The 48,991-nt window shown below is 65.9% G+C and carries 41 protein-coding genes, 1 tRNA gene and 1 rRNA gene; 20 read left to right on the top strand and 23 right to left on the bottom strand.

The window, feature by feature from the left end; genetic code table 11:
- Positions 1–116: ribosomal RNA gene (locus H3H36_RS24395) — 16S ribosomal RNA — on the bottom strand; the annotation flags it as partial.
- A gap of 463 nt (positions 117–579) precedes the next feature.
- Between H3H36_RS24395 and H3H36_RS24390 the strand changes: the two genes are divergently transcribed.
- Complete coding sequence (locus H3H36_RS24390; RefSeq protein WP_182220648.1) at positions 580–1,854, top strand: GMC family oxidoreductase N-terminal domain-containing protein; 1,275 nt, start codon at positions 580–582, stop codon at positions 1,852–1,854.
- On the opposite strand, the gene H3H36_RS24385 is transcribed toward H3H36_RS24390, so the two are convergent.
- Positions 1,855–2,631, bottom strand: a complete 777-nt coding sequence (locus tag H3H36_RS24385) for an enoyl-CoA hydratase (protein WP_182220647.1) — start codon at positions 2,629–2,631, stop codon at positions 1,855–1,857.
- A 162-nt stretch (positions 2,632–2,793) separates the two neighbouring features.
- On the opposite strand from H3H36_RS24385, the gene H3H36_RS24380 reads away from it, so the two are divergent.
- Positions 2,794–4,011 carry an MFS transporter gene (locus H3H36_RS24380; RefSeq protein ID WP_229220085.1) on the top strand — a complete coding sequence of 406 codons (1,218 nt, stop codon included), beginning with the start codon at positions 2,794–2,796 and terminating at the stop codon, positions 4,009–4,011.
- A gap of 24 nt (positions 4,012–4,035) precedes the next feature.
- Here the strand turns inward: H3H36_RS24380 and mltA are convergent, their stop codons facing one another.
- Positions 4,036–5,241, bottom strand: a complete 1,206-nt coding sequence (gene mltA / locus H3H36_RS24375; protein ID WP_182220646.1) for a murein transglycosylase A — start codon at positions 5,239–5,241, stop codon at positions 4,036–4,038.
- Positions 5,242–5,410: 169 nt separating this feature from the next.
- Positions 5,411–5,785, bottom strand: coding sequence for a Co2+/Mg2+ efflux facilitator ApaG/CorD (gene apaG / locus H3H36_RS24370; RefSeq protein ID WP_182157249.1), 375 nt, complete (start codon positions 5,783–5,785; stop codon positions 5,411–5,413).
- Positions 5,786–5,996: 211 nt separating this feature from the next.
- On the opposite strand from apaG, the gene rpe reads away from it, so the two are divergent.
- From rpe to H3H36_RS24330, 8 genes are all read left to right on the top strand, one after another.
- Positions 5,997–6,662: a ribulose-phosphate 3-epimerase gene (gene rpe, locus H3H36_RS24365; RefSeq protein ID WP_182220645.1), complete on the top strand. Its 666-nt coding sequence runs from the start codon at positions 5,997–5,999 to the stop codon at positions 6,660–6,662.
- A gap of 2 nt (positions 6,663–6,664) precedes the next feature.
- Positions 6,665–7,348, top strand: coding sequence for a phosphoglycolate phosphatase (locus H3H36_RS24360; protein WP_182220644.1), 684 nt, complete (start codon positions 6,665–6,667; stop codon positions 7,346–7,348).
- Between the two features lie 202 nt (positions 7,349–7,550).
- A complete protein-coding gene (trpE, locus tag H3H36_RS24355; protein ID WP_182220643.1) occupies positions 7,551–9,047 on the top strand; it encodes an anthranilate synthase component I in 1,497 nt (498 codons plus the stop codon).
- Between the two features lies 1 nt (position 9,048).
- Positions 9,049–9,612 carry an anthranilate synthase component II gene (locus H3H36_RS24350; RefSeq protein WP_182220642.1) on the top strand — a complete coding sequence of 188 codons (564 nt, stop codon included), beginning with the start codon at positions 9,049–9,051 and terminating at the stop codon, positions 9,610–9,612.
- A 78-nt stretch (positions 9,613–9,690) separates the two neighbouring features.
- Complete coding sequence (gene trpD / locus H3H36_RS24345; protein ID WP_182220641.1) at positions 9,691–10,728, top strand: anthranilate phosphoribosyltransferase; 1,038 nt, start codon at positions 9,691–9,693, stop codon at positions 10,726–10,728.
- 34 nt (positions 10,729–10,762) lie between these two features.
- The gene (locus H3H36_RS24340; RefSeq protein WP_182220640.1) at positions 10,763–11,401 is read left to right on the top strand and encodes a LysE family translocator; all 639 of its coding nucleotides are present in this window, start codon (positions 10,763–10,765) and stop codon (positions 11,399–11,401) included.
- 25 nt (positions 11,402–11,426) lie between these two features.
- Complete coding sequence (trpC, locus tag H3H36_RS24335) at positions 11,427–12,227, top strand: indole-3-glycerol phosphate synthase TrpC (RefSeq protein WP_182220639.1); 801 nt, start codon at positions 11,427–11,429, stop codon at positions 12,225–12,227.
- Between the two features lie 69 nt (positions 12,228–12,296).
- Positions 12,297–12,746, top strand: a complete 450-nt coding sequence (locus H3H36_RS24330) for an energy transducer TonB (RefSeq protein WP_182220638.1) — start codon at positions 12,297–12,299, stop codon at positions 12,744–12,746.
- Between the two features lie 19 nt (positions 12,747–12,765).
- On the opposite strand, the gene H3H36_RS24325 is transcribed toward H3H36_RS24330, so the two are convergent.
- The 7 genes from H3H36_RS24325 to H3H36_RS24295 all read right to left on the bottom strand — a co-directional run bounded on the left by H3H36_RS24325 (position 12,766) and on the right by H3H36_RS24295 (position 21,425).
- Positions 12,766–13,917: a GGDEF domain-containing protein gene (locus H3H36_RS24325; protein WP_182220637.1), complete on the bottom strand. Its 1,152-nt coding sequence runs from the start codon at positions 13,915–13,917 to the stop codon at positions 12,766–12,768.
- A 199-nt stretch (positions 13,918–14,116) separates the two neighbouring features.
- On the bottom strand, positions 14,117–15,934 hold the full coding sequence (locus H3H36_RS24320) for a M61 family metallopeptidase (protein ID WP_182220636.1): 1,818 nt from the start codon (positions 15,932–15,934) through the stop codon (positions 14,117–14,119).
- A gap of 7 nt (positions 15,935–15,941) precedes the next feature.
- Positions 15,942–16,565 carry a nucleotidyltransferase family protein gene (locus H3H36_RS24315; RefSeq protein ID WP_311196687.1) on the bottom strand — a complete coding sequence of 208 codons (624 nt, stop codon included), beginning with the start codon at positions 16,563–16,565 and terminating at the stop codon, positions 15,942–15,944.
- Positions 16,566–16,589: 24 nt separating this feature from the next.
- Positions 16,590–18,821, bottom strand: a complete 2,232-nt coding sequence (locus H3H36_RS24310) for a xanthine dehydrogenase family protein molybdopterin-binding subunit (protein ID WP_182220635.1) — start codon at positions 18,819–18,821, stop codon at positions 16,590–16,592.
- Between the two features lie 11 nt (positions 18,822–18,832).
- The gene (locus H3H36_RS24305) at positions 18,833–19,291 is read right to left on the bottom strand and encodes a (2Fe-2S)-binding protein (RefSeq protein ID WP_182220634.1); all 459 of its coding nucleotides are present in this window, start codon (positions 19,289–19,291) and stop codon (positions 18,833–18,835) included.
- A gap of 129 nt (positions 19,292–19,420) precedes the next feature.
- Complete coding sequence (locus tag H3H36_RS24300; RefSeq protein ID WP_182220633.1) at positions 19,421–20,143, bottom strand: DsbC family protein; 723 nt, start codon at positions 20,141–20,143, stop codon at positions 19,421–19,423.
- 40 nt (positions 20,144–20,183) lie between these two features.
- Positions 20,184–21,425 (bottom strand): FAD-dependent monooxygenase, encoded by a 1,242-nt coding sequence (locus H3H36_RS24295; RefSeq protein WP_229220084.1) that lies wholly within the window; start codon positions 21,423–21,425, stop codon positions 20,184–20,186.
- Positions 21,426–21,577: 152 nt separating this feature from the next.
- Here H3H36_RS24295 and H3H36_RS24290 point away from each other — a divergent pair.
- Both H3H36_RS24290 and H3H36_RS24285 read left to right on the top strand, forming a co-directional pair.
- A tRNA-Phe gene (locus H3H36_RS24290) sits at positions 21,578–21,653 on the top strand.
- A 288-nt stretch (positions 21,654–21,941) separates the two neighbouring features.
- Positions 21,942–22,742, top strand: coding sequence for a substrate-binding periplasmic protein (locus H3H36_RS24285; RefSeq protein ID WP_182220632.1), 801 nt, complete (start codon positions 21,942–21,944; stop codon positions 22,740–22,742).
- Between the two features lie 60 nt (positions 22,743–22,802).
- On the opposite strand, the gene H3H36_RS24280 is transcribed toward H3H36_RS24285, so the two are convergent.
- Both H3H36_RS24280 and H3H36_RS24275 read right to left on the bottom strand, forming a co-directional pair.
- Complete coding sequence (locus tag H3H36_RS24280) at positions 22,803–23,279, bottom strand: hypothetical protein (protein ID WP_182220631.1); 477 nt, start codon at positions 23,277–23,279, stop codon at positions 22,803–22,805.
- A 166-nt stretch (positions 23,280–23,445) separates the two neighbouring features.
- The gene (locus H3H36_RS24275) at positions 23,446–24,372 is read right to left on the bottom strand and encodes a MerR family transcriptional regulator (RefSeq protein ID WP_229220083.1); all 927 of its coding nucleotides are present in this window, start codon (positions 24,370–24,372) and stop codon (positions 23,446–23,448) included.
- A gap of 141 nt (positions 24,373–24,513) precedes the next feature.
- Between H3H36_RS24275 and H3H36_RS24270 the strand changes: the two genes are divergently transcribed.
- Both H3H36_RS24270 and H3H36_RS24265 read left to right on the top strand, forming a co-directional pair.
- Entirely contained in the window at positions 24,514–25,314 is an 801-nt protein-coding gene (locus tag H3H36_RS24270) for an EAL domain-containing protein (protein WP_220459849.1), read from the top strand.
- Complete coding sequence (locus H3H36_RS24265; protein ID WP_220459848.1) at positions 25,302–26,948, top strand: methyl-accepting chemotaxis protein; 1,647 nt, start codon at positions 25,302–25,304, stop codon at positions 26,946–26,948. Before H3H36_RS24270 ends, H3H36_RS24265 begins: the two co-directional genes overlap by 13 nt.
- Positions 26,949–26,990: 42 nt before the next feature.
- On the opposite strand, the gene H3H36_RS24260 is transcribed toward H3H36_RS24265, so the two are convergent.
- On the bottom strand, positions 26,991–27,554 hold the full coding sequence (locus tag H3H36_RS24260) for a scabin-related ADP-ribosyltransferase (protein WP_375539618.1): 564 nt from the start codon (positions 27,552–27,554) through the stop codon (positions 26,991–26,993).
- 341 nt (positions 27,555–27,895) lie between these two features.
- On the opposite strand from H3H36_RS24260, the gene H3H36_RS24255 reads away from it, so the two are divergent.
- Entirely contained in the window at positions 27,896–29,467 is a 1,572-nt protein-coding gene (locus H3H36_RS24255; RefSeq protein WP_229220082.1) for a S8 family serine peptidase, read from the top strand.
- A gap of 46 nt (positions 29,468–29,513) precedes the next feature.
- Here H3H36_RS24255 and H3H36_RS24250 read toward each other — a convergent pair whose 3' ends face one another.
- From H3H36_RS24250 to H3H36_RS24235, 4 genes are read right to left on the bottom strand one after another with little or no spacing between them, the layout of a single operon-like run.
- On the bottom strand, positions 29,514–30,776 hold the full coding sequence (locus tag H3H36_RS24250) for an MFS transporter (RefSeq protein WP_182220629.1): 1,263 nt from the start codon (positions 30,774–30,776) through the stop codon (positions 29,514–29,516).
- A gap of 5 nt (positions 30,777–30,781) precedes the next feature.
- Positions 30,782–31,837 (bottom strand): beta-keto acid cleavage family enzyme, encoded by a 1,056-nt coding sequence (locus H3H36_RS24245; protein WP_182220628.1) that lies wholly within the window; start codon positions 31,835–31,837, stop codon positions 30,782–30,784.
- Between the two features lie 17 nt (positions 31,838–31,854).
- Positions 31,855–32,679 (bottom strand): SDR family NAD(P)-dependent oxidoreductase, encoded by an 825-nt coding sequence (locus H3H36_RS24240; protein ID WP_182220627.1) that lies wholly within the window; start codon positions 32,677–32,679, stop codon positions 31,855–31,857.
- Between the two features lie 7 nt (positions 32,680–32,686).
- Entirely contained in the window at positions 32,687–33,049 is a 363-nt protein-coding gene (locus tag H3H36_RS24235; RefSeq protein ID WP_182220626.1) for a carboxymuconolactone decarboxylase family protein, read from the bottom strand.
- 99 nt (positions 33,050–33,148) lie between these two features.
- Between H3H36_RS24235 and H3H36_RS24230 the strand changes: the two genes are divergently transcribed.
- Complete coding sequence (locus H3H36_RS24230) at positions 33,149–34,150, top strand: AraC family transcriptional regulator (protein ID WP_182220625.1); 1,002 nt, start codon at positions 33,149–33,151, stop codon at positions 34,148–34,150.
- Positions 34,151–34,236: 86 nt separating this feature from the next.
- Here H3H36_RS24230 and H3H36_RS24225 read toward each other — a convergent pair whose 3' ends face one another.
- A complete protein-coding gene (locus tag H3H36_RS24225; RefSeq protein ID WP_182220624.1) occupies positions 34,237–36,084 on the bottom strand; it encodes a SagB/ThcOx family dehydrogenase in 1,848 nt (615 codons plus the stop codon).
- 92 nt (positions 36,085–36,176) lie between these two features.
- On the bottom strand, positions 36,177–37,031 hold the full coding sequence (locus H3H36_RS24220) for a class I SAM-dependent methyltransferase (protein WP_375539617.1): 855 nt from the start codon (positions 37,029–37,031) through the stop codon (positions 36,177–36,179).
- A 366-nt stretch (positions 37,032–37,397) separates the two neighbouring features.
- Here H3H36_RS24220 and H3H36_RS24215 point away from each other — a divergent pair, with 366 nt between their 5' ends.
- The gene (locus H3H36_RS24215) at positions 37,398–38,981 is read left to right on the top strand and encodes an isocitrate lyase (protein ID WP_182220623.1); all 1,584 of its coding nucleotides are present in this window, start codon (positions 37,398–37,400) and stop codon (positions 38,979–38,981) included.
- A gap of 118 nt (positions 38,982–39,099) precedes the next feature.
- Here the strand turns inward: H3H36_RS24215 and H3H36_RS24210 are convergent, their stop codons facing one another.
- Positions 39,100–39,912, bottom strand: coding sequence for a sterol desaturase family protein (locus H3H36_RS24210; RefSeq protein WP_182220622.1), 813 nt, complete (start codon positions 39,910–39,912; stop codon positions 39,100–39,102).
- Between the two features lie 223 nt (positions 39,913–40,135).
- Between H3H36_RS24210 and H3H36_RS24205 the strand changes: the two genes are divergently transcribed.
- The 3 genes from H3H36_RS24205 (at position 40,136) to H3H36_RS24195 (ending at position 44,306) form a co-directional block, all read left to right on the top strand.
- A complete protein-coding gene (locus H3H36_RS24205; RefSeq protein ID WP_182220621.1) occupies positions 40,136–41,065 on the top strand; it encodes a histone deacetylase family protein in 930 nt (309 codons plus the stop codon).
- A gap of 44 nt (positions 41,066–41,109) precedes the next feature.
- On the top strand, positions 41,110–43,788 hold the full coding sequence (locus tag H3H36_RS24200; RefSeq protein ID WP_182220620.1) for a bifunctional acetate--CoA ligase family protein/GNAT family N-acetyltransferase: 2,679 nt from the start codon (positions 41,110–41,112) through the stop codon (positions 43,786–43,788).
- A gap of 62 nt (positions 43,789–43,850) precedes the next feature.
- Positions 43,851–44,306 (top strand): hypothetical protein, encoded by a 456-nt coding sequence (locus H3H36_RS24195; protein WP_182220619.1) that lies wholly within the window; start codon positions 43,851–43,853, stop codon positions 44,304–44,306.
- Positions 44,307–44,454: 148 nt separating this feature from the next.
- Here H3H36_RS24195 and H3H36_RS24190 read toward each other — a convergent pair whose 3' ends face one another.
- Both H3H36_RS24190 and H3H36_RS24185 read right to left on the bottom strand, forming a co-directional pair.
- Complete coding sequence (locus tag H3H36_RS24190; RefSeq protein ID WP_182220618.1) at positions 44,455–47,610, bottom strand: S8 family peptidase; 3,156 nt, start codon at positions 47,608–47,610, stop codon at positions 44,455–44,457.
- 9 nt (positions 47,611–47,619) lie between these two features.
- On the bottom strand, positions 47,620–48,378 hold the full coding sequence (locus H3H36_RS24185) for an NF038120 family PEP-CTERM protein (protein WP_229220081.1): 759 nt from the start codon (positions 48,376–48,378) through the stop codon (positions 47,620–47,622).
- Positions 48,379–48,991: the final 613 nt, after the last annotated feature.

Raw genomic sequence — 48,991 nt, 5'->3', positions numbered from 1 at the left:
TATATTACTCACCCGTTCGCCACTCGCCGCCAGGTTGCCCCGCGCTGCCGTTCGACTTGCATGTGTAAGGCATGCCGCCAGCGTTCAATCTGAGCCAGGATCAAACTCTTCAGTTTAATCTCTGTTTGTTTGCGATTTCTCGCACCGTTATCTCTAACGGGTCGCTCACTCAAAATACTGACAGGCTACTCTTGCGAGTATCCTATTAATTTATTTCTTGTGAACATTTGATATTTTAAGTATCACGAGGACTAGCCTCGTGTGCACTTCCATCAAACGTCCACACTTATCGACTGTGAATTGTTAAAGAACTTTATTCGGTACTGCTTGCTGCGAATCGTTTTGTTCGTCAGCAGAGAGATGAGATTATGCGGTGTTTCGTGCAGCTCGTCAACCCCTCATTTTTCTCCCCGCTTCACTCGCACTACATGCGCCGTTTTGCGGGGAGGCGAACTATAGCAAAGCCCGCGCAGGACTGGCAAGGCCTTTTTCGCAGCCCCACATCGTCCTCGCTGGCAGACCGGCATGAAATGCGCTAAGGTGACACCCCGCCTCCCCTCTCACCTCCGGCCATATCCCATGACAAAGCCTCCACCATTTGATGTCATCGTCGTTGGCAGCGGACCGGGCGGCGCCAGTGTCGCGCGCGAACTCGCGCGCCGGCGGATGCGGGTACTGGTGCTGGAACAGGGTAGCGCCGCTCCACTGCAGGGCACGCTGTCGCAAATGGCCGGCATTGCCGCCATACCTGGCAAGAGCGCATTCTTCCATCATGATGCGTCCCTGCTGGTGAGCGGCATTGCCACTGGCGGCACATCCACCATCAACTTCGCCACTGCGGTCCCACCGCCGTTGCCTATGTTCGCCGCGCATGGGATCGATCTGGCACCCGCGTTAGCGTCGCTACAGGCAGAGCTGCCGATGGCGCCCCTGCCGGACGAACTGATCGGCCCCATGGCCAGGCGCATCCAGCAAGGTGCCCTGGCCTTGCAGCTCAACTGGCGCAAACTTGATAAATTAATACGCCCACTATCCTGCCGCACCGGCTGCTGGCGTTGCGTGTATGGTTGCCCCTATGGCGCCAAGTGGACCGCGCGCGACTTTCTTGATGAGGCCGTTCAACTCGGCGCAACCCTGATCGACCAAGCCAAGGCAGAGGCAGTCATCGTGGAAAACGGCCGGGCCACCGGCGTGCACTACCGGCGCGGCGGGAAGCTGCATCAGGCGCTGGCCGGCAAGATCGTACTGGCCGGCGGCGGCATCGGCAGCCCGCGCCTGCTGCACCACTCGGGCCTGCACCCTGCGCGCAGCCCATTTTTCAGCGACCCCGTCGTGGCCGTCATGGGACAGGTGGACGATATCGATGGCGGCGCCGAAGTGCCGATGGCGGCCGGGATGTATCTGCGGGAGGAAGGGATTGCCTTGGCCGACATGACGCTGCCCAAGCCCATGTACCAGGCCTTCGCCGCCCAGGTCGGGCGATTCGACCGCCTGCTGTCGCACGCGCGCACGCTGACGTTGATGGTAAAGATACGCGACGACGTCGGCGGCGGCATCGGGCCGCACTGGGTCGATAAGGGTTTGTCCGGCGCCGACCGCGCCCGGCTGGCAACCGGGGTGGGCATGGCGCGCGACATCCTGCGCGCCGCCGGGGCAAAGAAGATATTCAAGAGCTGGCATTTCGCCGCCCATGCCGGTGGCAGCGTGCGCATCGGCGACGGCGTGGACAGCTCCCTGCAGACAACCACACCCAACCTGTTTGTCTGCGACGCCTCGGTCATCCCCGGCCCTTGGGGATTGCCGCCCACCCTGACACTACTGTGCCTGGGCAAGCGGCTGGGGCTTGCGCTCTGATTAAAGCCCGTCGAACTTCGGTGCGCGCTTTTCCAGGAAGGCGTGCATGCCTTCCTTCTGGGCCGGGGTGCCAAACGCGGCCTGGAACAGGCGGCGCTCGTAATTGACGCCTTCCGTCAGCGTGGTCTCGAAGGCGCGGTTGACGGCATCCTTGATCATCATCGCCACCGACGTTGGCATGGCGGCGATAGTGGCCGCCGCAGCCAGGGTCTCCTCAATCAGCTTGTCGGCCGGCACCACGCGCGACACCAGGCCGATACGCTCCGCTTCGGCCGCATCGATGGTGCGGGCCGTCAGCAGCAGATCCATCGCCTTCGCCTTGCCGATGGTGCGCGGCAGACGCTGGGTACCACCCGCGCCCGGCGTGACGCCAACCTTGATCTCCGGCTGACCGAACTTGGCGTTGTCGCCCGCGATCAGGAAGTCGCACATCATGGCCAGTTCGCAGCCGCCGCCCAGCGCGTAGCCGGACACGGCGCCCACCACCGGCTTGCGCACGCGCAGGATATGCTCCCAGTTGCGGGTGATGTAGTTATCGCGATAGGTGTCGGTGTAGGTGTAATCGGCCATGGCCGCGATGTCGGCGCCAGCGGCGAATGCTTTCTCGCTGCCCGTGAGGACGATGCAGCCAATCGCCGGATCAGCGTCAAACTTGTACAACGCATCGCCAAGCTCATTCATCATGCGGTCGTTCAGCGCATTCAGGGCCTTGGGACGGTTCAGGCGAATCAGCGCCACTTTGTCGTGAATCTCTACGATCAGGTCTTCATACTGCATTGAGCTCTCCTCCAATTGAAAAAGTATCCATCGATTGTAGCGTCTATCTATGGCGAAGGGGCACTGGTATGATGAACCGCTTGATACGCAGCCCACACAGGACGCCCCATTCTTACCGTATTCCGCCACTATTTAAGCGACAAGTTTGGCAATGACGCCCTGTTGCGCAATGCCGACTTCCGCCGCTACTGGTTCAGCAGCGTGCTCAATGGCTTCGGCGGCCAGGTCAGCGCGCTGGCCCTGCCGCTGTGCGCCGTGCTGCTGCTGCATGCCACGCCGGCGCAGATGGGTACCCTGGTCGCGGCCCAGGCTGTCCCGTTCGCGCTGTTCGCGCTGCCGGCCGGCGTCATCCTGGACCGCAACAGCAAATTCCCCATCCTGTTATTGAGCGAGTCTATTCAGGCCATCTCGCTGGCCAGCATCCCCGCCGCCTACTGGATGGGCACACTGTCTATCCACTGGATGTATGCCAACGCCTTTGTGCTGGGCGTGTGCTCGGTGGTGGGCGGCGGCGCGGAACAGATCTTCCTGACCTACCTGACCGGCCGCGACGGCCTGATCGACGCCCAATCGAAACTGACCGCCACCGATTCCGCTTCGCGCCTGCTGGCGCCCGGCATCGCCGGCATCTTGATCCAGTGGCTGACTGCGCCGTTCGCCGTGCTGCTCAACGCCACCGGCTTCGTCATATCCGTATTCAACCTTCGCCGCATCAGCGTGCGCGATCCGCGCCCCGCCCCGTCGGACAAGCACCCGCTGCGCGACATCCACGACGGCCTGAAATTCATCTGGGGCCAGCCGCTGCTGCGCGCGCTGGCCTGGGCCACGGGCTTCTGGCATTGGCTGTTCTATGGCTACTCGGCGCTGGTGATCCTGTTCGCCACGCGCGAGCTGGGCATGACGCCGGGCATGCTGGGCACGGCGCAGATGGTGGGCGGGATAGGCGTGTTCGTCAGCTCGCTGCTGCTCAAGCCCCTGAACCGCCGCTACGGGCCGGGCCGCACCATCCTGGTCGGCGTGGCCTCGACGGCGCTGGGCTTCGTGCTGATGCCTACCATCCCCGCCGAACTGTTCGGCAGCCGCAACGCCAGCGCGGTCGCCTACGCGGCGCTGGCCTTCTTCTTCGACTGCGGCGTGATGCTGTTCTTCATGCCCTACCTGGCCTTGCGCCAGAAGGTGACGCCGGACGAATTCCTGGGCCGGATGACCTCCACCATGCGCTTCCTGACGGTGGCCACGGCCCCGGTGGGCGCAATGGTGGCCGGCGCCGTGGCTGAACACTACAGCATCCGTACCGGCATGGCCTGCGTGGCGGCCGGCGGCGTGGTGCTGACCATCGCCCTGCTGATGTCCAAGCCTATCCGCGCCGTGCGGCCCTGAACCAGGACCGCCGCGCCGGTGCAATCAGCGCGCCGGCGCCTGGCGCGGCAACAGCAGCCAGATCGCGCCGCGTTGCTTCATGCGGCCCGCATTGTCGGCCGCCTCGGTGCCAAAGCCGAAGAAGTAATCGACCCGGATCGCGCCGCGGATCGCGCCGCCCGTATCCTGCGCCATCACCAGCCGCTGCAGCGGAATGTCGCTGTTCGGCTGCGTGGTCGACAGGAACATGGGCACGCCCAGCGGCAGCTGGGACGCATCGATGGCCACCGAGCGCTGCGGCGTCAACGGCACGCCCAGCGCGCCTTTCGGCCCCACGCGCGGATCAGGCAAGCGCTCCTCCTTGAAGAACACATAGCTGGGATTGACGTTGAACAGTTCCTGCATGCGCGTGGGATGGCCCGCGATCCAGGCCTTGATGCCCTGCGCCGAGGCCTGCTCCATTGTCAGTTCGCCCTTGTCCACCAGCCAGCGGCCGATCGATTTGTAGGGATAGCCATTCTGGTCGGCGTACGCCACGCGCACGGTTTCCTGGGTGTCCGTCAGCTGTACGCGGCCGGAACCCTGCACCTGCAGGAAGAACGATTCAACGGGATCGTCCACCCACAGCAGCTCCTTGCCAGTGGCGTCGGCCCGCTCGATCTCGGCGCGGCTCGCATACGGCACCACCTTCTTGCCCACCAGCCGGCCGCGCAAGCGCATGCCCTTCAATTCCGGGTAGACGCTGGCCAGGTCCACCGTGATCAGGTCATCGGGCACTTTATACAACGGCGTCTGGTATGGACCGCCGCGCTTGCGGGCGCCGCGCAGCAGTGGCTCGTAATAGCCGGTAATCAGACCATCGTGCGCGCCGTCGGGTGCGATGACCTGGTTCGGCACCAGGAACGCTTCGAAAAAGGTGCGGATCGCCTGTTCGTCGTTGCCGTTGACGGTACGGGCGATGGTGCAGGCTTCCTTCCAGTCCACGCGCTTGACCAGCACATTACAGGACGACACGAAGGCCGGCCAGGCGGCGCGCACGTCATCGCGGTCCCAGCCCGGCAACGCGGCGAAGGTCGTTGGCACGAATTGCGGCGTGGTCGGCAGCGGTGCCGGCGTCGGCGACGGCGTGGGCACAGGCGCCGGCACCACGGGCGGCGGTGCGGGCTGGCGCGGCGGCGCCGTGGTACAGGCGGCTAGCGAAAGCACGACGGCCGTCAGCGAAACGAGTAAACTACTGCGTGTAAATGACATAAGGATAACTATGTGGGTCTTGATGTTGGAAGCGATCGTGGCGTTCTTCCTGCTGGTCTTCATCGTCTGGTGGACCATGTACTCGGGCAAAAAGCCTACGCCCAAACAGAAGAACGACGACACGAATTGAGGCGCGGCGGCGCGCCCCGGAGAAATGGCGCGGGCCGTGTCAGTGCAAGGTGCGCGGCAGCGACAGGACGAATTCGGGAATCTTGACTTCGAACTGGTGGCCATCCTCGGCCACGCAGAAATACTCGCCCGTCATCGAGCCTTGCTGGGTCTGCAGCGCCGTGCCGCTCGTGTATTCGAACTGCTCGTTTGGCTGCAACAAGGGCTGATGGCCCACCACGCCCAGGCCGCGCACTTCCTCCACGTGGTTGTTGGCGTCCGTGATGACCCAATGGCGCGAGATCAGCTGCGCCGGCACCGTCCCCGTGTTCTTGATCGTGATCGAGTAAGTGAACACGAAATTGGTGCGCTCGGGGTCCGACTGCTCGGGCAGGTACTGGGTTCTGACCGACACAGTAAATTCGTAAGTGGCCATCGACTTTCCTTAAAAAACGGTAAAACGTGAACCGCCGACAATGATAGCGATTCAATATCGTCAGTCCTACATTGCACTCCAAATTGGAGCAGGATGCAAGCTGCCGCAGCCAAAACGGCCCATAAAACCTTGGACCAAACAGGCGCGGCCGCGCCAGCGAGCGTAAAATAGCGCATCTTTTTAAAATGCAAGCGCACTGCACGACCACACCATGACCACTTTCCGCATCGCCCCCAGCATCCTGTCCGCCGACTTCGCCCGCCTGGGCGAGGAAGTGCGCAACGTCGTCACCGCCGGCGCCGACATCATCCACTTCGACGTGATGGACAACCACTACGTGCCCAACCTGACCATCGGCCCGCTGGTATGCCAGGCGATCCGCCCGCACGTGCAAGTGCCGATCGACGTGCACCTGATGGTCAAGCCGGTCGACCGCATCATCCCCGACTTCGCCAAGGCCGGCGCCGACATCATCACCTTCCACCCGGAAGCGTCGGAGCACATCGACCGCTCGCTGCAACTGATCCGCGATAACGGCTGCAAGGCCGGCCTGGTGTTCAACCCCGGCACCCCGCTGCACTACCTGGACCACGTGATGGACAAGATCGACATGATCCTCATCATGTCCGTCAACCCCGGCTTCGGCGGCCAGTCCTTCATCCCCGAAGCACTGAAGAAGATCGCGCTGGCGCGCCGCAAGATCGACGAATCGGGCCGCGACATCCTGCTGGAAGTGGACGGCGGCATCAAGATCGACAACATCGCCGCCGCCGCCAAGGCCGGCGCCGACACCTTCGTGGCCGGCTCGGCCATCTTCGGCCAGCCCGACTACAAGGCCGTGATCGACGCCATGCGTACCCAACTGGCGACGGTGTAAGCATGAAAGTCCTGGCAGGCGTCCGCGCCGCGATCATCGATCTGGACGGCACCATGCTCGACACGGTGCCCGACTTCCACGTGGCCATCAACGCCATGCGCGCCGAGCTGGGCCTGGCGCCCATCTCGCAACAGCTGATCGCCAACATGGTGGGCAAGGGTTCCGAGAACCTGATCCGCAGCGTGCTGGCGCTCGACTACGACGCGGCCGGCGTGGAGCAGCATTTCGAGGCGGCGCTGGCGTCCTACCAGCGCCACTACCTGGCCATCAACGGCAACCACAGCGCACTGTACCCGGACGTGATCGCGGGCCTGGAAGCGCTCAAGGCGCAAGGCCTGCGCCTGGCCTGCGTGACCAACAAGCCGATCTCGTTCGCCACCCCGCTGCTGCACCAGAAAGGCCTGCACGGCTATTTCGACGTCGTGTACGGCGGCGATTCGCTGGCCCGCAAGAAGCCGGACCCGCTGCCGCTGCTGACCGCATGCGAACACTTCGGCCTGGCGCCATCGGCCGTGGTGGCCATTGGCGACTCGTCCAACGACGCGCAGGCGGCGCGGGCGGCCGGTTGCCCCGTCCTGACGGTACCCTACGGCTACAATCACGGACAGGCTATACACGAAACCGATTCCGATGGTATAGTTGACACGCTGCTAGAAGCGGCACGCCAGATTCGTTTGCATAACTGAATTGCATACTGCGCTCAACCGATAATGTTTCTCACCAAAAAACACACTGTCACACAACCGGGCTCGATTGAGGCCTGGCTTTGGCGACGCTGGCAATCCTGGCAAAAGTAAGCCGAATTGATTGCTGTCGCACGTGCTCTCGCACCCGACAGGTTTTTTGCAAACCCACCGCCGCTCACAATGCGGCGGCATGGAGAGAAACATGACCGAACTCGAATTCAAATCGTTGGCCAATGAAGGCTACAACCGTATCCCGCTGATCGCGGAAGCGTTTGCCGACCTCGAAACTCCCCTCACGCTGTACCTCAAGCTGGCCCAGACCCAGAACGCGGGCAAGAACACCTTCCTGCTCGAATCGGTGGTGGGCGGCGAGCGTTTCGGCCGCTATTCCTTCATCGGCCTGCCGGCCAACACGCTGCTGCGCAATACGGGCAACGTGACGGAAGTCGTTCGCAACGGCGCCGTGATCGAACGCCACGAGGGCAATCCGCTCGAATTCATCGAACAATTCCAGTCGCGCTACAAGGTGGCCCTGCGCCCCGGCATGCCACGCTTCTGCGGCGGCCTGGCCGGCTACTTCGGCTACGACACGGTGCGCCACATCGAGAAGAAACTGGCCGCCACCTGCCCCAAGGACGACCTGGGCCTGCCCGACATCCAGCTGATGGTGACGGAAGAACTGGCCGTGATCGACAACCTGTCGGGCAAGCTGTACCTGATCGTGTACGCCGACCCCACCCAGCCGGAAGCCTATTCGAAAGCGCGCCAGCGCCTGAAGGACTTGCGCATGATGTTGCGCCGTGGCGTGGACGCACCTGTCACCTCCAGCTCCGTGCGCACCGAGACCATCCGCGAATTCGACAAGGCCGACTACCTGAAGGCCGTGGCCAAGGCCCACGAATACGTGCTGGCCGGTGACCTGATGCAGGTGCAGATCGGCCAGCGCCTGCGCAAGCCCTACGTGGATTCGCCGCTGACCCTGTACCGCGCGCTGCGTTCGCTGAACCCGTCGCCGTACATGTACTTCTACAATTTCGGCGACATGCAGATCGTCGGCGCCTCGCCCGAGATCTTGGTGCGCAACGAGACAGCGCCGGACGGCCAGAAGAAAGTCACGCTGCGCCCTATCGCCGGTACCCGCCCGCGCGGCAGCACGCCCGAGCGCGACGCCGAACTGGCGAAAGAACTGCTGGCCGATCCGAAAGAGATCGCCGAACACGTGATGCTGATCGACCTGGCCCGCAATGACCTGGGCCGCATTTCCGAGATCGGCAGCGTCAAGGTCACCGACCGCCTGGTGATCGAAAAGTATTCGCACGTGCAGCACATCGTCTCCAACGTCGAGGGCAAGCTGAAAGACGGCCTGTCCAACCTGGACGTGCTGCGCGCCACCTTCCCGGCCGGCACCCTGACGGGCGCGCCCAAGGTGCGGGCGATGGAAGTGATCGACGAGCTGGAAATCTCCAAGCGCGGCATCTACGGCGGTGCCTGCGGCTACCTGTCGTTCGGCGGCGAAATGGACGTGGCCATCGCCATCCGCACCGGCGTGATCAAGGACGGCAACCTGTACGTGCAGGCCGCCGCCGGCATCGTGGCCGACTCCATCCCCGAGATGGAATGGCAGGAAACTGAAAACAAGGCGCGCGCCGTGCTGCGCGCCGCCGAACAAGTGCAAGATGGCCTGGATGGGGAGTTCTGAGATGCTGCTGATGATCGACAACTACGACTCCTTCACCTACAACATCGTGCAGTACTTCGGCGAATTGGGCGAGGACGTGCGGGTCTACCGCAACGACGAGATCACGATCGAACAGATCGAGGCCCTCAATCCGGACCGCATCTGCATCTCGCCCGGCCCCAAGGACCCGGCGCAGGCCGGCATCTCGCTGGCGGTGATCAAGCACTTCGCCGGCAAGAAGCCCATCCTGGGCGTGTGCCTGGGCCACCAGGCCATCGGCGAAGCCTTTGGCGGCAAGGTGATCCGCGCCAAGCAGGTCATGCATGGCAAAACTTCTCTCATCGCGCATACGGGCGTGGGCGTCTTCAAGGGACTGCCCTCCCCCTTCACAGTGATCCGTTATCACTCGCTCGCCATCGAGCGCGCCTCGCTGCCTTCCTGCCTGGAAGTGACGGCGTGGACCGACGACGGTGAAATCATGGGCGTGCGCCACAAGGAATACGACATCGAGGGCGTGCAGTTCCACCCCGAGTCCATCCTGTCGGAACACGGCCACGAGCTGCTGAAGAATTTCCTGGTCCGCTGATAGGGAGGCGTACGTCTTCACGTACGTCTTTCCTCCCTCCGCTGCGACCCGCGTTCAAAATTTGAAGAAGGAATTGCCATGCCGATCACCCATCAAGAAGCCCTGCTGCGCTGCATCGAACACCGCGAGATTTTCCACGATGAGATGCTGCACCTGTTCCGCCAGATCATGTCCGGCGAAATGTCGCCCGTGATGATCGCGGCCCTGACCATGGGCCTGCGCGTGAAAAAGGAAACTATCGGCGAAATCGCCGCCGCCGCGCAAGTGATGCGCGAATTCTCCACCAAGGTGCCGATGGCCGACACCAGCGGCCTGCTCGACATCGTCGGCACCGGCGGCGACGGCGCCCATACGTTCAACATCTCCACCGCCTCCATGTTCGTGGCCGCCGCCGCTGGCGCGCGCGTGGCCAAGCACGGCGGGCGCAGCGTGTCGTCCTCGTCCGGCAGCGCCGACGTGATCGAGGCGCTGGGCGCCAACATCAATTTGAAACCGGAGCAGATCGCCCAGTCGATCGCGCAAACGGGCATCGGCTTCATGTTCGCCCCCAACCACCACGCGGCCATGAAGCACGCGGCGCCGGTGCGGCGCGAACTCGGCGTGCGCACCATCTTCAACATCCTGGGCCCGCTCACCAATCCGGCCGGCGCGCCCAACATCCTGATGGGCGTGTTCCACGCCGACCTGGTGGGTATCCAGGTGCGGGTGCTGCAACGCCTGGGCGCGCAGCACGCCCTGGTCGTCTATGGCCGCGACAACATGGATGAAGTGTCGCTGGGCGCGGCCACCATGGTCGGTGAGCTGGTCAACGGCGAAATCCGCGAATACGAAATCCACCCGGAAGACTTCGGCCTGCAGATGATCGCCAGCCGCAACCTGAAAGTGGCCGACGCCGCCGCCTCGCGCGCCATGATGATGGAAGCGCTCACCGGCCAGCCCGGCGCGCCGTACGACATCGTGGCCCTGAACGCCGGCACGGCGCTGTACGCGGCCGGCGTGGCCAGCTCGATCGAGGATGGCCTGAAGCGGGCCCGCATCGCCATCGAGTCCGGCGCGGCGCTCAAGAAGATCGAGCAGTTCGTGCAGGTGACGCAGACGCTGGGCGCCACCAACTAAGCCACCAACCAAGCCATCAACGAGGAGAGACGCCATGTTCGGCATCCACGACCTGACGCTGTTCATCGTATCTGGCCTGCTGCTCAACATCCTGCCCGGCCCCGACTCGCTGCTGATCATGACACGCAGCGCCACCCAAGGCTGGCGTGCCGGTTCGGCCGCGGCGCTGGGCATCGCCACCGGCACGCTGGTGCACATCCTGGCCGCAGCGCTGGGCCTGTCGGCGCTGCTGGCCACGTCGGCCACCGCATTCACGGTCGTCAAATGGGTGGGCGCGGCCTACATCGTCTATGTCGGCATCGGCCTGCTGCGCAGCCGGCGCGGCCAGCCTGCCGAGGTGGCAACGCCCGCGCTGCCAGCCTTGCCCTACCGGAAAATCTACTTCCAGGGCATGCTGACCAATGTGCTCAACCCCAAGGTGGCGCTGTTCTTCCTGGCCTTCGTCCCGCAATTCATCAACGCGGACGCGCCCAGCAAGCCGCTGGCCTTCATCATCCTGGGCTGCATCTTCAATTTCAATGGCACGCTGTGGTGCCACGCGCTGGCCCTGTTCACCGCGTTCGCCAGCACCCGCCTCAAGCTCAAGCCGCTGCTGGCCCTGTGGCTGAACCGCGCCACCGGCGGCCTGTTCCTGGCGCTGGGCCTGCGCCTGGCCTTATCCGAACAACACTAGCATTCCCATTCACGGTTTCCCCATCATGTCCGACATCCTCAACAAAATCCTGGCCGTCAAGGCCGACGAAGTGGCCGCCGCCAAAAAGCACCGCAACCTGGCCAGCCTGCAACGCGAAGTGGAAGGCAACGCCGAATTGCGGGCCGGCCTGCGCGGCTTCGAGGCCAGCCTGCGCCGCCACATCGCCGCCGGCGCGGCCGGGGTGATCGCGGAAGTGAAAAAAGCGTCGCCTTCGAAAGGCGTGCTGCGGGCCGATTTCCGTCCGGCCGAGATCGCGGCCAGCTACGCGGCAGGCGGCGCGGCCTGCCTGTCCGTGCTGACGGACGTGCAGTTCTTCCAGGGCGCCGTCGACTACCTGCAGCAGGCGCGCGCCGCGTGCGCGCTGCCCGTGCTGCGCAAGGACTTCCTGATCGACATCTACCAGGTGTACGAAGCGCGCGCCATGGGCGCCGACTGCATCCTGCTGATCGTGTCGGCGCTCGATCATGGGCTGATGGCGGAAATGGAAGCGTGCGCCCATGAGCTGGGCATGGACGTGCTGGTGGAAGTGCACGACGGCGACGAACTGACGGCCGCCCTGCGCCTGAAGACCAACCTGATGGGCATCAACAACCGCAACCTGCGTACCTTCGAGACGTCGCTGGACACCACTTTGGGCCTGTTGCCACGCATTCCAAGCGAGCGCCTCGTTGTGACGGAATCTGGCATCATGGTAACAAATGATGTCAAGCGTATGCGTGATGCTAACGTCAACGCCTTCCTGGTAGGCGAAGCGTTCATGCGCGCACCAGACCCCGGCGCGGAATTGCGCCGCCTGTTCAACTAACCGGAGATTGCCATGGCCACGACACCGTTGAGGAAAACAGCCCTCGCGGGGCTGGCCTCGTTAGTGGGGATGTCCCTGCTCGCTGGCCTGCTCACTTCCTGCTACCGGCAGCCGACCGTGCTGCCACCTCCCCCAGTGACGCGGGCGCCCGCGCCAGCGCCGCAACCGGCGCCAAGCCAGCGCCAGGCGGCCACGCTGGATGACTACAAGATCATGGTGGCCCGGCGCATCGCCGCCGCCAACGCTTCGCAGATCTTCTACGGCGCGCTGCCGCCCATGCTGCCGGCCATCGTCGTGCTGGACTTCACCATCGACGGCAACGGCAATATCGGCACCTTGCGCGTGCACCGCTCGCGCGACGACGACGCCTCCAGCATCGCCATGAGCGCCGTGCGCCGGGCCGAGCCCCTGCCCCGCCCTGGTTCCCTGCTGCGGGGCCGGCACCTGGCCGTGACGGAGACTTTCCTGTTCAACCGCGACTACCAGTTCCAGCTGCGCACCTTGGCCGGGCCGCAGTAAGGCACCCGCGGGGGTACATTCAGCCCAGCGCCGCCCGTGGCGGCAGGCTGGCCGGTTCCGCCACTTCGATCCGGTCGCGCCCCAGCGCCTTGGCGCGGTACAGGGCGCCGTCGGCCCGCAGCAGGATGCCGTCCAAATCTTCCTCGGCGCTGAGCTGGCAGGCGACGCCGATGCTGGCCGTGCAGGCCGGCAAGCCGTCCTGGCGCGGCTCCCGCAGCACATCCTGGATGCGTTCGGCCACGCTGCAGGCCCGCTCCATGCCCGTGTCGGGCAGCAGCACGACGAATTCCTCGCCGCCGAAACGGGCCACGTGGTCCGACGCGCGCAGCACCTTGCCGATCACTTCCGCCACATGTACCAGCACCCGGTCGCCGGTGGCGTGGCCATAGCGGTCGTTGATGGACTTGAAGTGATCGAGGTCGATGCTGATCAAGGAGATGGCGCGGCGCTCGCGCTGCATCAGGGCGCGCTCGCGCGCGTAGACGTCGGCGAAGCCGCGCCGGTTCAGCACCTGGGTCAGCGGGTCGCGCGTCGAGCGCAATTCCAGGATGGTTTGCAGGCGACGGGTGGCCACCGTCAGGAAGCCTACCACCAGCATCAGCACCATGAAGCTGCTGATGGCCAGATACACGTTCTGGAACGTCCCCGGCCGTAGCAGGTCGACCGAGGTGCCGCCGGCGAACAGCGCCAGCACACCGCGCGTGGCCACCACCAAGGCCTGGGCCAGCATCAGCATGCCGAACAACAGGGTGGGAAACTGGCGCTCGCCGTGGCGCGCGATCAGCCATACCTGGCGCCAGTAGATTACGCTGACGAGGGTGGAAAAGACGGCCACGCGCACCGGGAAGTCGGGCCACACCAGCAGCCACCAGGCGATGGCGGCCATGCCCACGAGCCAGATGCCATGAAACAGCCGCCAGCTGGGGCGCAGGCCATAGAATTTTTCCGTGCCGATCAGGGACAGCCCTATGCCCCACAACAGCACGGCGTTCATGCTCAGTACCGGCAGGGGCCTGGGCACGGTACCGCCGCGCAGCGCCAGCAGCACGGTGCCGGCGACCATGAGCAGCAAGCCCATGCCCCATTCGCGCAAGCCGCCGATCTCGGCCGGGAAGCTGCGCCAGGCGGAAAACAGGACGATGCTCATCGCGCCACACATCACGGTGGACATCAGGACAATCGTCAGGGGATCGAGCGAAATCACGGGCAGCTTATGGTCGACGAGGGCGGATGGGCGCGCACAGGCGCAAATATCCAATTCCGCATTCTAGACCAGAACTCGCCAACGAAATATGACAGATTCTCACCGCCAATCTGAAAAGATGAAAACCGCGCAAGCGCCGTCGCCTGCGCGGCTTGTTGCACGACGCTCAGCGTGCGGCGCTGGGGCGCAGGGCTGCGCCGCGCTTGGCGCCGGCCGCGTCCAGCGTGAGCGTGATGCCGGGCGCGCGGTCGCCCTGCAGCGTGACCTGGAACGCCATCAACTCGTCGCGCCGGAACGCATGGACTTCCACCGTGGCGCCCACGGCATAGCGGGCCAGCAGGTTATCGAGGTTGGCATGCGTGGCGCGCAAGCCATCCACGGCCACCAGCACGTCGCCCGCCGACAGGCCGGCCTGGTGCGCCGCCCCGCCCTCGTGCACGGCCGACAGCTTGCAATCGTTGCCGTCGCGGCCGGGATTGACGTCCAGGCTCGGTTTCGCGGACTTGCGCTCGTCGGCCAGCTTGACGCCGACCGGCGCCAGCAGCTTGGCCAGCGGCAGGTCGGCCGTGCCGCGTACGTATTTGTCGAAGAACGATTTCAGGCGCAGGCCGCTGATCTCGTCGAACAGGGCTTCCACTTCGGCCGGCGTGACGCCGCGGCCGCCGTCCGGGTAAAAGTCGTGGCCGTAGCGCTGCCACAGGGCCAGCATCACATCGTCCAGCGTGCGCTCACCGGCCGTCTTGGCACGGATGGTCAGGTCCAGCGCCAGCGCCACCAGCGAGCCCTTGGTGTAGTAGCTGACGATGGCATTGGGTGCGTTCTCGTCCTGGCGGTAGTACTTGGTCCAGGCATCGAAGCTCGATTCGGCCACGCTCTGCTTGGTGCGGCCGCTGCCGCGCAACACGCTGGCCACCGTCTTGCCCAGCAGTTTGAAGTAGGCCGGCTCGCCGATCAGGCCCGCGCGCACCAGCATCAAGTCGTCGTAATAACTGGTGAAGCCCTCGAATAGCCACAGCAACGGCGAGTGGTTCTCCACTTGCAGGTCATACGGTGCGAAGGCGGCCGGCTTGATGCGCTTGACGTTCCAGGTGTGGAAATACTCGTGGCTGCACAGGCCGAGGAATTGCAGGTAGCCGTCCGGGAGCTCCTTGGTCTGCGGCGCGGCCGTGCTGGGCAGGTCGGCGCGGGCGCAGATCAGGGCCGTCGAGGCGCGGTGCTCCAGGCCGCCGTAGCCGTCGCCCACGGCCATGGTGAGGAACACGTAGCGCTCCATGGGCGCGCGCTTGGTTTTCGGTTCGAAGAAGGCGATCTGGGTTTCGCAGATGGATTTCAGGTCGCGGCACAGGCGCGCCATGTCCAGGTTGGGCACGCGGCCCGTGACGACGATATCGTGCGGCACGCCGTGGGCCTTGAAGGTGGCCAGCGCGAAGTCGCCCATCTCGACCGGGTGATCGATCAGTTCATCGTAATCGGCGGCCACGTAGCTGCCAAAACCATAACGCCTGGCCTTCAGTTCCGGCAGCGCCGTGGCCACGCGCCAGCTGGCGGCGGCCGGGTCGGCCGGGCGCTGGATGTCGACCGTGTGGGTGGCCTGCTCCTGTCCCACCACGCGCAGGAACACGCTGGTGCCGTTGAAGAAGCCGTGGGTCTGGTCCAGGTGGGCGGCGCGCACCGACAAGTCCCAGGCGTAGACTTCGTAATGGACCATCAGCGGGCCGGACACCGGCGCGGCCTGCCAGGTGTGCTTATCGAGCTTGGTGAGCGGTACGTCCTTGCCGTTCGATTCGGCGCGGATCTGGATGATGTTGCGGGCGAATTCGCGGATCATGTAGCTGCCCGGAATCCAGGCCGGCAGCGCCAGTACCTGGCCGTCCGGCGCTGGCGCGCTCACGGCCAGCGTGACCTGGAACAGGTGGCCCGGCAAGTCCTTGGCCACGATGGCGTAGGCAATGGCGGGGCTCTTCTTGTTCTGTGCTTTCTTCATTTTCTTCCTATAGCTGTTCTGGTTCCGGCGCCGCTTGTGGCGGCGCCAGGTCGTCCGGGGTGTCGATATCGCGCAGTATGCCGCTGTCGTCCACCACCACCTCGCATACGGGATGCGCACGCAGGATAGCGCGCGCGCCCTGGTCGCCTTCCAGCGCCAGCAGCAGCGGCAGGTATGCATGGCCAAAGGCGACGGGATGGCCGCGCCGGCCCTGGTACATGGGCACAGCGATACCGGCGCCGTGCTCCACATCCTGCACCGCCGCCGCCAGGCTGGCGATGGTGGCCGCTTGCACAAACGGCATGTCGGCCAGCGCGATCAGCCAGCCTGCGGCGCCACGGGCGTAGTCTATCGCATGGACGAGGGAGGCCGCCATGCCCAGGTCAGCGTCCGGGCATACGCACACCTCGCAACCGAGCGCGCCCAGCGCCGCGGCCAACGCATCCTCACCGGGCCGCACCACGGCCACCACGCGCGGCAGCACGGCCAGCAGATGGCGGGCGCTGGCCTCGGCCACGGTACCGCCGCCGGGCAGCGGCTGCAGCAGCTTGCTGCGCTGGCCGGACGGATCGAACCGGCGGCCCCGCCCGGCCGCCAGCAGCACGCCGGTCAGGCTCACCGGATCACGCACCCTGGCGTTGCCAGCGTCGCCGGCTCAGGCACTGGCCGAAGCCAGATCGAACGGCAGCTTGCGCAGCCGCTTGCCCGTCAGCTTGAACACGGCGTTGGCGAACGCCGGCGCCAGCGGCGGCAAGCCCGGCTCGCCCATGCCCGTTGGCGCTTCGGCCGAGGGCACGATGTGCACCTCGATCACGGGCATGTCGGGCATGCGCGCCACCGTGTAATCGCTGAAGTTCTGCTGCTCCACCACGCCGTCCTTGAGCGTGATGGCGGCGCCGGGCAATGTCATGCCCAGCCCCATCAAGGCCGCGCCCTGGACCTGGGCTTCGATGGTCATCGGGTTGACGGCCAGGTTGCAATGCACACCGGCCGTGACGTGGTGCAGGTGCGGCACGCCATCCTTGACGGAAGCCGTGACCACATAGGCGATCACGGAATTGAACGACTCGTGCATCGCCACGCCCCACGCCTGTCCCTTGGGCAGCGCCTTCTTGCCATAACCCGACCTGGCCACGGCCAGCTCCAGCGCGGCCAGGTGGCGCTTGTGCTTCTCGCCCAGCAGCTGCTTGCGGTAGGCCACCGGGTCCATGTTGGCCGCATGGGCCGCCTCGTCGATCAGCGTCTCCATCACGAAGGCCGTGTGGGTGGAGCCGACCGAGCGCCACCACAGCACGGGCACGTTGGCCTTCACGTTATGCACGGACAGGTTGAGCGGCACTTCATATGGCTCGCCCATGCCCTCGACCATGGTGGCGTCCACCCCGTTCTTGACCATCATCGGCTCGAACGGCGTGCCGCTGATGATGGACTGGCCCACGATGGTGTGGTTCCAGGCCACGATCTTGCCCTTTTCGTCCAGCCCCAGTTCCGCGTGGTGCACGTGCGCCGGGCGGTAGTAGCCGCCGCGGATATCGTCCTCGCGGCTCCAGATCACCTTGACGGGGCCGGATTTGCCGGCCGCCCGGTAAGCCTTGGCCACGTTGACCGCTTCCACCAGGTAGTCCGAGGTCGGCACGGCGCGCCGGCCGAAGCCGCCGCCGGCCATCATTGTGTGCAGCACCACCTGCTCCGGCTTGAAGCCGGCCGTCCTGGCGATGGCGCCCTGGTCGATGGTCTGGAACTGGGTGCCGGCCCACACTTCGCAGCCGTCCGCGCGCAGGTCCACCACGCAGTTGAGCGGTTCCATGGGCGCGTGCGCCAGGTAGGGGAATTCATAGACGGCCGTGATCTTCTTCGGCGCGCCGGCCAGCCGCGAAGTGTCGGCCTGCTTGGCGACGGTGCCCGGCGTTTGCGCCAGCGCCTTGTAGTCGGCCAGTTGCTTGTCGCTGCTGACCTTTTCAACGGCGCTGGTGTCCCAATCGACCTGCAGCGCGTCGCGGCCCAGCTTGGCCGGCCAGTAGCCATCCGCGATCACGGCCACGCCGCTGCCGCCACGGTCGGTCGGCACTTCCAGCACGGCCACCACGCCGCGCATGGACTTGGCCCGCGTGGCGTCGAATTTTGCCACCTTGGCGCCGAACACGGGCGGATGGGCGATCAGCGCCACCTTGGCGCCGGGCGGCTTGAAGTCGATGCCGAACTGCTGGTGCCCGCTGGACTTGGCGCGCGCGTCGAGCCGCTTGACGGGTTTGCCGATCAGGCGGAACTGCCTGGGGTCTTTCAGCGTAACGGTGGCTGGCACCGGCTGCTTCATGGCCGCATCGGCCATGGCGCCATAGCTGGCCTTCTGGCCGGCGGGCCCGGTCAGCACACCGTTGGCCGCCTTGACCTGGGCCGGTGCCACCTTCCACTGCTCGGCGGCGGCCGCCACCAGCATGGCGCGGGCGCGGGCGCCGATTTCGCGGTACTGCGTGAACGAGTGGGCGACGGAACCCGAACCGCCCGTCATCTGGATGCCGAACGCGGGGTCCTTGTACTGCTCTCCGGCCGGCGCAAGTTCGCTGCGCACCTGCGACCAGTCGGCGTCCAGTTCCTCGGCGATCAGCATCGGCAGCGCCGTCTGCACGCCCTGGCCGAATTCGAGCCGGTTGACCTGCACCGTCACGCTGTTGTCCGGCGCGATGTGGAGGAAGGCGTTCGGTTCATAGGTCTTGGCCTGCTGCGCCTGGGCGTTGGCGAAGCGGTTCGCACCGGGTACGAAAAAGCCCAGTACCAGGCCGCCGCCGGCCACCGCGCCGGCCTTGATGAAACCACGCCGGCTCATGCCCTCGCCCGCACCTTGTACCGCCGCCTGCATCGTGTCCTGGTTAAGCCATTCGATACGCATGACGTTCTCCTTCAGGCGAGGGTTTTCGCGGCGTCCTTGATGGCGGCGCGAATCCGTTGATAGGTGCCGCAGCGGCAAATGTTGCCGCTCATGGCGTTGTCGATGTCGGCATCGCTGGGCGCCTTGTTGGCGCGCAGCAGGGCCGTGGCGCTCATCACCTGGCCGCTCTGGCAATAGCCGCACTGGGGCACGTCGTGCCGCACCCACGCCTCCTGCACCGCCTTGCCCACCTTGTCCGACTCCATGGCCTCGATGGTGACGATCTTCTGTCCCACGGCCGCCGAGATCGGGGTCACGCAGGAGCGCACCGGCTGGCCGCCCAGGTGCACGGTGCAGGCGCCGCACAGCGCCGCACCGCAGCCGAACTTGGTGCCGGTGAGATTGAGGTTGTCACGCAGCGCCCACAGGATGGGCGTGGACGGGTCGGCGTCCACCTGCATGTTTTTTCCGTTGATATTCAGGGTAATCATCAATGGCTCCTCTTGATGCAGCGATGAACAAAGGGACAGGCAAAGACGAAACCGGCGCCGCGATGCACGGGCGCCGTCAGACTGCGGACGATGCTCCCGTCCGCATGGGAATTGCCAATACTACTACGCTTACTTGATCGACGACAGCTTCGCTTCCAGCGAGCGGGCGTCGATGGCGCCGGGCACGCGGCTGCCGTCCGTGAAGAAGATGGCCGGCGTACCCGTCACGTTGAGCTTGTGGCCCAGTTCCAGCACCGCGTCGTTGGGCGTATTGCAGGCGGCCGGCGCGGCTGGCGCGGCCTTGCCCGACACCATCCAGTCATCCCAGGCCTTGTTGCGGTCGGCCGAGCACCAGATGTTCTTGGACTTGGTGAACGAATCCTCGGCCAGGATGTTGTACATGAAGGTGTAGACGGTGATGTTGTCCATCGCCTTGATGGTGTTCTGGCGGAAGCGCTTGCAGTAGCCGCAGTTGGGGTCCTCGAACACGGCGATCACGCGCTTGCCATCGCCCTTGACCAGCTTGACGGCCTTGTCCAGCGGCAGGTCGGAGAACTTGATGCGGTTGATTTCGTCGAGCCGTTCGCGGGTCAGGTCGACCGAGGTCTTGGCGTTGTAGATGTGGCCGGAGAACAGGTAGGTGGCCGTCTTGTCGGTGTACAGGATGTCGCCGCCCATGCGCACTTCATACAGGCCGCTGTAAGGCGTCTCCTTGACCGAATCGACCTTGGCGCCGCCGCCCAGGCGCGGCTCGATCAACTTCTTGATGCCCGCCTCGGTCGGCGTCTCGGCGCCCACGCAGGAGGCCATCAGGGCCGACAACAACAGCAGTGCGAACTTGCTCTTTCTCATACCATCTCCGAAAACGACATCACAGGCGCCCGTGCGGCCATCAACCTTGCTGATTTCCCAATGCGTGGGAAATCAGGCGGCGCTTGAGCACGGGCAATTTATCCAGCAAGTTTAATCCCAAATTGCGCACCACGCGCAACGGCTCCACATCCGTGCCGAACAGGCGCGCCAGGCCATCGGTGGTGAACTGCATCAGCAGCACGTTTTCCTTGCGCGCGCGGGCGTAGCGCGCCAGCACCCGCTCATCGCCAATGGCGCGCTGCGGCTCGCGCGCGTTGATGGTGGCCACCAGCTGCGCCACGTCGGCAAAACCCAGGTTCATGCCATGGCCGGCCAGCGGATGGACCACGTGGGCCGCATCGCCCACCAGCGCCACGCGCGGCGCCACCATCGCGTGCGGGCGCATCAGCCGCAGCGGGAAGTCGCGCACCAGTTCCGGACGCAGCGGCGTGAGCGTGCCCAGCTTGTCGCGGGCGTAGACGGCCAGGCGGGCGGCCAGCGCATCGGCCCCCTCGCGGCACAGCGTATCGGCCAGCGCGTCGGGCGCCGACCAGACCAGCGACACCATGTTACCCGGCAGCGGCAGCAGCGCCACGATGCCGTCGGCGCCCGTGAACCACTGGTGGGCCGCGCCCAGGTGCGGTTTCTCGCAATGGAAGTTGCTGACCACGCCGCGCTGGCCGTAGGAGCGGTAATCGAGGCCGATGTCGCACTGGCCACGTACCCAGGACTGGGCGCCGTCGGCGCCCACCACCAGCGCGGCGCGGATGGCCGAGCCGTCGGCCAGTTGCACGGTGGCGCCGTCGTCGTCGCGCAGCAGCGCCGTGGCGTGGCCGGCCACCATGGTCACGTTCTGGGCGAAGCGCAGGGCCGCGTCCAGCGCCTGGTTCAGGTTGCGGTCCTCGACGATCCAGGCCAGCGTGCCCGTGTGGGCGCCGTAGGCGTCGAAACCGAGGGCGCCGGCGTGCTCGCCGTCGCCGTTGACCAGCATGGCATCCACCGGCGCCACCCGGGCCGCATCCAGCGCGCCCCACACCTTGAGCGAAGACAGCAGCTTGTGGGCCGTGTGGTTGAGAGCGAACACCCGCACGTCCCAGCCGGGATCACCGGCGGCCGGCGCCTTGGGCGCGGCCGGCGGCGTGAGCATCGTCACGCTCTGCCCGGCCTGGGCGAAGGCCAGCGCCGTCGTCTTGGCGATGGCGCCATCGCCTACGATACAAATATCACTGTGAAGGTCGCGCCGCATGGTGGGACTGTGGGGGTGGTTGATCGGGGCGTTCATTATAGCGTTTGTGGCGGGCGCCAATTGCTGCGCCTGCCATGATGTTGATATGGCATTGCCTGCCGCCGCAGCTGGCGGAAAAATCTCGCGGGCAAATCTTTTTCACGGACGGCCTTGCCAATTCTCTTGAGCCTGCTATAATTGCGGTCCTTGGCCTGGTAGCTCAGTTGGTAGAGCAGAGGACTGAAAATCCTTGTGTCGGTGGTTCGATTCCGCCCCGGGCCACCAAGAACATCCTTGACGAAACGCCGATCCATGCAGATCGGCGTTTTTGTTTCCGGAACCAGAACCCGCGTGTCCGTTTCCATGCCACATCGCTGCTGGCAAAAGGCTGACTGAAGTTGCCGAATTCATCGCGCGGCATCCGCCCATCCTCACTCTTCTCAAAATGAAAGAGGCTGATCTCCTGCTGCCAGGAATTCTGGTATCGTGACTCAAGCGGCAGGCTCAACAATTGTTCTATCCGCGAATGTAGTTGACCGGTTTTTTTTCCCAAGACCAGTAACTTGACTATACATGGCCATTTCCACCATATTGACCGGACTCCGGAACTTGCCTATCGTCCTGGCCACTGCGGCCGGCCTGGCGCAGGCCGCGCCAACGCCCAACTGCAGCCGCACCTATACCCTGGCGTATCACGAGCATGGCATGTTGTACTCCAAGGCACTGGACCAGGGCATCGACAAGGATGTGGCGGAAGAAATGATCAAACGCAGCGGCTGCAAATTCACCGTCACCGTGATGCCACGGGCGCGCATATGGGCCTTGATCGAATCCGGCCAACTGGATTTCAGCATGTCTGGCATCACCAATCCCGAGCGCGACAAATTTGCGGCATTCGGATGGTATTTGTTCAACAAATATTACCTGCTGGTCCGTAAAGACGCCGGGGTGCGCAGCATAGACGACTTTCAAAGACGCCAGGACCTTTCCCTGGGCACCATTCGCAGCTTTCGCTACAGCGAGCGTTTCAACCATTTGGCCGACGCGCTGCGCGCAGAAAACCGCATCAATGAAGTGGTCAACCACGAGCAGTTGTTGGGCATGCTTAAACTGAATCGCATTCAGGGCATCATCATTGAGCCTTTCAATTACTCGCAAGTCCAGCAGCGGGAACTGTCGGAATTGACCAATTTGTTTGAGTCCGACGACCCCTCGGTTCTGCACGGCCTGATCATGTCCAAGCGATCGCTGTCCCCGGAAGATCAGCAACAGTGGCGCAACATCATCGATGGCATGCGGCGCGACGGCACGCTGTTTCAAATCATGCGCAAATATTTTGGCGACCGCCAAGCGAAAGCCATGACCACTTTTTGATGCCTTTGGATCCAGCGTTGCAGGCCCGTCGCCCTGGCACAGTGCGTGCTCAGTGCATGCTCAGTGCGAGATCGGCTGGAAGTCCGGGTCGTCGAAATACTTGCCGTAGTTGTTGAGCGCACCGATCACCTTCACGGCGCCGTCCTGGGGCGTGCCCGATTTGGCCTTGCCTGCCATGTGCTCCGCACCGGCCAGCAACTCGGCGACCACGACATGCAGTTGCGCATCGGCAGCCGGCGCCAGTTTGCAGTTGGCGACCATGTCGGCCACGCCATCCTCCACTTTCCTGGCCAGCGCCGCATAGGCTTGGGGCGGCATCTTGTTGGCGTGGATCGCGTCCAGGGAGCTTGCCATCGACTGGCGAATGGCGCCCATGTCCTTGCGCAGCGCGGCATCGGTTTCCCATTTCTTGCCCGCATTGAGTTGCAGCGTGGCGCCGTGCGCATCGTGGCCGTGCTGATGCATGTCCTGCGCTGCGAAGGCGGGCGCCGTGGCCAGGGCGCACACGGCGAGGACGGTCAAGACGGTTTGCTTCATTTTGCCTGCTCCGGTGCAAGGAAAGGTTATCGAGGACGGTTGCCACCCACCTATTCTCGCTGAACGCCGATTCCAAGCACATAGGTCAAGATGCCTAGCCCGGACATAAAGCCCCCCACCGGGACCACGCCGGATTGATCGCTTTTCGCGTTCAGCAAAGAGCGAACTACAGCGTCAAAGACGCGGCCTCGCGCCAGGCGGCAATGGCGGGGCCGATATCCTCCAGCCGCGCGAGTGTCGTCACGCCGGGCAACGCCAGTTTGACCAGCGCCGGATGACTGCCACCGGCCCAGATCTGCACCTGCTCCGGCAGCGCCAGGCGCACGTCGCGCAAGTTGCGCTGCACGTCCGTGGCACGCATGGTCTGGCTGAAGCTGAGCGCCAGCACGTCAATCGCTTGCGCGCTCACCGCCTGTACCAGCTGCTGGAGCGGCGTCTGCAGCCCGAGCGAGCGGCAGTCGCAGCCCTGCAGCGCCATCAGGGTATGCGCCATCAACAAGCCCAATCCATGTGCTTCCTGCGGTACCGTGGTCAACAGGATGCGCGGCCGTTGCCGGGCGCTTTGCAGCATCAATTCGGCCAGCGCCTGGCGCAGCATGGTGCTGACGCATTCGGTGTACAAGTGCTCCTCGAACACTTCGATCTGGCCGCGCGCCCACGCCCGCCCCACTTCGGCCGTCAAGTCGGCCAGCACGTCGCACACCAGGCCGGCGAGACCGAGCCGCTTGGCGCTCCGGTTCAGCAGTTGCAGCAGTGCCGGCATATCGTGCTGGCGCAAGGCCCGCAGGCAGTCGGCATGCAAGGCGAGCGCCGCGGCCGGCGGCGGCGGCGCGACCGTCTGGCGCTGGTCCAGCAGCCCTTGCAACGCCTCCAGCGGCAAGCCGGCGATCGCCGCCGGGCGCAGGCCGCCGCTCAACAGGATTTGCATCAACTGCAGGCGCTGCACCTGGTCCGCGGGGTACAGGCGCTCCCCTTGCTGGTTGCGCAACGGTTGTGGAAAGCCGTAACGGCGTTCCCAGATGCGCAAGGTGTCCTTGGACAACCTGGTGTCGCGTTCCACGGCGGCGATGGTGAACAATTCCTGAGGATTCATGCGGTTTGCCAGAAAAGAATGCTGAATTGATATGGCGCCATTTTAGCCACGCCGCCCATTTTGTCCTAGACAAAAATATTTCCCGCGGGCATAATTGCCTCCACTTTGTCTTAGACAAAATTATACCCAAGGGGGCTTACGATGACTATCCAGGTACCAGCCTGCCAGGCTTGCCGCGCCGGCCGCGCACTGCCGTTCGACTTCACCATGGCGTTCCAGCCTATCGTGGACGTCGAGCGACGGACCGTGTTCGCGCATGAATCGCTGGTGCGCGGCCTCGACGGGGCGGGCGCGGCGCACGTGTTGTCGCAGGTAAATGCCGAGAACCGCTATGCCTTCGACCAGGCCTGCCGCACCAAGGCCGTGGAGCTGGCCAGCGGCCTGGGCCTGCAAGGCTTGTTGAGCATCAATTTCCTGCCCAATGCCGTGTACGAGCCCGAGACATGCATCCGCGCCACGCTGGCAGCGGCACGGCGCCACCAGATGCCGACCCACCGCCTGCTGTTCGAAATCACGGAAAGCGAGCAAGTGCGCGACAAGCAGCACCTGCGCAACATCGTGCGGGAATACCGGCGCCAGGGCTTCAAGACCGCCATCGACGATTTCGGCGCCGGCTATGCCGGGCTGAACCTGCTGGCCGACTTCCAGCCCGACTACATCAAGCTCGACATGGACCTGATCCGCGACGTGCACGAGAACCACGTGCGCCAGGTCATCGTGCGCAGCATCATCGAGGTCTGCCGGGCGCTGCGGATCGAAGTCATCGCCGAAGGGGTGGAATCGGTGGGCGAACTGCGCTACCTGCGCGCGCAGGGCGTCAAGCTGTTCCAGGGCTACCTGTTCAGTCGCCCGGTCGTCGGCCAGGTGCCCGGCATTCATTGGGCGGCAGCAACCACGCCTGCCGCATTCACGCCAACAAAGGATCTGTCATGCATCCACTGACCGTGCGCAGCAAGCTGCGCCTCGCTTTCGGCGCGCTGACCCTGCTGGTGCTGGCGATGGCGCTGTCCGCCAACTACCTGCTGTCTGCCACCAGCGAACGTTTCGACCAATTCGTCAATGGCATCAACGCCCGCGCCCACACCATGGAGCGGCTGCGCGCCGCCGTGGACGACCGCGCCATCGCGGCCCGTAACCTGGTGCTGGTGGCGTCACCCGCCGACCTGGCCCTGGAGCAGCAAGCCGTGATGGCGGCGCACGCCCGTGTCGGCGAGCAACTGGCGCGCCTGCAGCAGCTGGCGCAGGCGCCGGACGTGCCCTCGCTGGTGCGCGACAAGATCGCCGCCGTGGCCGAGGTCGAACAACGCTACGCCCCGGTGGCGCTCGATATTGTCCACCTGGCGCTGCAGGGCCAGCATGAACGGGCCGTACAGCGCATGAACGAGGATTGCCGGCCCCTGTTGCGGCAACTGACCGCTGCCGCCGACGACTACGCCACCTTGACGGCCGGCCGTGCGCAAGCCATGGTGGCGGCGGCCCACGCCACTTACCAGGCGCAGCGCCGCAGCTACATCGGCGGCATGGCGCTGGCGGTGCTGCTGTCGGTGCTGGCCGGCTTGGCCATCGAGCGCAGCCTGGCGGCCGAGCTCGGTGCTGAACCGCACGTGCTGCGCGCGCTGTTCAGCCGCCTGGCGGCAGGCGACCTGACGCAGCGCTTCGACCTGGCGCCCGGTGACCAGCGCAGCGTGCTGGCCTACGCGGCGCACATGCAGCGCGGGCTGAGCGACATGGTCAGCGGCGTGCGCGCCCATGCGGAGACCGTATCGGCCGCGGCCAGCCAGATTTCCGCCGGCAACCAGGACCTGGCCGCGCGCACGGACAGCCAGGCCAGCGCGCTGGTGCAAACCGTGGGCGCCATGGCGCGTTTCGGCGCCACCGTCCAGCGCAATGCCGAACATGCCCAACTGGCCTACACACTGGCGGTGCGCGCCAACCAGATGGCGGAACAGGGCGGCGGCGCCGTCCAGCAGGCGGTGCATACCATGCAGAGCGTCAACGACAGCGCGCGGCAGATCGCCGACATCATCGGCGTGATCGAGAGTATTGCTTTCCAGAGCAACATCCTGGCGCTGAATGCCTCGGTGGAGGCGGCCCGCGCGGGCGAACAGGGGCGTGGCTTCGCCGTCGTCGCCAGCGAAGTACGCAGCCTGGCCCAGCGCAGCGCGAGCGCGGCGCAGGAAATCAAGGTACTGATCACCAACAGCGTCGAGCGCATCGACCAGGGCGCCATGCACGTGGCGGCGGCCGGCAACGCCATGGCGGAGATTGTCGGTGGTATCCAGCGGGTCTCGGCGGAGGTGAGCGACATCGCCCAGGCCAGCCGCGACCAGAATGCCGGCCTGGAGCAGGTGTCGGGCGCCATGCAGCGGATCGACAGCGCCACCCAGCACAACGCCAGCATGGTCAGCCAGATTGCCGCCGCGGCTGGCGAGCTGAAACACAAGGCGCAGCACCTGGCGCAGGCGGTGGCAGCGTTCCGCCTGCGCGCGGGCGGCGACACGCGGCAGCCCGGCAAGGCGCCAGCGGCGCCGGCGCAGATCGCCGGCCGCCTGCCCGGCGCCAGCCCGGCCGCCTGAGCCGGCGAACAGTCGCCGCGACGGGCGCGCGCCCACCGCGCCTCAGAACGCCGCCCACCCCTGCAGCGCCCCCTCGTCCGGGGCGGTGCCGCCGGGCATGGCCAGTTGCGCCGCGTAGTTGGCGCCGGTCATGGTGGCGACCACGGCGGCCTGGTCGATGCCGCCTTCCTTGATCCATTCGCGCTGCGTCGCATACGGCCGGTTCACGCCGGCCCGGTCGAACACATCATTGGCGTCGTAGAACATGCCGGTCTGCAAGGCCACCGCCGCGTCGATCTTGTACAGGTTGGTTTGCAGCACCTGCTGCGCGAAGGTGGGGTCGATGCGCTTGAGGATGCCGTAGGCGCCGGTGGAGACGAACTGGCTGTCATATTTCGTTTGCTGCCCGGCCTGCGCGTGGCCGGTCGCGTAGGCGTTGTTCACATGCTCCATCATCGAAATGCCGCCGGCGCCGTTCCATGGCTGAAAACCCGTGGCCCGGATCGTCGCGGGCGACCGCGCGTCGAATCGGTAGACAAAAGCGGGCAATTCTTTTTGGTTTATCACCCTGCCGATGATGCGCCTGGCCCGATTCACACCCTCGGGCAACCAACCGTATTTGGCCATGATATTTCTCCCCTTTTGATGGTCATCTAAAAGATTGAAACCTACCTCCGCCGTGCACGACTCGTGTTTTCTTTCCGACAAGCCAAATCACTTTAGCACACGCACATCGAAAAGCTATCAATCCGCCAGCCACCTGCGCATGCAGCAACACCGGCCCCGCAAATGGTATTGCTTAAAGTTAATTTTGTGGTTTTTCCATCAATTTCGCATGTTATTTAGACATCGCGATTGACCCCGGATTGGAACGCTCATAGCATCGGATTTCGATCGCCGCGACCGGCGGCCGTATCGTTTCTGGCGTGCAAGACCATCCCTCCCATTCACGATTTCCAGGACTCATCATGTTCAAAAAACATCTCGGCAATACCCGTAGCGTCCTCGTCATGACCCTGCTGGCGGCCGCCGCCGGCGCGCACTGTGCCGCCGCCAGCGCCGCCGCCGCCGATGGCACGGTGCGCGTCATCGTCGGCTTCAAGGCGGGCACCGTCGCCAATGGCAAGGCGGCGCTGGCCGCCGCGCAAGGCAATATCGTGCAGGACTTGCCTGAGATCAGCGCCTCGGCCGCCCAGGTGCCGGCCAAGGCGCTGGACGGCTTGCGCAACAATCCCTTGATCGAGTTCGTGGAGCCAGACCAGAAACGCATGCCGTTCGCCGCCAGCACGCCATCGACGGGCGCGCCCTACCAGCTGGGCCAGCAAGTCCCCTACGGCATCGCCATGGTCCAGGCCGACCAGCTGCCCGACACCTACGCCAGCAACCGCATGCTGTGCATCATCGACTCGGGCATCGACCTGGCCCACGAGGACTTGCACGGCAACCACGTCACCGGCGACACCAACCCCGGCACCGGCAACTGGTACACCGACGAGAACCACCACGGCACCCACGTGGCCGGCACCATCGCCGCCATCAACAATGCCGGCGTCGGTGTGGTGGGCGTCAATCCCGGCCGCCAGCTCAACCTGCATATCGTCAAGGTGTTCGGCGCCGACGGCTGGGCCTACACCTCGACCCTGATCGCGGCCGCCAACAAGTGTGGCGCGGCCGGCGCCAATGTGATCAGCATGTCGCTGGGCGGCGGCGACCGCAGCATCGCCGAGGAACGCGCCTTCGATGGCCTGGCCAGGCGCGGCGTGCTGTCCATCGCGGCCGCCGGCAACGACGGCAACGACACCCAGTCCTACCCGGCCGGCTACAGCAGCGTAATGTCGATCGGCGCGCTGGACCAGAACCAGCAGATCGCTACCTTCTCCCAGTTCACGCCCAAAGTCGAGCTGTCGGCGCCGGGCGTGGACGTGCTCTCGACCGTGCCCATGGGCACCGGCCGCGCCGCCTCGCTGGCAGTCGGGGCCACCAGCTACGCGCCACGGGAAATGGACGGCTCGCCAGCCGCCAGCGCCCACGCCCCGCTGGCCGACTTCGGCCTGGGCACGGCCACCGACAGCACCATGGCCGGCAAGGTGTGCCTGATCAAACGGGGTTCGGTCTCGTTCGCCACCAAGGTCAGCAACTGCCAGGCCAGCGGCGGCGTTGGCGCCGTGGTGTACAACAACGTGGCCGGCGGCCTGAACGGCACGCTGGGCACCACCGTCACCACCATCCCCTCGGTCGGCGTGTCCGATACGGAAGGGGCCAGCCTGCTGACGCAAGTGGGCCAGCAAGCCAACCTGACCGTGACGGCCACCAACTACGCGCTCTACAACGGCACGTCGATGGCCACGCCGCACGTGTCGGCCGTGGCGGCGCTGGTGTGGAGCTACTTCCCGCAGTGCAGCGCCAGCCAGATCCGCAGCTCGCTCGACAAATCCGCGCTCGACCTGGGCACGCCGGGCCGCGACCCGTACTTTGGCTATGGCCTGGTGCAGGCGAAGGCCGCGTATGACCGCATCCGCAGCCAGGGTTGCGGCAACTGAGTCGGAAATGGCGCCGCTCCCGTCCCTCCATGGGAGCGGCGTCCGCTCAATGTGAACGGATGGCGGCCGGCAGGCACACCACGGTGCCGCGCCGCGCCGCGCCGGCGAACAATACCACCGAGGCGATCGCCAACACGTCCGTGGCCAGCAGCATGGCCGTGAAGGGCGAGGCCACGCCGGCGCCGGCCAGCAGGTCACGCCCGGCGCCCACCGCGAGGCTGCCCAGCGAGATGGCCACCACGTTAATCGCCATCATGGTGAAGCCGGCCACGGTGGAGCGCATGGTGGCCGGCACCATGCCCTGGATCAGCGTGTTGGCCGGGCCGTAGGCGGCCATCGGCAGGAAGGCGCCGGCGCACATGCCCAGGTAGAACAGCGCGGAACCGGGCGCGGCGAAACGGTAAGCGAGCATGAACGGCGCGCACAGCACCACCAGCGCCGCCACGAAACCGGCGTGACCACCCTTGATGACATGCGCGAAGCGGTCCCCCAGCCCGCCGCCGAACACGGCGCCGATGGTGCCGAACACCAGTTGCAGCATGCCGATGCGCTTGGCCATGGCGGCCGCGTCCAGCCCCCGCTCATCGACCAGCCACACTTGCGTGAATGCGAAACCGGCGAACACCATGTGCAGCAGCACGAAGCCGGCGATTACTTGTAGCAGGCCCGGCGTGTTGCGCACGGTGCGGGCCAGGGCCCGCAACTGCGCGCCGAACGGGGCGCCGCGCTCATGCCCCGGCTGGCCGCGTTCCTCCGACAGGCAGGCCAGCGGCAGCGCCAGCAGCGCGCCGATCACGCCCAGCGCGTGGAAGGTGTCGCGCCAGCCGTGCGTTTCGCCGTAGGTACCGGCCAGCAGGAAGCTGAAGCCGATGCCCAGCGGGATGCCGGTGAAGAAGATGCCGATCACCGTGCCGCGCCGGCGCGCCGGGAACAGATCGGCCAGCAGGCTGACGGCGGCCGGCACCAGCGCCGCCTCGCCGCTGGCGACGAAAAAGCGCGCCATCGCCATCTGCGTGAAATCGTGCACGTTGCCGGAGGCCCAGGTGCAGACGCTCCACACCAGCATGCCCACGGCCACCACGCGCGGGCGCGAGTAGCGGTCCGCCAGCGTGCCCATGAACATGGCCATCAGGCCGAAACTCAGCACCCAGACGGCACCGACCAGGAATCCATACTGCGCGTTGGAGAGCCCGATGTCGCGGATGATCTGCGGCGAAAAGCCGAGCAGCATATTGCGGTCCACATGCGCGAGGATGTGGGCGAACAGCAGGACGCACAGGGCGATCCGGGGGAAGTGCCGCCATTGCATGATGATTACCCCACCCGGTTCATCGGGAAGCCACGCTGGCCGGGCTTGCGGTTGGGCGCCATGCCCAGCTTGGCCAACGTCGTGTCGACATCATTGTATTGGGTGCCGATCTGGTAGATGGTACGCGCTTCCTTGCCGGTGGCCACATCGCGGCCCACTTCGCGCGCCAGGCGCACCATCTGCTCGATCTGCTCCACCGAGGTCATGCGCTCGCCGGGACGGCGCCACAGGTTGTCCTCGATGCCCACGCGCACGTGCAAGCCCATGGCGATGGCCATCATGTTCATCGGCGCCACGTTGCGCATGATGCCTTCGATGGTCAGCACGGCGCCATCGGGTACCTGGCGAATGAACTCCATCATGTGGAACGGGTCGGGGCCGGCCGCGCCGCCGCCGATGGCCACATAGTTCAGCACCAGCGGGCCGTTATAGTTACCGCGCCGGATCAGGCGCTTGACCGTCTCCAGTTGCGACACGCCGCCCAGCATGAAGTGCGGCTGGATGCGCGCTTCCTGCAGCCGCTTCAGGTGTTCGATGTAGAAGGTGGGCGTGGCCTCGGTGCACATGTCCTGGTAGGCCGCCTTCACCCGCGGATCGGCCAGCATGGTGCCGGCGCCGTCTTCGGCCGTCATCAGCTCGAACACGTTCATCTGCATGTTGTTGATGGCGATGGTGACCTGGTCCGGCTTCGGGGTCAGCTCGGCCAGCATGTGGCGCGTGTCGTGGCTCAGCCACTTGGCCTCGGCGCCCTCGCCTTCGGGCGCGAACGAGATCGAACCGCCCACCTGCAGCACCATCTCCGGCACGGCTTCGCGCAGGCGGCCCAGCATTTCATTGAACTTGGACAGGCGCTTGGAACCCTTGCCGTCATCCTCACGCACGTGCACGTGCAGCACGGTGGCGCCGGCGTTCCAGCAGTCGACCGCCTTCTGCACCTGCTGGTCCATGGTGACGGCGATGTCGTCCGAATCGCTGGGGATGAACTGCGGGCCGAACGGCGCCACCTGGATCACGAGCTTTTCCTGGTTTTCCGGCAGGAGGGAATCGTCGAAGAATTGCATGGTAAGTCCTTTCGTTGTTAGATGACTGCGCCGCCATTGGGGCTGATGATTTGTCCGACCAGGTAATGCTGGCCGGCCAGGTAAGTGACGAGCGAGGCGTATTCCTCCATCGTGCCGAGACGGCCAGCGGGCACCACCTGCCACAGCTGGTTGCGTTTTTCCTCGCCCACGGCGGCGAGGTACTGCTCGAACTGCGGGGTCTGCACGCCGCCGGGGGCGACGGCGTTGACGTAGATGTTGGCCCCCGCCACTTCGGCCGCCACGCTCCTGGTGAAGGCCACCACGGCGCCCTTGGTGGCGCTGTAGTGCGGGCTGTGCGCGCTCATGGCCGAAATGCCGGCGATGGAGGCGATGTTGATGATCTTGCCGTCGCGCTGCGGTTCCATCAGGCGCAGCGCGGCGCGGGTGCAGTAAAACATGCCGTGCACGTTCACGTCCCAGAAGCGCAGCCACTCCGCGTCGCTCATGGCGCTGGTGAAGCCGAGTGACTGGCGCGGCACGGGCGTGGTCATGTAGGTGTAGTGCTGGTTGCGGCGCACCGTATCCTGTTCACCTTCGGGCACGCGGGCCGCGTTGTTGACCAGGATGTGCAGCGTGCCAAAGCGCGCCACCAGTTGCGCGAACATGGCATCCACGGCGGCGCTGGATGAGACGTCGCAGTGCAGCGCCAGGCACTCACCGCCGCGCGCTTCGATGGCGGCGCGCGTCGTTTCCAGGTTGTCGGCGTCGATGTCGCAGATGGCCACGCTGGCCCCCGCGTCGGCCAGTGCCAGCGCGATGGTGCGCCCCAGGCCGCGGCCCGCGCCGGTCACCAGCGCAATACGGTTGTGCAGTTGTCCCATGGCCGCCTCACTTGCTGCGCGCGGCCAGTTCTTCCTGCAAAATGGGGGCGCCCAGGCTCATGGTGTGGATGCCCAGCACGGACGTCAGTTGCAGCACGGCCGTGATTTCCTCCTTGGTGGCGCCCAGTTCCAGCGCCTTGCGGATGTGGCGCCGCACGCCCGGCTCGTACATGTGGGTGCACGAGGCGTCGACGGCGATGGCGATGAATTCCACCGTCTTCGGATCGAGTACGCCGGCGATCATCGGGCGCAGGCCCATGGCCATGAATTTCTCGGTCCAGACGGGATCGAGTTCAGCGAACGGCGTCCAGTTGGGATTCCATTCGCCAGTGGCGCGCAGGTGGTCGCACAGCGGGGTGTGGTTGTCCATCGGGTGTCTCCATTTTTTGATGTAATGGAGCCATTCTAGAAAGCCGGGACGGCGCCAGTATTCACATAATGGGACATTAGTGTTACATTTTGGGACATCATGAAAACGTCCCGGTACGCCGTCCGCAGCGCCGCCCTGACCAGCTACGTGCCCCTGGCCCGCTCGCTGGGGCTCGATCCCTATAACCTGCTCAAGGAAGCGGGCATCAATCGCGCCGCCCTGCTCGACCCGGACCTGAAGATCCCGGCCGAGGCGCTGGCGCGCATGCTCGAAGCCAGCGCCGCCGAAGCGGGCGTGGAGGATTTCGGCCTGCGCCTGGCGGCCACGCGCGAGCTGTCCAACCTGGGCCCGCTGGCGCTGGCCATGCGCGAGGAACCGACATTGCGCCGCAAGCTGGAGGCGGCCGCCAAGTTCCAGCGCCTGCACAATGAAGCGCTGCGATTGCGGGTGGAGGAGGAGGATGGCCTGGTCTACGTCTCCGAAGCCATGCTGGGAACCTCAGGCACGGTGTATCGCCAGGCGGCCGAGCTGACCATCGGCGTGCTGCACGGGATGATGCGGCTGTTCTTCGGCGAAGGCTGGGCGCCGCGCGCCGTGTGCTTCTCGCACCAGCCGCCGCGCGACATGGCGCCGCACCGGCGCTTCTTCAACGCCCCGCTGCGCTTTCGCGCCGACTTCGACGGTTTCATCTGCCAGGCGCGCGACCTGGACCGCGCCACCCAGGCGGCCGATCCGCTGATGGCCAAGTACGTGAGCGCCTACCTCGATTCCATCATCGGCGACCCCGACAACGATACGCGCGACAAGGTATGGCAACTGGTGCTGGCCATGCTGCCCACGGGCCGCTGCAGCGCCGAAGCCGTGGCCGACAGCCTCGGCGTGGACCGGCGCACCATTCACCGCCACCTGGCCCAGCATGGCGAGACCTTCACGGTGCTGGTGGACGCCGTGCGCGACGAACTGGCCACGCGCTACCTGCTGCACGACCGGCGCCGCGCCAGCGAAGTGGCGCTGCTGCTGGGCTTCTCATCGCAAAGCGCGTTCTCGCGCTGGTTCAGCCAGCGCCACGGCTGCAGCATCACGGCCTGGCGCGCGCGCTAGCGGGCGCGTTGGCCATGCCCGCCTGTGGTATCGACGGCAAGCCGTATCGCCGGCGACCGGGCGCCCGCCCGCTGGGCGCCGCCGCCTCACTCGCCGGCCGGCACCCCCAGTGCCGCGAAATGCAGCACCCATTCACGTTGAGGATCAGCGTCGATCAGGGCCGCCGCCTCGTCGTCATAAAACGCCCCGACCGGGCAGGCGCCCAGGTGGCGGCCCACCGCCCCCAGCAGCCAGCGTTCGCCGATCAGGCCAGTTTCAAGTAAGCCATGCCGATAGCCGCGTGCTCCTTCGGCCAGCAATGCGCCCCGCTCGACGGACAGGACCAACACCACGGCGGCATCGCCGACCACCGACTGCGACAGGGCCGCCTGTTCCGCGGCGGCTGAGAACTGGCCGGCGCGCACGCGCCGTAATGCCTGGCGCCTGTCGTAGCGGTAGATCCCCGGCGCCAGCCCCTGGACCCGATTCACCACCAGGCTGATGCGCACCGCACCGGACAGCTGGTCCGGCTGCACCAGGTCGGCCAGCATGCCGGCCAGCGCCGCCAGTGGCACCGGCTCGCCGGTGAAGCGCCGCTTGCTGCGCCGTTCCACGATCACCTGCCGCACCGGCACCGCGCTGGCCTGGGGCGCCGGCAAGGTGACCACGTCAGCTCGATCCCTCCCCGCCTCGGCGTCCGCCAGGCGCAGCGACGTCGCCCGCTGCACCATGGCCGTCACGTCCGGCGCCGGCGCGGGACCGGCGGCAAGCTCCGCGTAGCGCGGCGGCCATGCCTGCGCTGGCGCGGCGCCGGCGCGGCGCAGTTCCATCACGGCCAGCACGATTTCATCGTCCCCGTCCACCCCCAGCGCATGGGCCAGCCGGCCTTCGTCGAAACGCGCCGCCAGCGTGGCCCGCATGCCGGCCGACTGGCTCGCAACGCGCAGGTTCTCCAGCAGATGGCCGCCATCGGCCGCCACATAGCGGTAGGCCCGATCGCCGTACTTGTAGGCGGTGCGCCGGATCACGGAAGTGAGCACGATGGCGGCGTCGGCATGGTCGGCGAACGGCGCGCCGCTGTCGGCGGGCAGTGGACCGAGCACGTCCAGCCGTTCCTGGTCCGCGTCGTAGTGGTAGACACCAGGCGCCAGTCCCTGCACGGCGCGCACCAGCAGGTACAGTTCACTGGAAAACAGGGCGCCGGCCGAAGGCGCGGCACGCAGCGCGCGCCCGCCCTCCCGGCGTCCGGTCACGCCCGCGGACAGGTAGAGCAAGTCGCCCAGTTCGGGCAAGCGCAGTGCGTCGGTTCGTGCCCCGGCGCCGCCCAGCGCCGCACTCAGGCCGCGCCACCCCACGTCACCGCGCGACAGCCGGATGTGCGCCGCCGCCGGATAGGCCTTGAACGCGGGCGGCGCCTGGCCCCAGTCGAGCGCGGGCGCGCGGTCAAGGACCTGGCGCCGCGATGCGGACGAATCGGCGTGATAGCGCAGCACAGCCTCGACGTTGGGGGAGGCCGCTGGCAGCGATGCAAGCGGGGCATGCCGCGCCACCTGCCAGCCTGCCCCCAGCCACCAGGCCGCCACCAGCGCGGCCGCCATGGCCGCCGCCATGCCCGCCCGGCGTCCCCGCCCCCGCCCCGCTGGCGGCGACGCGGCAGCGTGGGGTGGCCGGCGCAACGCCTGCAATGCGGCCGGCAGGTTGAAATACAGGTGGATCAGCGCCAGCGCCAGCGTGCCGTAGCCAAACAGGTAGTGCCAGTCAAAAACGGGCAACTGCTGCCGGGCCACCCAGAACAGGCCCAGCCCGGCCGTCGCGGCCAGGTACAGCATCAACAGCAGGCTCAGTTGCAGGTTCAGCGCCTGGCGCGACGGCCGGCCCCTGCGCAGCAGCATCCGCGCGGCCAGGCCGGCCGCATACAAGATGGTCGGCAACAACACCCAGGCGAGCTTCGGCATGGCCACTCCCTACGCGGACTAAGCTGCGCCGCATTCTGCATCAGGCGCGCCGGCGGCGTCCAGCCGGCCAGCACGCCAGGCGCCCTGGCATTTCAATTGTCAACCGTGACAACATGGGCCTGAATCCGCCCCTCCACGGCACCATCCCCGAACCGTTCGACCAGCGCCGCTTGCGCCAGGCTGGTGGCCTCGGCCACGGTGGGCGTGCGGCGTGCCTCGATTTCGCCAAGCCACGGCGTGCCCTGGCAATACGCGGTGGCCACCGTGCCCGCCGAGGGCGCGCGGCTGCGCGCCGTCACCGTCTCGAACGCGGGCGGCTGGGCAAAGCCCGCGGCCAGCAGTTGCTGCGCGATCAGGGCCGTGTCGCAATAGCCATGCGGGGTGCGCGCCATGAACGCTGGCGGATCGGCCGGATAGGCCTTGATCAGGGCCTGGTTGATGACATCGGCGAACTCGTTCTCCTCGATACGGTCCCACACGCTGAACAGAAAAGCGCCGCCCGGCCGCAGCACGCGCCGCGCCTCCGCATACGCCTGGCGCTTGTCGGGGAAGAACATGGCGCCGAACTGGCACACGACCAGGTCAAAGGCATCGTCCGGGAACGGCAGCTGCTGCGCGTCCGCCTGCCGCCACGTCACGGGCCGGCCGGTGCCCTGGGCGATGGCGTGCTCCAGCATGGCCTGATTGAGGTCGGTGGCCGTGATGGCCGTGGTGGCCGGCAGCGCCGCCGCCAGCTGGCGCGTCACCGCGCCGGTGCCGCAGGCGATTTCGAGCACCGCGCGTGGCTGGCGCGCCACGACCCGGCGGCACATATCCTCGGCATAAGGCGCGAAAATCATCGGCACCATGTAGCGCTCATAGAGCTGGGGAATGGAACCGGCGAAGGTCCGGTCGGCTTCGGTTGGCGCCATGGCGGGCGCCGTAGGGGATACATGGGGATGGTCCATCGCTCTCTCCTTGCTTTGCATGCCGCGCCTGCCCTGCACGGCCCCGGTTTTGCTGACACTTACAGCCTCGGCGTGAAATGGCATTCCATATTACGAAAATGTGGTGCGTAAAAAACGGGCATCGCCATTCCATTTTTTGAAAATACATACCACATGCTGAAAAATTACAACTAAACCGTTGAAATAAAACGACATTATTTAGGTTATATGTCTTATATAAGACTTGTGCCTTCGGCCGAAAACGTTCTATTATTCTTCCATGCAGTTTCGCTTCGATAGCAGCACCATGTCGCGAACACGAGCGGCAAGCGCGACGCGACAGGAATACGGTTTTCTCATTTTTGCTTCAATCACTAGGAGATTCACATGTCCAAGTACCAAGACGACATCCAGGCCATCGCCACCCTGAAAGACCAGCAGGGCGCCGCATGGAACGCGATCAATCCTGAGTCCGCCGCTCGTATGCGCGCCCAGAACCGCTTCAAGACCGGCCTCGACATCGCCAAGTACACCGCCAAGATCATGCGCGCCGACATGGCCCGCTATGACGCCGACCCATCGCAGTACACCCAGTCGCTGGGCTGCTGGCACGGTTTCATCGGTCAACAGAAGATGATTTCGATCAAGAAGCACTTCAACAGCACCGACCGCCGCTACCTGTACCTGTCGGGCTGGATGGTTGCCGCCCTGCGTTCCGAGTTCGGCCCGCTGCCTGACCAGTCGATGCACGAAAAAACCGCCGTTTCGGACCTGATCCGTGAACTGTACACCTTCCTGCGCCAGGCCGACGCGCGCGAACTGGGCGGCCTGTTCCGCCAGCTGGACGCCGCCACCAACGCCGCCGACAAGGCCGCCATCCAGTCGCAGATCGACAACCACGTGACCCACGTCGTGCCTATCATCGCCGACATCGACGCCGGTTTCGGTAACGCCGAAGCGACCTACCTGCTGGCCAAGCAATTCATCGAAGCCGGTGCCTGCTGCATCCAGATCGAGAACCAGGTGTCGGACGAGAAGCAGTGCGGCCACCAGGATGGTAAAGTCACCGTGCCACACGAAGACTTCCTGGCCAAGATCCGCGCCGTGCGTTACGCCTTCCTGGAGCTGGGCGTGGACGACGGCATCATCGTCGCCCGTACCGACTCGCTGGGCGCCGGCCTGACCAAGCAGATCGCCGTGACCCACAAGCCAGGCGACCTGGGCGACAAGTACAACTCCTTCCTGGACTGCGAAGAAGTGTCGGCCGACGCCCTGGGCAATGGCGACGTGGTGATCAAGCGCGAAGGCAAGCTGCTGCGTCCTAAGCGTCTGCCAAGCAACCTGTTCCAGTTCCGCGCCGGTACCGGCGAAGAGCGTTGCGTGCTCGACTGCATCACCTCGCTGCAGAACGGCGCCGACCTGCTGTGGATCGAAACGGAAAAACCCCATATCGCCCAGATCGGCGGCATGGTCAGCGAAATCCGCAAGGTCATCCCGAACGCCAAGCTGGTGTACAACAACAGCCCATCGTTCAACTGGACCCTGAACTTCCGTCAGCAAGTGTACGATGCGATGAAGGCCGCTGGCAAAGACGTGTCCGCTTACGACCGCGCCAAGCTGATGAGCGTCGAATACGACGAGTCGGAACTGGCCCGCACCGCCGACGAGAAGATCCGCACCTTCCAGGCTGACGCTTCCCGCGAAGCCGGCATCTTCCACCACCTGATCACGCTGCCGACCTACCACACGGCCGCCCTGTCGACCGACAACCTGGCCAAGGAATACTTCGGCGACCAAGGCATGCTGGGCTACGTGGCTGGCGTGCAGCGCAAGGAAATCCGCCAGGGTATCGCCTGCGTCAAGCACCAGAACATGTCCGGTTCGGACATCGGCGACGACCACAAGGAATACTTCAGCGGCGAAGCAGCCCTGAAGGCCGCTGGTAAAGACAACACGATGAACCAGTTCTAAGCGGTTTCCCGTGTGAAGAAAAGCTCGCTTCGGCGAGCTTTTTTTTTCGCCCTGGAAAAACCGTGTTACGTCCCCGATTTTGCAGGGCGGAAAAATCGGGGACGTAACACGGTTTTCCTCAAGGGTAACGATTGCCCTGCCCTGGCCGGCGCAGCCAGCGCCGCAGCGGCCAGGCCAGCACGTCCAGCGTGTCGGCCGGCACCTCGCCGCCAGCGATGCCGGTGGGCGGATATTCGTCTGCGGCAGGCTGGCGGTAAGTGCCGAACAGCACGTCGAACACGGGGAACAGGCCGGCGAAATTGCAATCGTAGTGTTGCGGCAGCATCGAATGGTGCAGCCGGTGGAACTGCGGCGTGTTGATCAGGAAGCAAGCACGCCCCAGCCCCCAGCGCAGATTCATGTGCGGCACCACGTTGTACAAGCCCAGCAAGGCATACAGGCCGACGATGGCCGGGTCAGGCTTGAACAGCAAGCCCATGCCCAGGTAGATGGTCACCATCTTGATGCCCGGCTCCAGCCAGAAGTGGCGATCCGTCGTGGTGGCGTTCATGGCCGTGTCGCTGTGATGCAGCGAGTGCATGGCCCACAGCGCGGGAATGCGGTGTTGCGCCCGGTGGAAAGCGTATTCGCCCAAGTCGAGCACCAGCGTGTAGACGAGGAACGACGGCAGCAGATGCCAGCCATCGGCCGGCAAGGCCAGCCAGCCGCCGCCGGCGCCATTGACAGCCAGCACCGTCAGCGCGGCCGTACCTTGCTGCAACAGGGCGAAACCGAGCACATACGCCAACATGCAGCCCAGGTTGACAGCCCGGCCCCGCCAGCGCTGCGCCTCCACGGGCCGCCAGCGCTCGGCCAGGCCGGCCAGCACGATCAAGCCCAGCAGCGGCAGCGACTTCCACGCCACGTCGGCGGCAAATTGCGTCAGCGTCATCCATCCCCCCATCGGGCGCCAGGCCCAGGCTACGGCCCGATTATACGGCCACGCCCCGGCAGCGCAACGGCGCTTGGCCTCCATCGGCCAAGTCAGCGCGTTTGATTTAGATCAACGAAACATTTGATACACCTCAGTACACTGGTTTTCGTACCACGAGTTAAACCGATCACGGCGGCCCGGCGCCATCGTGCGCCCGCAACGTAGCCCTGCCCCTCCCACGATGCTGCCAGCCTATATCTCGCACCCCGACTGCCTGAAACACGACATGGGTGACCAGCACCCGGAAGCCCCGGCCCGGCTGGGCGCCATCCAGGACATGCTGCTGATCAAGGGGCTGCTCGACTGCATGCAGACCTTTGACGCGCCGCGCGCCACCGAGCAGCAACTGGCCCAGGCCCATTCCACGCTCTACATCCGCACGCTGGCCAGCATGGTGCCGCAGGAAGGTTCGGTGCAGGTCGACCCGGACACCAGCATGAATCCCTACAGCTACCAGGCCGCGCTGCGGGCGGCCGGCGCGGCCGTGCTGGCCGTCGACCTGGTGCTGGAAGGCAAGGCGCCTAGCGCGTTCTGCAACATCCGCCCGCCCGGCCACCACGCCGAGTACGCGGCCGCCGGCGGCTTCTGCTTCTTCAACAATGCGGCCGTGGCGATCCGCCACGCGCTCAACGTGCACGGCCTGCAACGGGTGGCCCTGATCGACTTCGACGTCCACCATGGCAACGGCAGCGAGGACATCCTGCACCACGACGAGCGGGTGCTGATGTGCTCGATCTTCGAGGACAAGCTCTATCCGTACAGCGGCAACACGCCGCGCGGCCCCAACATGGTCAACGTGCCGCTGCCGGCCCGCTCCGGCGGCGAACTGCTGCGCACCAGCGTGGCTGAATTCTGGCTGCCGGCGCTGGAACGCTTCCAGCCCCAGCTGATCGTCGTGTCGGCCGGCTTCGACGGTCACCGCGACGACGACATGGGCAACCTGGGCCTGGTCGAAGCGGACTACGCCTGGATGACGCGCCAGATCATGGGCGTGGCCCACCGTCACGCCCAGGGCCGCGTCGTATCCTGCCTCGAAGGCGGCTATGATTTGTCGTCGCTGGCGCGCAGCGCGGCGGCCCACGTGAAAGTGCTGCTCGGCCTGGACGACTGACCCCGTGTACCATTCCCATCCAACGCATCCCGAACAAGAACAACATGGATACCCACTATTTAAGCCCTTTATTTTCCCCGCAAGCCATTGTCGTATTCGCCGGCAAGGTCGACCAGCCTGAGACCCAGACCAGCTACGGCCGCAGCATCTGCGCCCAGATCCGTGAATGCGGCTTCACCGGCCCCGTCACCTTCCTCGACGTGAACATGAGCGGCACGCTGGCCGACCTGGCCCACTCGCGCGCCGACCTGGCCCTGATCGCCCTGCCCCACGAGGAACTGGCGTTCGCGCTGGAAGTGGCGGGCCGCATCCAGTGCAAGGCGGCGCTGGTGATCTCGTCGGGCGTGGAACCGCCACTGGCCAAGGAGCTGCACGCCATCGCCCGCAAGCACGACCTGCACCTGCTGGGGCCGAACTGCCTCGGTTACCAGCGCCCGCGCCTGCACCTGAACGCGGGCGTGGCCGGCAAGCTGGCGCAACCGGGCAGCCTGGCGCTGGTGTCGCAATCGGGCGCGCTCACCTCGGCCATCCTGGACTGGGCCGACAAGAACGCCGTGGGCTTTTCCACCGTCGTCTCGCTGGGTCCCAACACCTCGGTCGACCTGGCGCAGACGCTGGATTTCCTGGCCACCGACCAGGCCACGGAAAGCATCGTCATCTACATGGAGGGCGTGACCAATGCACGCCGCTTCCTGTCGGCCCTGCGCGGCACGGCCAACACCAAGCCGGTGGTGGTGCTCAAGGCCGGCAACGCGGCCGGCGCCTCGCAGGCGGCGCTGACCCACTCGGGCAATATCCTGGCCAGCGACGACGTGTTCGACGCGGCCTTGCGCCGCACGGGCGCGGTGCGCGTCAAATCGTTCGTGCAGCTGTTCGCGGCCGCCAAGTGCCTGGCCTCGCGCTACCGGCCGGTGGGGCCGCGGCTGGCTATCGTCACCAACGGCGGCGGACCCGGCGTGCTGGCGGCCGACTGGGTGGCGGAACTGGGCCTGCAACTGACGCCGCTGTCGCCGCCGCACGCGCAGGCGTTGATGCCATTGCTGCCGCCGCACGCCACGCTGAGCCAACTGCTGGACCTGTCCGAGGAAGCGGGGCCGGAACACTACCGGGCCGCCATCATGGCCTGCGGCCAGGACAGCCAGGTGGACGGCATCCTGGCCATCTATTCGCCCAAGCTGGCGGGCGACCACAACGCCGTGGCGCAAGCCGTGGGCGAGCTGAAGGCCGCCGTCGGCAAGCCGCTGCTGACCTGCTGGATGGGCGACGAAATGGTGGGCCAGGCGCGCGAGATCATCAACCAGGCCGGCGTGGCCACCTTCCGCACGCCGGAGGCGGCCGTGGACGGCTTCTCCAACATCGCCTCGTTCTACCAGAACCAGCAACTGCTGCACCAGACCCCGCCGCCGCTGTCGCAACTGGCCGAGCCGGACCTGGACGGTGCCCGCCTGCTGATCGAAAGCGTGCTGGCCGAACGGCGCAAGGTGCTGACGGAGATGGAATCGAAGGCGCTGCTGGCCGCCTTCCACATCCCCATCACCCAGACCATTTTGGCGCGCAACGCCAACGAGGCCATGCTGATCGCCAGCCAGCAGGGCTATCCGGTGGCGCTCAAGATCGACTCGCCCGACATCAGCCACAAGTCCGACGTGCAGGGCGTGGCCCTGAACGTGGTCAACGCGGCGGCCGTGCGCGACACCTTCGGCGACATGATGGCCACCGTGCAGCGCCTGGCGCCGGAAGCGCGCATCAACGGCGTGACGGTCCAGAGAATGGCCGGCAAGCGCAATGGCCGCGAGATGTACATTGGCGTCGTCACCGACCCGCTGTTCGGTCCCGCCATCAGCTTTGGCGCCGGCGGCACCATGATAGAGCTGATCAACGACCGCGCCATCGAACTGCCGCCGCTGAACCAGTTCCTGGCCCAGCGCCTGATCGGACGGGTGCGTTCGGCCCACACCCTCGACGAGCGGCGCGGCGCGCCGGCCGCCGACCGTGTGGCGATCGAACACGTGCTGCTGCGGGTGTCGGAAATGGTGTGCGAGCTGCCGCAACTGCGCCAGATGGACATCAACCCGCTGATCGTGGACGAACATGGCGCACTGGCCGTGGACGCGCGCATCGTGATCGACACCGCCCCACCCTCCGTGCACCGCTACGACCACCTGGCCATCCTGCCCTACCCGGTCAACTACACCCAGGAGTGGCCGATGCGCGGCGGCGGCCAGTACACGCTGCGCCCGGTGCAGCCGGACGACGCGTCGATGCTGCAGGAATTCACCCGCGGCCTGTCGGAAAAGTCGCGCTACTACCGCTTCGCGTCGTCGCTGCGGGAACTGTCGGTGCCCATGCTGGCGCGCTACACGCTGATCGACTACGACCGCGAAATGGCGCTGGTGGCCGTGCAGTCGGTGCGCACGCCGGGCGAGGACGGCGAATTCATCGTCCACGACCGCATCATCGGCGTGTCGCGCTACATCGCCAACCCGGACCGCAGCAGTTGCGAATTCTCGCTGGTGGTGGACGACCGCTTCAGCGGCCAGGGCCTGGGCACGCGGCTGATGCACGCCATCATGGACGTGGCGCGCGACAAGGGACTGACAGAAATCAACGGCCTGGTGCTGAGCAAGAACAGCGGCATGCTCAAGCTGATGGCCAGCCTGGGCTTCCAGATCGCGCCCTACGAGGACGATCCCGACTTCCGTTTGTGCAGCAAAGGCTTGTAACAAACCAGCCGCCGGTCAATGATGGCGCTTGCGCCGGCGCGCATGCTGGGCGATGATGGCGCATGCACACCGCCCCCCGACTCCTGCTCTCCCGCCTGGCCTGCGCCGTCGCGCTGACGCTGGGCGGCGCCGCCTGCGGCAGCGCGCCGCTGGCCGCTTCCGCCACCACCGCGGCGTCTGCGCCGGCCGCGCCGGCCGACAGCGCCGCGCTGATGCGCCAGATCCAGGCCGAACTGGCCGACAATACCTGCGACAGCGAACGCCAGTGCCACACCATCGCCATCGGCAGCAAGGCCTGCGGCGGCCCGGAAGCCTACCGCGCCTGGTCCGACCGCCACAGTGACGGCAGCCGCCTCAAGCAACTGGTGGCCCGGCATGCGGCCGCGCGCCGGGCCGAGGACATGCGCGCGCGCATGATGTCCACCTGCTCCTACGTGAGCGACCCCGGCGCCACCTGCCAGGCCGGCCACTGCGTGCTGCGCCCCCTCACCGTGGACGGCCCGCCGCTACAGCAATAAAAAATCGGGGACGGACCCCGATTTAGCCATCAAGCAATTTTCCGTTCAAACAAATCGGGGACGGCCCCCGGTTTTCCCGCAGAGGAAAACCAGGGTCCGTCCCCGATTTTTCTGGCCCGCCGGATGACAGGCCTGCAGCGCGCGTCGCTTATTTCGCGTTCACGTACTTGTCACGCGCGTTGTCGAACTGCGGCAGCGGGTCGTTGGTGTTCACTTCCACCACCGTCGTGCCCTGGTAGCTGCCGTTCAGCAGGTACTGGACGGCGCCCAGGTGACGCTTGCCCGGCGCCAGGCCCGACCAGGCCATGCCCACGGAGGCAGTGCCGCCCACCGTGGCCGCGCTCGGCATCAGGGCCTTGAAGTTGCCACCCACGCTAGCTGGCGTGATCACCCACGAGTTCAGGCTGTAGCTGGCCTGGCCGCCCACGGGCGCGTAGCCAACCACGCACACGTTGTAGGTGCCGGCCGCCGGCTTGATCAGCTGCACCTGCTCGTTGGCGCTGCTGCCGCCGCTGCTGCCCACCACGGTGCTGCCCTTGACCACCACCAGGTCCAGGTCAGACTCGCCATTGCCGCTGGTGTCGGCGTCAAACAGCGAGAAGCGCGCCACCAGGGCGCCGCTCGGGATCGTCACCGTGTGCACGTTCACGCCAGGGGCGCCGCCGGCGGCGCACTGGGCTGCCGTGTTGGCCGATACGTCGGCCTGGCCCACCACGCGGCCATCGACGGTGGCCGGAATCAGGCCGCCCTTGACGCTGCCCAGGGTACCGGCGAAGCCGGTGCCCACGGTCAGGACCTTGCTGCCGGTGGCCGCCTCGCTGCTCACGCGGCTGGGCGCGGCCAGCGCGCTGCCGCGCGCCGTCAGCGGGCTGCGCACGGTGTGCGTGCCGTCCGACCATACCAGCGAACCGTAGGTCCAGGTGTCGATCGGGGCGCTGGTGCGGGTCAGCTTGACGGTGAAGCTGCCCTTGGCGCCGGCGCCCAGCGTCAGCGCGGCAGGCTGCACGTCCACCGTGTAGCCTGGCAGGCTGGCCGTGGCCGTGTAGGTGGCGGCGCTGTTGCCCACGTTGGTGACGGTGCGGGTCATGGTCAGCGAACCGAGCACATTGGCCGCCGTCAGCGAGGCCAGGTTCAGGTTGTACGGCTGGATCGTGCCCACGGCCTGGCAAGTGGCGGCCGAGTACACGCCGGCGTTCAGGCCGCACAGGAAGCGCGCATAGTCGATCTCGGTGGCGTCATACACGAGGCCGGGGTCGGCCGCCGTCGACGGCGCGATATGGCCGGCGCCCTGGCCCCATGGCAGCGTGCCCGTGGTCTTGGCCGTGGCGTCCCATGCCATCGAGCCGTTCAGGCCGTCGGGCTTGGTGTCGAAGGCGGTCGTCATCAGGGCCGACTTGATGGCGGCCGGGGTCCAGTCCGGATGGCGCTGTTTCAGCAGGGCCGCGATGCCGGCCACGTGCGGGGTGGCCATCGAGGTGCCCGTGTAGAACGCCCAGTCCGTCACGGGCGCCACGCCGCCGCCGGCCACGGCGTCGCGCTGGGCCTGGGTCAGGTCCGCCGTGACGGCGGCCAGGATGTCGGTGCCAGGCGCCGTCAGGTCGGGTTTCAGGATGTTGGCGTTGGCCACGTTCGGGCCGCGCGAGGACGAGCCGTTCATCACCGGGGCCGGCACGTTCGGATCAAAGAACGCGCGCAGGTCGCCCAGCGCGGCCGTGGCGGCAGCGCCGCTGGCGGCCACGTAGTTCTTCACGATGGCGCCATTTTCCTGGGTGATGTGGATGGTCGACAGCGTGTGCGGCTGGTTCAGCACGGTGGTCGCGCCGCCGGGCACGTTGGCGATGATCACGCCCACGGCGCCGGCCGTCTTGGCGTTGGCGCTCTTGTTGACCAGCACGTTGGCGCCGCGGTCGCAGACCAGCACCTTGCCCGTCACCTTGGCCGGGTCCAGCAACGGCGCCACGCCGTCGGTGGCGCCAAAGCAGCGCAGCAGGTTGGTGTCGGCCGGGTCGATGCCGGCCAGGCCGGCATCCTTGGCCAGGATCAGCGGCGCGCTCGGGGTCATGGCATTGCTCGAGGCGCCGTCCACCTTGACGCCGCTGCCCAGCGTGGCCGAGGCGATGTAGGTGCGGTTATGGGTGGAGTTGCCCACCGTGGTCAGCCACGGGCTGATGTGGGACACGGGCGCCGGCGGGCTGGAGGTGGGGCCCGAGTTGCCGGCCGCGGCCGACACGAACACGCCGGCCGCCGCCGCGCCCAGGAACGCCACTTCGGTCGCCTCGTTGAAGGCGCCGCCGCCCGCGTTGGGGCCGATCGAGAAGTTGATCACGTTCACGCCATCCTTGACGGCCTGGTCGATCGCGGCCACGCTGTTGGAGGTAGCGCAACCGTTCTTGCCCGTCGCGCCATCGGTCCAGCAGACTTTATAGGCGGCGATGCGGGCGCGCGGGGCCATGCCCGACACCTTGCCCATTGGCACACCGCCGACACTGGCGCTGACGTTGGCATTGCCGCCGGCCGTGCTGGAGGTGTGGCTGCCGTGGCCGCCGTGGCCTTCCGTGCCGGCCACGGAATCGCGGGCCGACAGGAATTCCGTCCAGTGCAAGGTCTGGTCGGGCGACTTGAAGTAGCGCGCGCCGATCAGCTTGTTGTTGCAGTTCTGCACGCCGAAGCCTTCGCCCGTCTGGCAAATGCCTTTCCAGCTGGCCGGCGGCGCGTCATACACGCGGGTCGCGCCCGTGTGGCTGGGGTTGCCGTTCTCGTCCACGCGGTCCGCGTAGCTGGGGTTCTCGGGCCAGATGCCGCCGTCGACGATGCCCAGGATCATGTTCTCGCCGGCCGCACCCTTGCCGCCCAGCTGGTCCCACAGGCCGCCGGCCTTGTCCAGGCCCAGGAAGGTGGGGGTGTAGCTGGTGTCGAGCTGCAAGATGGAGTCGGCCGTGATGTTGGCCACGCCCGTGTTCTTCTTCAGGGCGCGCACTTCGTCGTCGGTCAGCATGGCGGCGAAGCCGTTGAACACGACGTTGTACTTGTGGGTGATCTCGGCGGCGCTGACGGTGTTCAGCACGCTTTCCTGCTTGGTGTCCAGGTAGTTGAGGTAATTCTGTACGTCGGCCGCGTCCACGTTCAGGCGCTGGCCGGGGGCCGGCATGGTGGCGGGCAAGCCCGTGATCTGGCCGGTGTAGGTGGCGGCCGGCTTGTCGACCAGCTGCACGATATAGGAATGGCGGACTTCATCGGCCATGGCGGCGCCGGCCATGGCCGACAGCAGCACCAGGACGGCGGACGAGATAGGATGCAATTTCATGGCGTCTCCTCAGGCTTGGGCTGGCAGGGTGGTGGCGGCGCCGGTCTGGCGGGCGCGGCGGCGGGCGGCGAAGGCGACACCGCCCAGGCCCAGCATCAGCATGGCGTAGGCCGACGGTTCCGGCACGGCGCTCACGTTCACGTTGTCGATGGCGAACTGGGCCTGGTTGCCGGCCGGGTTGACGCAGCCGCCGTGACCGTCGAACAGGCAGGCGCTGACCGTCAGCTCGCTCAGGTTGGCATGGCCGAAGGCCGTGCTCAAAGGCACGACGCCAAACACATAGCTGCCGGCCGCGTTTTGCAGCGGGAAGTCGAAGACGCTGTTCACCGTACCACCACCGGCCAGCTTGCCGGTCAACACCAGTTGGCCGTAGTTGACGTTGGGCAGGCCACCCACGGGTGCCGCGAACGCATAGTCCAGGCCATGCACGGAGAAGGCTGACGCATCCGTGCGATGGATGCTCAGGCCGCCATCGTTCATGCCCAGGTAGAACATGCTGCTATTGCCGACCGGGCAAGCGGCCACCGTGCAGGAGGTGGGATCGGCCGGGTTGACGATGGCGCCGGCGAAACCGCCGCCGCTGCCGGCCACGGTGTCGAGCACCTGCATCGTGTAACCGGCTTCCGTGAACGTGTCGCCACCGGCGAACACGTCGGGACCATGGGAGTCAAACGTGATGGTGTCGGCCATGGCGGGCGCGGCGCCCAGCAGGGTCACGGCGCTGACGAGCAGGCCAGCCAGATGTTTCAGTGTGGGGGTAGATTTCATTTCTCTTGCCTTCTTGGTTAAGGAGCGGACATGGTCTGCATCGGACCTGCAAGGTCGTGGCGCCCTGCTTACGCGGCAATGGGTCGCAAAGCCAGCATCAAGAAATATAGCAAGAGGAACAACTTAAAGTGCAATTATCTTAACGTTGAATATTTGAATTTATTTTAAATAACAAAAGAAAAAATGGCATCACCGATGAAACCAGCTTCATTCTTGGGTGTACGCGCACGCGCGCGGCATGTTTATTTGTTGTTATTCCGCAAATTTGAGTAAAAGCAAACAATGATCGCGGAACGCACGGGCGCGCACAGTCCATCCACAACGTCGGGCAACAGCCTGGCTATGGCATCGAAACCACGGCCTATTGTCGCTATCACACTGAAAGTTGAGGGGCCGCTTCATGCCTGGAGCAATGGCCGGGACGGTGGCCAGTGGCGGGGTGTTGTCGGGCGACCAATTAAAATATTGCCATTTTTTTCCCTGCGGAAAATCGGCATAGGGGCGGCCAGCATAGCTGACCGGTCCCCTGCCACACCACCCGGCATGCGGGTCCGCACCGGGCGGTTCGAGTAGTTGAGGTTAAGACAGGCGTGGTACGCCCAACCGGTCGAAG

Source organism: Rugamonas fusca, assembly GCF_014042365.1.
Classification (GTDB): domain Bacteria; phylum Pseudomonadota; class Gammaproteobacteria; order Burkholderiales; family Burkholderiaceae_D; genus Rugamonas; species Rugamonas fusca.
The sequence above is the reverse complement of the archived record's forward strand: the minus strand, read 5'-3'. Positions and strand labels throughout refer to the sequence as shown.

Bases quoted from the DNA above. Each gene is read 5' to 3' on its own strand.
- H3H36_RS24325 (WP_182220637.1), bottom strand. From the start codon at position 13,917: ATGTCCACCGTGATGTGTGGCGCGATGAGCATCGTCCTGTTTTCCGCC.
- H3H36_RS24185 (WP_229220081.1), bottom strand. From the start codon at position 48,378: ATGAAATCTACCCCCACACTGAAACATCTGGCTGGCCTGCTCGTCAGC.
- rpe (WP_182220645.1), top strand. From the start codon at position 5,997: ATGACCACTTTCCGCATCGCCCCCAGCATCCTGTCCGCCGACTTCGCC.
- mltA (WP_182220646.1), bottom strand. From the start codon at position 5,241: ATGTCATTTACACGCAGTAGTTTACTCGTTTCGCTGACGGCCGTCGTG.
- H3H36_RS24220 (WP_375539617.1), bottom strand. From the start codon at position 37,031: ATGGACCATCCCCATGTATCCCCTACGGCGCCCGCCATGGCGCCAACC.
- trpC (WP_182220639.1), top strand. From the start codon at position 11,427: ATGTCCGACATCCTCAACAAAATCCTGGCCGTCAAGGCCGACGAAGTG.
- H3H36_RS24305 (WP_182220634.1), bottom strand. From the start codon at position 19,291: ATGATTACCCTGAATATCAACGGAAAAAACATGCAGGTGGACGCCGAC.
- H3H36_RS24390 (WP_182220648.1), top strand. From the start codon at position 580: ATGACAAAGCCTCCACCATTTGATGTCATCGTCGTTGGCAGCGGACCG.
- H3H36_RS24230 (WP_182220625.1), top strand. From the start codon at position 33,149: ATGAAAACGTCCCGGTACGCCGTCCGCAGCGCCGCCCTGACCAGCTAC.
- H3H36_RS24250 (WP_182220629.1), bottom strand. From the start codon at position 30,776: ATGCAATGGCGGCACTTCCCCCGGATCGCCCTGTGCGTCCTGCTGTTC.
- H3H36_RS24255 (WP_229220082.1), top strand. From the start codon at position 27,896: ATGTTCAAAAAACATCTCGGCAATACCCGTAGCGTCCTCGTCATGACC.
- H3H36_RS24300 (WP_182220633.1), bottom strand. From the start codon at position 20,143: ATGAGAAAGAGCAAGTTCGCACTGCTGTTGTTGTCGGCCCTGATGGCC.
- H3H36_RS24190 (WP_182220618.1), bottom strand. From the start codon at position 47,610: ATGAAATTGCATCCTATCTCGTCCGCCGTCCTGGTGCTGCTGTCGGCC.
- H3H36_RS24340 (WP_182220640.1), top strand. From the start codon at position 10,763: ATGTTCGGCATCCACGACCTGACGCTGTTCATCGTATCTGGCCTGCTG.
- H3H36_RS24320 (WP_182220636.1), bottom strand. From the start codon at position 15,934: ATGAAGAAAGCACAGAACAAGAAGAGCCCCGCCATTGCCTACGCCATC.
- H3H36_RS24270 (WP_220459849.1), top strand. From the start codon at position 24,514: ATGACTATCCAGGTACCAGCCTGCCAGGCTTGCCGCGCCGGCCGCGCA.
- trpD (WP_182220641.1), top strand. From the start codon at position 9,691: ATGCCGATCACCCATCAAGAAGCCCTGCTGCGCTGCATCGAACACCGC.
- H3H36_RS24245 (WP_182220628.1), bottom strand. From the start codon at position 31,837: ATGCAATTCTTCGACGATTCCCTCCTGCCGGAAAACCAGGAAAAGCTC.
- H3H36_RS24260 (WP_375539618.1), bottom strand. From the start codon at position 27,554: ATGGCCAAATACGGTTGGTTGCCCGAGGGTGTGAATCGGGCCAGGCGC.
- H3H36_RS24385 (WP_182220647.1), bottom strand. From the start codon at position 2,631: ATGCAGTATGAAGACCTGATCGTAGAGATTCACGACAAAGTGGCGCTG.
- H3H36_RS24310 (WP_182220635.1), bottom strand. From the start codon at position 18,821: ATGCGTATCGAATGGCTTAACCAGGACACGATGCAGGCGGCGGTACAA.
- H3H36_RS24225 (WP_182220624.1), bottom strand. From the start codon at position 36,084: ATGCCGAAGCTCGCCTGGGTGTTGTTGCCGACCATCTTGTATGCGGCC.
- H3H36_RS24280 (WP_182220631.1), bottom strand. From the start codon at position 23,279: ATGAAGCAAACCGTCTTGACCGTCCTCGCCGTGTGCGCCCTGGCCACG.
- H3H36_RS24210 (WP_182220622.1), bottom strand. From the start codon at position 39,912: ATGACGCTGACGCAATTTGCCGCCGACGTGGCGTGGAAGTCGCTGCCG.
- H3H36_RS24240 (WP_182220627.1), bottom strand. From the start codon at position 32,679: ATGGGACAACTGCACAACCGTATTGCGCTGGTGACCGGCGCGGGCCGC.
- trpE (WP_182220643.1), top strand. From the start codon at position 7,551: ATGACCGAACTCGAATTCAAATCGTTGGCCAATGAAGGCTACAACCGT.
- H3H36_RS24215 (WP_182220623.1), top strand. From the start codon at position 37,398: ATGTCCAAGTACCAAGACGACATCCAGGCCATCGCCACCCTGAAAGAC.
- H3H36_RS24200 (WP_182220620.1), top strand. From the start codon at position 41,110: ATGGATACCCACTATTTAAGCCCTTTATTTTCCCCGCAAGCCATTGTC.
- H3H36_RS24285 (WP_182220632.1), top strand. From the start codon at position 21,942: ATGGCCATTTCCACCATATTGACCGGACTCCGGAACTTGCCTATCGTC.
- H3H36_RS24295 (WP_229220084.1), bottom strand. From the start codon at position 21,425: ATGAACGCCCCGATCAACCACCCCCACAGTCCCACCATGCGGCGCGAC.
- H3H36_RS24275 (WP_229220083.1), bottom strand. From the start codon at position 24,372: ATGAATCCTCAGGAATTGTTCACCATCGCCGCCGTGGAACGCGACACC.
- H3H36_RS24350 (WP_182220642.1), top strand. From the start codon at position 9,049: ATGCTGCTGATGATCGACAACTACGACTCCTTCACCTACAACATCGTG.
- H3H36_RS24265 (WP_220459848.1), top strand. From the start codon at position 25,302: ATGCATCCACTGACCGTGCGCAGCAAGCTGCGCCTCGCTTTCGGCGCG.
- H3H36_RS24195 (WP_182220619.1), top strand. From the start codon at position 43,851: ATGCACACCGCCCCCCGACTCCTGCTCTCCCGCCTGGCCTGCGCCGTC.
- H3H36_RS24235 (WP_182220626.1), bottom strand. From the start codon at position 33,049: ATGGACAACCACACCCCGCTGTGCGACCACCTGCGCGCCACTGGCGAA.
- H3H36_RS24360 (WP_182220644.1), top strand. From the start codon at position 6,665: ATGAAAGTCCTGGCAGGCGTCCGCGCCGCGATCATCGATCTGGACGGC.
- H3H36_RS24330 (WP_182220638.1), top strand. From the start codon at position 12,297: ATGTCCCTGCTCGCTGGCCTGCTCACTTCCTGCTACCGGCAGCCGACC.
- apaG (WP_182157249.1), bottom strand. From the start codon at position 5,785: ATGGCCACTTACGAATTTACTGTGTCGGTCAGAACCCAGTACCTGCCC.
- H3H36_RS24205 (WP_182220621.1), top strand. From the start codon at position 40,136: ATGCTGCCAGCCTATATCTCGCACCCCGACTGCCTGAAACACGACATG.